This window comes from Kutzneria sp. 744 (assembly GCF_000568255.1).
Lineage (GTDB): Bacteria > Actinomycetota > Actinomycetes > Mycobacteriales > Pseudonocardiaceae > Kutzneria.
Genome location: NZ_KK037166.1, coordinates 11,537,035 through 11,577,525, shown reverse-complemented (window position 1 = coordinate 11,577,525; position 40,491 = coordinate 11,537,035). Strand labels below are relative to the sequence as shown.

The 40,491-nt window shown below is 69.3% G+C and carries 36 protein-coding genes; 17 read left to right on the top strand and 19 right to left on the bottom strand.

Annotation, left to right across the window (positions count from 1 at the left end):
* From KUTG_RS52320 to KUTG_RS62845, 3 genes are all read left to right on the top strand, one after another.
* Window positions 1-1,194: lanthionine synthetase C family protein (locus tag KUTG_RS52320; protein WP_043727675.1), on the top strand; the 1,194-nt coding region annotated here is incomplete at its 5' end.
* Window positions 1,195-1,367: 173 nt separating this feature from the next.
* Entirely contained in the window at window positions 1,368-2,033 is a 666-nt protein-coding gene (locus tag KUTG_RS52315; RefSeq protein WP_084580892.1) for a thiopeptide-type bacteriocin biosynthesis protein, read from the top strand.
* 700 nt (window positions 2,034-2,733) lie between these two features.
* Window positions 2,734-3,189, top strand: coding sequence for a hypothetical protein (locus tag KUTG_RS62845; protein WP_198047689.1), 456 nt, complete (start codon window positions 2,734-2,736; stop codon window positions 3,187-3,189).
* Here the strand turns inward: KUTG_RS62845 and KUTG_RS57735 are convergent.
* Both KUTG_RS57735 and ligD read right to left on the bottom strand, forming a co-directional pair.
* The gene (locus KUTG_RS57735; RefSeq protein WP_157495467.1) at window positions 3,147-3,464 is read right to left on the bottom strand and encodes a hypothetical protein; all 318 of its coding nucleotides are present in this window, start codon (window positions 3,462-3,464) and stop codon (window positions 3,147-3,149) included. The genes KUTG_RS62845 and KUTG_RS57735 overlap by 43 nt on opposite strands.
* 649 nt (window positions 3,465-4,113) lie before the next feature.
* Window positions 4,114-6,171, bottom strand: coding sequence for a DNA ligase D (gene ligD / locus KUTG_RS57730; protein ID WP_084580888.1), 2,058 nt, complete (start codon window positions 6,169-6,171; stop codon window positions 4,114-4,116).
* 251 nt (window positions 6,172-6,422) lie between these two features.
* On the opposite strand from ligD, the gene KUTG_RS52290 reads away from it, so the two are divergent.
* The 11 genes from KUTG_RS52290 (at window position 6,423) to KUTG_RS52245 (ending at window position 16,874) form a co-directional block, all read left to right on the top strand.
* Window positions 6,423-7,664: a helix-turn-helix domain-containing protein gene (locus KUTG_RS52290; protein ID WP_043727667.1), complete on the top strand. Its 1,242-nt coding sequence runs from the start codon at window positions 6,423-6,425 to the stop codon at window positions 7,662-7,664.
* Between the two features lie 253 nt (window positions 7,665-7,917).
* Window positions 7,918-8,736 carry an SAM-dependent methyltransferase gene (locus KUTG_RS52285; protein WP_043727666.1) on the top strand — a complete coding sequence of 273 codons (819 nt, stop codon included), beginning with the start codon at window positions 7,918-7,920 and terminating at the stop codon, window positions 8,734-8,736.
* 101 nt (window positions 8,737-8,837) lie between these two features.
* Window positions 8,838-10,025 (top strand): coiled-coil domain-containing protein, encoded by a 1,188-nt coding sequence (locus KUTG_RS52280; protein ID WP_157495466.1) that lies wholly within the window; start codon window positions 8,838-8,840, stop codon window positions 10,023-10,025.
* 153 nt (window positions 10,026-10,178) lie between these two features.
* Window positions 10,179-11,246 carry a hypothetical protein gene (locus KUTG_RS52275; RefSeq protein ID WP_052396484.1) on the top strand — a complete coding sequence of 356 codons (1,068 nt, stop codon included), beginning with the start codon at window positions 10,179-10,181 and terminating at the stop codon, window positions 11,244-11,246.
* Window positions 11,189-12,418: a hypothetical protein gene (locus KUTG_RS62840; protein ID WP_043727663.1), complete on the top strand. Its 1,230-nt coding sequence runs from the start codon at window positions 11,189-11,191 to the stop codon at window positions 12,416-12,418. Before KUTG_RS52275 ends, KUTG_RS62840 begins: the two co-directional genes overlap by 58 nt.
* A 266-nt stretch (window positions 12,419-12,684) precedes the next feature.
* Window positions 12,685-13,308, top strand: a complete 624-nt coding sequence (locus tag KUTG_RS62835) for a GOLPH3/VPS74 family protein (RefSeq protein ID WP_052396483.1) — start codon at window positions 12,685-12,687, stop codon at window positions 13,306-13,308.
* A 58-nt stretch (window positions 13,309-13,366) separates the two neighbouring features.
* The gene (locus KUTG_RS52260; protein ID WP_043727660.1) at window positions 13,367-14,887 is read left to right on the top strand and encodes an APC family permease; all 1,521 of its coding nucleotides are present in this window, start codon (window positions 13,367-13,369) and stop codon (window positions 14,885-14,887) included.
* Entirely contained in the window at window positions 14,884-15,084 is a 201-nt protein-coding gene (locus KUTG_RS60310; protein ID WP_157495464.1) for a hypothetical protein, read from the top strand. The genes KUTG_RS52260 and KUTG_RS60310 overlap by 4 nt, the downstream gene beginning before the upstream one ends.
* An 80-nt stretch (window positions 15,085-15,164) precedes the next feature.
* Entirely contained in the window at window positions 15,165-15,527 is a 363-nt protein-coding gene (locus tag KUTG_RS52255) for a GNAT family N-acetyltransferase (RefSeq protein WP_052396481.1), read from the top strand.
* A 224-nt stretch (window positions 15,528-15,751) separates the two neighbouring features.
* On the top strand, window positions 15,752-15,943 hold the full coding sequence (locus KUTG_RS52250; protein ID WP_043727658.1) for a hypothetical protein: 192 nt from the start codon (window positions 15,752-15,754) through the stop codon (window positions 15,941-15,943).
* Window positions 15,944-16,532: 589 nt separating this feature from the next.
* Entirely contained in the window at window positions 16,533-16,874 is a 342-nt protein-coding gene (locus KUTG_RS52245; RefSeq protein WP_043727657.1) for a histone-like nucleoid-structuring protein Lsr2, read from the top strand.
* A gap of 281 nt (window positions 16,875-17,155) precedes the next feature.
* Here the strand turns inward: KUTG_RS52245 and KUTG_RS52240 are convergent, their stop codons facing one another.
* The 12 genes from KUTG_RS52240 to KUTG_RS52190 form a co-directional block, all read right to left on the bottom strand.
* Entirely contained in the window at window positions 17,156-19,237 is a 2,082-nt protein-coding gene (locus KUTG_RS52240; protein ID WP_198047688.1) for a hypothetical protein, read from the bottom strand.
* The gene (locus KUTG_RS65630) at window positions 19,234-19,590 is read right to left on the bottom strand and encodes a helix-turn-helix domain-containing protein (RefSeq protein WP_255361063.1); all 357 of its coding nucleotides are present in this window, start codon (window positions 19,588-19,590) and stop codon (window positions 19,234-19,236) included. The genes KUTG_RS52240 and KUTG_RS65630 overlap by 4 nt, the downstream gene beginning before the upstream one ends.
* Window positions 19,591-19,884: 294 nt before the next feature.
* Window positions 19,885-20,673, bottom strand: coding sequence for a CPBP family glutamic-type intramembrane protease (locus KUTG_RS52230; protein ID WP_043727652.1), 789 nt, complete (start codon window positions 20,671-20,673; stop codon window positions 19,885-19,887).
* Window positions 20,674-21,016: 343 nt separating this feature from the next.
* The gene (locus tag KUTG_RS62825) at window positions 21,017-21,190 is read right to left on the bottom strand and encodes a helix-turn-helix domain-containing protein (protein ID WP_198047686.1); all 174 of its coding nucleotides are present in this window, start codon (window positions 21,188-21,190) and stop codon (window positions 21,017-21,019) included.
* A 407-nt stretch (window positions 21,191-21,597) separates the two neighbouring features.
* On the bottom strand, window positions 21,598-22,488 hold the full coding sequence (locus KUTG_RS52225) for a hypothetical protein (RefSeq protein WP_043727650.1): 891 nt from the start codon (window positions 22,486-22,488) through the stop codon (window positions 21,598-21,600).
* 1,123 nt (window positions 22,489-23,611) lie between these two features.
* Complete coding sequence (locus KUTG_RS52220; protein WP_063753675.1) at window positions 23,612-24,499, bottom strand: SAM-dependent methyltransferase; 888 nt, start codon at window positions 24,497-24,499, stop codon at window positions 23,612-23,614.
* 2 nt (window positions 24,500-24,501) lie between these two features.
* Complete coding sequence (locus KUTG_RS55170) at window positions 24,502-25,173, bottom strand: DUF6879 family protein (RefSeq protein ID WP_157495461.1); 672 nt, start codon at window positions 25,171-25,173, stop codon at window positions 24,502-24,504.
* Between the two features lie 122 nt (window positions 25,174-25,295).
* Complete coding sequence (locus KUTG_RS52210) at window positions 25,296-25,877, bottom strand: GTP-binding protein (protein WP_157495748.1); 582 nt, start codon at window positions 25,875-25,877, stop codon at window positions 25,296-25,298.
* Window positions 25,867-26,241 carry a DUF742 domain-containing protein gene (locus KUTG_RS52205; protein ID WP_043727647.1) on the bottom strand — a complete coding sequence of 125 codons (375 nt, stop codon included), beginning with the start codon at window positions 26,239-26,241 and terminating at the stop codon, window positions 25,867-25,869. Before KUTG_RS52205 ends, KUTG_RS52210 begins: the two co-directional genes overlap by 11 nt.
* A 2-nt stretch (window positions 26,242-26,243) precedes the next feature.
* The gene (locus KUTG_RS52200; protein WP_043727646.1) at window positions 26,244-26,675 is read right to left on the bottom strand and encodes a roadblock/LC7 domain-containing protein; all 432 of its coding nucleotides are present in this window, start codon (window positions 26,673-26,675) and stop codon (window positions 26,244-26,246) included.
* Window positions 26,675-29,254 carry a sensor histidine kinase gene (locus tag KUTG_RS52195; protein WP_052396479.1) on the bottom strand — a complete coding sequence of 860 codons (2,580 nt, stop codon included), beginning with the start codon at window positions 29,252-29,254 and terminating at the stop codon, window positions 26,675-26,677. The genes KUTG_RS52200 and KUTG_RS52195 overlap by 1 nt, the downstream gene beginning before the upstream one ends.
* 142 nt (window positions 29,255-29,396) lie before the next feature.
* The gene (locus tag KUTG_RS52190) at window positions 29,397-29,756 is read right to left on the bottom strand and encodes a hypothetical protein (RefSeq protein WP_043727643.1); all 360 of its coding nucleotides are present in this window, start codon (window positions 29,754-29,756) and stop codon (window positions 29,397-29,399) included.
* 500 nt (window positions 29,757-30,256) lie between these two features.
* On the opposite strand from KUTG_RS52190, the gene KUTG_RS52185 reads away from it, so the two are divergent.
* A complete protein-coding gene (locus KUTG_RS52185; protein ID WP_198047685.1) occupies window positions 30,257-31,492 on the top strand; it encodes a cytochrome P450 in 1,236 nt (411 codons plus the stop codon).
* Window positions 31,493-31,579: 87 nt separating this feature from the next.
* Here KUTG_RS52185 and KUTG_RS52180 read toward each other — a convergent pair whose 3' ends face one another.
* The 5 genes from KUTG_RS52180 to KUTG_RS65625 form a co-directional block, all read right to left on the bottom strand.
* Window positions 31,580-33,949 (bottom strand): ATP-binding protein, encoded by a 2,370-nt coding sequence (locus tag KUTG_RS52180; RefSeq protein ID WP_043727642.1) that lies wholly within the window; start codon window positions 33,947-33,949, stop codon window positions 31,580-31,582.
* 263 nt (window positions 33,950-34,212) lie between these two features.
* Window positions 34,213-34,983 (bottom strand): class I SAM-dependent methyltransferase, encoded by a 771-nt coding sequence (locus KUTG_RS55165; RefSeq protein ID WP_084580876.1) that lies wholly within the window; start codon window positions 34,981-34,983, stop codon window positions 34,213-34,215.
* A gap of 408 nt (window positions 34,984-35,391) precedes the next feature.
* A complete protein-coding gene (locus KUTG_RS52170; RefSeq protein ID WP_043727640.1) occupies window positions 35,392-36,246 on the bottom strand; it encodes a hypothetical protein in 855 nt (284 codons plus the stop codon).
* Between the two features lies 1 nt (window position 36,247).
* A complete protein-coding gene (locus KUTG_RS52165) occupies window positions 36,248-37,471 on the bottom strand; it encodes a hypothetical protein (RefSeq protein WP_043727638.1) in 1,224 nt (407 codons plus the stop codon).
* Between the two features lie 415 nt (window positions 37,472-37,886).
* Complete coding sequence (locus KUTG_RS65625) at window positions 37,887-38,009, bottom strand: hypothetical protein (RefSeq protein WP_255360999.1); 123 nt, start codon at window positions 38,007-38,009, stop codon at window positions 37,887-37,889.
* On the opposite strand from KUTG_RS65625, the gene KUTG_RS52160 reads away from it, so the two are divergent.
* Together KUTG_RS52160 and KUTG_RS52155 are read left to right on the top strand one after the other, a co-directional pair.
* Window positions 38,008-39,498, top strand: a complete 1,491-nt coding sequence (locus KUTG_RS52160) for a helix-turn-helix transcriptional regulator (RefSeq protein WP_157495459.1) — start codon at window positions 38,008-38,010, stop codon at window positions 39,496-39,498. The two genes, KUTG_RS65625 and KUTG_RS52160, sit on opposite strands and share 2 nt — an antisense overlap.
* A 762-nt stretch (window positions 39,499-40,260) precedes the next feature.
* Window positions 40,261-40,491, top strand: a 231-nt coding sequence (locus KUTG_RS52155; protein ID WP_157495747.1) for a helix-turn-helix domain-containing protein, incomplete at its 3' end; no start/stop codon positions are given.

The following is a 40,491-nucleotide window of genomic DNA, read 5'->3' as shown; positions in this document are numbered from 1 at the left end:
ATCGCCGCAGGTCTAACCGACCCCGACACCGCCACCGCTTCTCATACCAGCGTTCACACCCCACGACCGCAGTCGCTGGCCGGCGGCAGCGCCGGAGTTGCCCTGCTGCACATCGAACGCGCCCTCGCCCAGCCCGACCGGTGGGCCACGGCGCACACCTGGCTGTCGGCCGCCACACGCGGCGACCTCAACGGCGGCCCCGGCGCGTGCCTGTTCTTCGGCGTGCCCGCGCTGGCGTTCCTCACCCACGCGGCGGCCGAGGCCACCGGCGGCTACCAGCGCGCCTTGGCCCAGCTGGATATTGCGACCCAGCAGATCACTCGGGTCCGGCTCGCGGCGGCACATGCCCGTATCGATCGTGGCGAGCGCCCGGTGCTGGCGGAGTTCGACCTGATCCGCGGCCTGACCGGGCTGGGTGCCTACCACCTGCTTCACGCGCCCGAGCACCCGGTGACCGCCGACGTGCTGGCCTACCTCGTCCGGCTCACCACGCCCCTGCCTAGCCGTGACGAGTTGCCGGGGTGGTGGACCGAGTACGGTCCCACCGGCCAGCCACCGGCCGACTATCCCGGCGGGCACGGCAACTTCGGCATGGCGCACGGCATCGCCGGCCCGCTCGCCCTGCTCGCGCTCGGGCTGCGCGCCGGCATCGCCGTCGACGGGCAGGCTGAGGCAATCGCCCGCATCTGCGCCTGGCTGGACGCCTGGCAGCGCCACCACCCGACCGGTCCGTGGTGGCCGCGCACGATCACCTTGTCCGAAGTGCATTCCGGGCGGTGCGACCAGCCGGGACCGGCTCAGCCGTCGTGGTGCTACGGCACGCCCGGCATCGCCCGCGCCCAGCAGCTCGCCGCGCTGTCCACCGGCGACACCGCTCGCCAGCACACCGCCGAGGCGGCGCTGCTGGGCTGCCTGACCGACCCGGTCCAGCTCGCCCAGATCATCGACCCGAGCCTCTGCCACGGTGCCGCCGGGCTGCTGCACACCACCTGCCGCGTTGCCGCCGACGCGGCAACCAACGATCTCGCCGACCACCTACCCACACTCGCGGCCTTGCTACGTGACCAGGTGACGATCGCGCCGCGCAACAGCGAACTGCTCGAAGGCAGCACCGGCGCCGCACTTGCCCTACACACGGCGGCCACCGGCATGGCCCCGCGCTCGCGTTGGGATTCCTGCCTGTTGCTCGCCTAACCCCGACACCGGGAGAACCCGCATGAACACCGTCCCCGCCGGTCAGCCCCCGGGACCGCCCCCCGCCTGGCAACAGGTCACCGTCGAGTTCACCGACTACACCCACGCCGAACAGATCACCGCCGAACGGCTACAACCGATCATGAAACTGCGTCGCCGGATCGTGGTGGTACATCCGCAAGGCCCCCTGCTGGCGGCTGCGCTACCTGCCCGAACGGTCCGCCACCGAGGCCAGGCTCCGCGACACCGTCATCCAGGCGCTCGAAGGCATGCAAGACGATGGCACCGTCGCCAGCTGGGTCGCGACGATCTACGAGCCCGAAGTCCACGCCTTCGGCGGCACCGACGGCATGGCTACAGCGCACCGCCTGTTCCACCACGACAGCCAGCACATCCTCGCTCGCCCAGCTGGACCCAGCGACCACCGGCGCGAGCACACGATCCTGTTGTGCGGCGTGATGATGCGCGCCGCTGGGCAGGACTGGTACGAGCAGGGCGACGTGTGGGCGCGCGTGGCCGACAACCGGCCGCTGCACCAGCGTCGGCGCGATCAGTTGCAGAGCCTTTTTTCCGGACTACGGCGCCTGCTGAGTGTCGATGCGGGCCCGGGCAGCCCGCTGGCCGCGCCCAAAGGCCAGCTCGCGGACATCGCTGGATGGATCAACACCTTCCACGAGGCGGGCAAGGACCTCGGCGGCTTCAGCCGACGCGGCGAACTCACACGCGGCCTTCGTGCGGTCCTCGCCCACCATGTGATCTTCCACTGGAATCGACTCGGCCTGTCCTACGAGACCCAGAGCGTTCTTGCCGCAGCGGCACGAGATGCGGTGTTCGGATGATGGCGCCGAACGTCAGAACACGGTCTCAGGGGCACCGTCATCTGGTGCGACGGATCATGGCCGCGTACCGCATCAGAGCTGCGAGACGCGCAGTCCGACCGCAGGCGGCGGCACCGTTTGCCAGGTAGGAGGCTCGGTTCCGAGGTGCGCTGCGGAGGCGTCCGCGGCAAGGCGGGCTACCGAGCGGAAGAAGCCTGCGCAGTCGATGGCGTCGGTGAGCCGGAGCGTGGGTGCCGCATTGACGCTCGCAGACGACGCCGGGTCGCGGACTGGGTCTGGCCCGCCACGCCGGCCTGGCCTGGACAGCCCGGCACGACGACGGCGGCCGGCGGCGCCCCCGCCTGCGGCCAGGCCGGGGTGACAGTCCCTGGCGGACGGAGCGGCGGGAATCGCGTTGCCCCACACCGAACTCGCCCACACCAACAACGCAGACTGGGCCACCGCCCGCAGGTGGGCCAAGGCCATGACCGGCGAGGGCGGTGACCGCGAACCCGCAGGTCGCCTGCTTGTACCGGGGTGTCCCGGCGGTGGCGTTCGTGCTCCACGCAGCCGCCCAGCCCGGCTACGCGAACGCCTTGTCCGCGTTGCACAGCCACATCAGCTCCGTTGACTGCACTATCTCGCTGGAGGTAGAGCTGGCGGCCCTAGGGTTCGGCGGAAGCTGGACGAGACCGCTGACAAGTACCTCCGCCAGGAGCTGATGCTGGGAAGGCGTCAGTTCGCAAGGCAAGGGGCCGTCATCGAGGGGGCGACCCCGTTGACGCCGTACCTCGTGGTTGACCAGGCTGGCGCGGAGATCGCGCCGGTCAACCGCTACCTGCGCGACCGGATGCTAGGCGACGTCAGCCCGTTGACGTGCCGCAGCTACGCCCATGACCTGCTGCGCTGGTTCCGGCTGCTGTGGCTACTGGAAGTCGCATGGGACAGGGCGACTGAGGCCGAGACGGCCGTGCTGGTGGGCTGGCTGCGCAACGCCGTCACGTCCTGCGTACCTCACCTCGGCCAGACGCTGGGCACTGATCCGCGGCGTACAGCCGACGAACTGCAGTGGCCACAGCGAGGCGCCGAACGCCGCCAGACGACACGGCGACTACACCCCTCATCGGCGGTCAGTCACCCGGACGGCGAGACCACAACCCAGCACGTGGTGTCCTGAAACGACTCCGGCGACAGCAGGCTGGGCTTGAACAAGACCGGCGCGCCATGCGCGCCCGATTCCCCGGCGGCAGGATCCGGACCATCAAGCTTCGCCGCATCCGCCTCGTCATCCACCTGGCCAGGGTCTGCCGGTTCGGCCTGCTGATGCCACACCTGGTCCCCCAGCACATGCCAGAGGCCGCCGACCAGCGGACTGATCTCCCGATAGACGGCCGCCCCGGCCAAGTCCACGGTCATCTTGTCCTCAGACACCAGATCCCAACGCGTGCTCACCCCCACATCCTGGCATCCGACGCCCCATTGGGCCCGCGCACCGAGAGCAGGCATTACGCCGAGATCGCGCCGAGGCCGCAGGCCTCTCATCCGGCGCGCCGCGGGTCCGCGACGCTTCGCCGCTGGGGAGGTGACGACACGCCGTAGCGCTTCACGATCGGATCACCCACACGCCGCTCAGGTAGCCCCTCCGTGTTGCTCAGCAGGTACTATCCACCGGGACTCCGCCATCCGGGCTACGGTCGCGCTGACGACGTTCGACCGGTGCTGCCGACCGGCCGCGGTCCGGTCCTCGGTTCGACGTCAACCATGGGCACCCGTTCCATGGCTGGCATGCCGGGACGAATCCGTGCAGCGCCGGCACCGGCAACAACCCGCGTGGACGTCGCGGCGGCGGTCGCGGCCGCAGGCAGTCACGCTGACATCCCACACCTGCGTCCCCAGCGGCCGCACTGCGACGCACGAGGGCGTCGCGCAGCCGGGAAGCCAACCCGCTGGCACGATCAGGCTTGTGTCTGACGTGGCGGTTCCGAAGGACCAGTACGACTCGCTCGAGGCCAGCTCCAGCACCGGCTACCGTGGCTTCCTCCTGACCACCGAACGCGGACGTATTGCTTCACCTGACCACCGAGGGCCCACCGCGATCGGTTTACCGCCGCGGCAGCACCGCCCGCATGCCTGCGACCGGGTTAAACAGGTCGCCCAACCGCTCGACCCGGGCCACGACGTCGTCCGCAGTGAACATCAACTCCCGCGCATGTCGGCAGGAACGCACCTCGTCCCAGGTCACCGGCGTCGACACCGTCGGGTGCTCGCGGCCGCGCAGCGAGTACGGCGCGACTGTGGTCTTGGCCGGGTTGTTCTGGCTCCAGTCGATGAACACCTTCCCGGAGCGCAGCGCCTTGGCCATCTTCGCCGTGACCAGCTTCGGAGTCTCGACGGCCAGCCGCTCGGCCAACGCCTTCGCGTACTGCGAGGGTCGATCAGGAATTCGGGTCCGGATCCCGGCGTAGACCTGCATCCCTTTCGCGCCACTGGTTTTGGCCACTGGCGTGAGCCCGTCGGCGACGAGGACGTCGTACAGGCGCTCAGCGACCCGGGCGCACTCCACGAGACCGACGCCCGGCCCGGGATCCAGGTCCAGCACCAGCCGATCCGGCGCACGGCGGACCGGACCGGGCCCGATCGTCCACTGGGGAACATGCAACTCCAGCGCGGCCAGGTTCGCCGCCCAGACTAGGGACGGCAGGTCGTCGATCAGCGGGTACGTGATGTCGCCCTCGCGGCCACGGGACCCGCTGTGCGGCAGCCGGGCGGTGCGCAGCCACTGTGGGGCGCCCTCGGAGACGTTCTTCTCGAAGAACTGCTGGCCGGCGACGCCGTCAGGGAAGCGGATGAAGGTCACCGGCCGACCCGTCAGGTGCGGCAGCAGGACCGGTGCGATGAGCGTGTAGTACTGGATGACCTGGGCTTTGCTGTAACCGTCGGGATAGAGCGCTTTATCCAAGTTGGACAGTGTGAGTTGTCGTTCTCCCACCTGCACAACGACCTTGGTCCCCCGCGACGCCGACCGCGTGGCCGCGGCCTTGGCTGGCGTCGCGTCCGAAGCCGGTGACGCGGCCGATGACGACGCCCGCCGTCCTGGCGTCGGGACGGTCACCTCGTCCACCGAGCGGTCTTCCCGAACCCCGCGCCAACTGGTGTGGCGCAACCTGCCGGCGCCGCGGGTGAACTGCCGGAACTGGACCTCCCCCACCAACCGGGGCTCGACCCACTGCGCCCGCAGGACGTCCTGGCGTGGCGGTGCGGCGGCGAAGGGCGGCTTGTCCCGCCGCAGCGGCGCCAGCCGCTCCAACAAGGCTCGGCGCTCCGCTTCGCTGAACCCGGTCCCGACATCGCCGATGTACACCAGCTCCCCCGTGGCTGGATCGTGGGCACCCAGGAGCAACCCGCCCAACGATCCAGTGAGCCGGGACTGGCCCGGGCGCCAGCCGCAAACGACCACTTCCTGGGTCTGGATCAACGGGTGCTTCAGCCACGCGTCGGTCCGCTTGCCCGGCGAATATGAGGCTGCCCGGTTCTTGGCCACGAGTCCCTCGTGGCCTTCACTGGCGATGCGATCGAGCAGCTTCTGCGGCGTGAGGCGGTCTGCGGCCAGGTCCTGCGCGGTGATCGCGGGCACCACCGACACCAGGTACGGGTCGGGCATCGGGATGCTGGTCAGCAGCTGCCGGCGCCGGTCGTACGGTTCGCGCAGCAGCAACTGGTCGCCGAGCCGCAGTAGGTCGAACGCGAGGTAGCGCACCGCCACCGGATCCATGAACGGGTCGGTTCCGCGGTGGCGGCGGTAGCGGCCGCGACGCTCCTGCAACAGGCCGAAGTCGACCTGCCCATCCGGGTTGTAGACGACGATCTCCCCATCGAGCACCGCCGCCTGGCCATCCAGTGCGCTGGCGAGCACTCCACGCCGGTCTGGGTCGAGCAGTCCAGCCAGGGCGGGGAACTCCGGCGTGAAGTCGATGCCGTTGCGGCTGGTCAGGACCGTGGTGCCGTCCGGGGCGATGCGCATCGCCGCCCTGTATCCGTCCAGCTTGTACTCGTACGCCCAGCCGGGCCCGGTTGCGAGCCGGCCGCCATCAGGCTTGGCCAGCATCGGCTCGATCCACGGCGGGACACCAGTGTCGGTGCCGTGGGCTGCATGCACCATGCCGGCCTCCCTTCGAGCGAGGCGGCCGTGAGGAGCTCGTCGGGCGCGCGGGCCGCCGCTGACGAAAGTAACCCGTTCGGCCCAGCCTCGCAGGATAGCCGCAGGTCACACGCCTGCTCGAGGCAGTGGAACCCCTGCATCTCCGGTGGGTTTGGCGGTCCCCACACGTCGTGCGCTGGCGGCCCAGGGTGGCGTCGTCAGTTCGAGCTAACCTAGCCAGAGGTGCAGGACGACATGGGGTGTGGTCACCGATGGTCTTTTCGGAGCGCAGTCCTGAACGCACCCCTGCGAAGATCGCGGAGCGGGCGGAGAAGGCCAGAAAAAGCCGAGGCTTGACCTACGAACAGCTTGCGGCCCGTATGGGCTGTTCGGCCTCCACTGCGTGGAAGTACCTCCATGGGAAGTTCCGGTTCACCGAGCGCGGCGCCCTCGAAGCACTCGCCGCGGCGCTGCGTGTCACTGTCGCTGACCTGACCGGGCAGACAGTGTCCAGCGACAGCATGGTCGCCGACGCCATCGCGATCCTGATGCCGATCAGTGCCGCGTTCGCGGAAGCCACCTGGGATGACGTTCCGGATATGGCGCCGCGTTCCGTGTCAGCGTTGGCCAAGGCCGCCTCGGAGGCCAACGCGAGGTGCGCGGACAGCTTGTATTTCCTGGCTGGGACTGACATGTCGGACCTGGTGATCGAGTCGATGGTGCACGCGGTGGCCGGAAGTGGCGAGCAGCAGGCGGCGGCCTTGCGGGTTGTGCACGAGGCTTCGTTGGCCGCCGCTGGTATCGCGCGCAGCCTCAACAACCCGGACCTCGCCCTCACGGCAGCAACTCGAGCGCATGACGCCGCGATCCGACTAGAGGACCCGGCACTCGCGGCTTTTGCCAACATGACACGGGTCGGCACGCTCTCCCGCATTCCTGCCAGGGGCGCGGCAACGCGGACAGCTGACAAAGCGATCGCCGCCGTCGAGCGATTCGCAGACCCCAGTGCCGAGGACCCACGGGCCGCCGAGGCGTTGGGAATGCTGCACCTGTCTCGAGCGCACATCGCCGCCAAGAACAAGGACGGCAGCACTGCTCGGGACCACTGGAGCGCGGCGCGGGAATTGGCGCAGCACACCGGTGAGCGCAACACCCTCTGGTACAGCTTCGGGCCGGCCAATGTCCGGGCATGGGAACTCGGTGGCGCCGTCGAGCTCGGCAACGGTGTCGAAGTAGCGGAACGCATCGAGGCCATACCCGGGTACGCCCAGGCCCTCTACGCGGCTGACCGGAAAGGCGCGCTGCACTTCGACCTTGCCAAGGCCTACGCCAGCGCTGTCAACGGCACGCGTGACCTGGCCGCCATCCGTCACTTTGACCTGGCGGTTCAGGCCGCTCCGCAGCGGATCCGGCTCGACCCGACCGCCTCGGAACTTCTGGATGTTCTGGATGAGCGGGCGCCGGTGTCGTCCTTCGCGCTGAGCAGCCTGAAGAGTCGTCTCAGGCCCAGCTAAGAGACTTTTCCCAATTGGAAAAATTTCTACCCGAATCTCCGCTAGGGTTGCGCACTGTGACCGACCGTGCGCGACACGTTTGGGGGTGCTCTCGGTGAGCAACGGACATATTCGCTAGCAAGCGCACAGCCTATTCTGCCTCTCACACGCCACCCTTCAGGGTCGCGTGACGGCTTAGACGCGCTTTTTTCGGGTCTACAGTAGCGTTGTACCCCCATTTTCGAGGACGAACATGAAACCCTCACCACCGAGCATGAAAACCAGACCGACACCAGCGGTCGATATCAACATGCCTAGCGCTGCGCGAGTCTACGACTACTGGTTGGGTGGTGCGCACAACTTTGAGGTCGATCGCGACCTGGCGGCCAAGGTGGAGAAGGACGCGCCGACCGCGCCGCTGTTCGCGGTCTTGAACCGACGGTTCGTGAGTCGCGCCGTCAAGCACATGGTCTCCCTTGGCATCACCCAGTTCCTCGACCTGGGGTCGGGTTTGCCCACGGCTGGCAACGTGCATGAGATCGCGCAATGGTTCGACCCGACGTGTCGCGTGGTCTATGTGGACAAGGACCCGATATCGACGTCCTTCGCCGACCTCTTCTTGCGCAACGCCCAGCTGCCCAATGTCGGATTCGTGTTGGGCTGGCTTCAGGACGTGGATGCGATTCTGTCCAGCGACGACGTGCAGCGGCTTATCGACCGCTCCCAGCCGCTTGGCTTGATCATGACCGCAGTCCTGCACTTCGTTCCCAACAGCGACGATCCGGCCGGCATCATCGCCCAGTACCGTGACGCGCTCGCTGGCGGCAGTCGTTTCGCGTTCTCCCACGTGCTCGCCGACATCCACGGCACCACGAAGGCAGCACGGCACTACAAGGCCAGTCAAGACCCGGCCCACCTGCGCTCGTACGCCGAGATCGAGGAGCTGGCGCACGTGTTCGGCCCGCTGGATGAGCCTGGTCTGGTCTACACCCCGAGCTGGTGCCCGGAAAACCCGATGGACGGCGACAAGGACCCCAGTGTCGGACTCGCTCTGGGCGCAGTGGCCGCGAAGTGCACGGCGGCGGCGACATGACTGCAGAGCGGCCACAGCCGCTGCGCCGCGCCGGCAGCCGGGCACGGACCACGGCAGACGAGGCCGCCCTTCAGCGCGCCGTCGCCACGTTCACACAACGCATGGCCCAGCCGATCGACTTCACCGTCAACCTCGTCGCCGCCACGCTGGACCTTACGGTTTGCGACGCCGAGAACGTCGTCGCCGCCCTGCTCGACAGCCGGCTCGCCGAAGAACGCGGCCCAGACCGATACGTGATCGCGGCAGGCGTCGACGTCGACGCCTTCCCCACACCCGAGGACCTTCAGCGGTGCAACGCCTGGCGGGTGCGTGAGGCCGCGCTCGCCGACCGCGTGCTCAATCCACACTCCCTGCGGCTGTCCGCCGTGTATCAGGACCTGCACGTCCAGGTGCCTGCCGTCGACGAGGTCAGGGCATGGTTCCGGCCACGCAGGCGGGAACTGCTGGACCTGCTGCACTCACTGGTGGCCACGATCCCCGGCACGGGCGCCGGTGTCCGGCGCACCGGCACCACCGCGCTTGCGGTGGCGCTGACCGAAGCCCTGTGGGGTTTGTGCCGCGCTGCCGGCGCGATCGAGGATGCCGATGCCGCGCTGGGACTCGGCTTGCAGGCGGTCCCCCAGGCCGACGCCCGCACTGCCGCGGTCCTTCGCGCCCGCCTCGCCAGCGTGTTGGCCGACCGCGGCCGCGTGGAGGCCGCGGTCGACGAACTCGACGCCGCCGTCGGGTTCGCCCGAGACGCCGGTGACCTGCGGGTCACCGGTCTGGTCCTCGCGACCCGGGGCCGCGTGCTTGCACTCGCCGGCAAGGCCGCCGCTGCGGTTGAAGATCTGCGAGCAGGGCTCACGATCGCGCAGGGCCGCGGCGACACCCGGGTCGTGGGAAAGCTTGAACTCGCGTTGGGTTCGGCACTGCGGGATCTGTCGGCGACAGACGTGGCCGCGGTGCATCTCACGGTGGCGACCGGGCTGCTCGCCGCGTTCGGGGACGATGTCGGGCAGGCCCGAGCCGAGGTTGCATTGGCCTCCGTGCTGACAACGCAAGGCCGACCGGCCCAAGCGCTGAGGCTTCTCGAAATCGCGCTGCGTGTGCTGCGCCGCCACGGAAACCCCGCCTACCTCGCGGACGCCTGCCATCAGCGGTGCCTAGCTCTGCTGGCTGATGGTTGCCGGCCCGAGGAGGTGAGAGCCGCGGGTGCGGAAGCGGTCCAGTGCTACCGCACGGTCGGGCGCCACGACCTCGCCGACGCCCTGCAGCTGCACATGGCGACGGCCATCGACAGCGGGTGAATCCGCGCCTGGCGCTGCGCGGAGCCCCGGGTGCCCTCGAGCGCGTGGCGACCGACGCGCGGGCGCCGACGATCAACCTGACCGACAACCACCTCCCACCACCTGGCCGGGCGTTCATCGCGTCTGCCCGCTCCGCCGATCCGAGGACTGCACGTGCGTCTGACCCCCTACACCGAACCGGCTCAACCCGACCGCGCCAACCTCGACGTCGTCGAGGGGGGCGACTCGTGGGTCGTCGTCGCCGACGGCGTCACCCCCAAGCCTGGTCGGTCCGGCTGCAAGCACGGAACCCAGTGGTACACCACGGCCTTGGTGTCCGCGCTCGCTGCCAGGCTGCGGGCCGCCCCGGACAGTGGGCTTCCCGACCTGGCCCGGGCGGCCATCACGGAGGTCGCCGACTCCCACCGCGACAGCTGCGACCTCACTCACCCCCAGCATCCATCGGCGATGCTCGCGGTCCTGCGTGAACACGACGCCGACCTGGACTATCTGGTGATCGGCGACGTGCTGGTGCTGATCGAGGCCGACGACGCGGTCCGCACCATCACCGACAGCCGGCCCGACGCACTGCCCCACTTCGCGCCGGCGTTCGTGCAGAGCCGGCGCAACGCGCCCGGCGGGTTCGTGGTCGCGGCCGCCGATCCCGATGTCGTGGACCTCGCGGTGTACGGCAGGGTGCCGCGGGCGATGGTGGCGCGCGCGGCCGTGACCAGCGACGGCGGTGCCCGGCTCAGCGACCGGTTCGGACAGCTTGATCACGCCCAACTGCTCGACCTCATCGAGTTCGCGGGCCCCGCCCGGGTGGTGCAGCGGATCCGCGACGCCGAGCGGGACGAGACCGCGGCCGAGCTGGCACGCCGTCGTGGCAAACAGCGCGATGACGCCACGGTCGTGATGGTGGAACTGCTCGACCTCTACACGGCCGACACCGAGCACCTGCTCGACCGTGCCGCAGGCCTGATCAGGCGGTTGCGGGAGGCGATGGACCTGGAAGTGTGGTGCGGGGATGGTCGTCCGAATTGGTGCGAGTCCATCACGCGCTGGCCGATCGCGGCGAGCCCGCGGCGCCGTGGCCCAGTATCGACGGACGCCTACCTGCTCGCTGTGCTCGTTCGCGGGGTGTGCGCGGGCACGCTGGGCCGGCCCGCGCTGACGGTGCCGGCGTGGACATCTCTGGCCGGCGTTCCCACCACCTGGAGCAGCGCTACAGCGCGCATCTGACCGCGTTGTCGGCCGCACGGCTGACCACCATCCACGCTCGGCTCGTCGAGGAGTTCGCCGATCAGGTTCGCGCAGACCCCGACGACGCGACCGCCGGCGTGGTGATCAAACAGGTCGCGCAGAGCTACCTGCTCGTCGTGCGGCAACCACCGTATGGCCGCCGGCCGTCGTCGACCGACGAGTCGTTGCTCAATCGGATCGCGGCCCAGCGCGCTCGCTGCACCGGCGAGGACCCCCGCGCTGTTGCCCAGCGCCTGGCCCCGGTGGTGGGTACCTTCGCCGCGGACCAGCGCGCCGCTGTCGACGCCGCACTCAGCCGTGGGTTCGAAACGCGCCTGCTCGGAGCTGGCACACAGATCGTCGACGAGCACACCCGTCACGCACTGCTCCCGGCGGCGAGCACGGCGCAGCAGCAACGCCTGGAGGCGGAGGTGCTGCTCGCACTCGGGCAGGCGCTGAGCGAGCCGCGCGGCGTCCGCCTGGCCGGGCGCAGTGTGGTGCCCCGGATCCACCTGCACGGCGACGGCCGGATCGACCTGGTCCTCTCGCAGCATCTCGGCGCCGAGTTCCTGCGGGCGTTGCTTCCCCGCGTTGACCGCGACCAGGTGATCGGCGCTGCGGGGGTGCGCGTGCGGCCGACGACCATGACCATCGGAGTGCGCCTGTGCCTGGCGGACGACAGCAACGCGACGGTCCACGTGCACGGCATCGGGCAGACAATCCTGCGTAAGGCCACCGCGGACATGGCCGGGCGACCCGGTTCGCTCGTCGACCCCGACCACACGAACCGCCCCCTGCTCGCGCCGGAGCGCGACGCGATCGCGAATCCGCACGACGCGGATCTCAGCGCGCTGCTGCGCAGAGTCCACATCCTCGGCAAGGCCACCAGCATGGCGATCAGCGGCGGCTCCCCCGGCGTGGCTGTGTCCTGGCGAGATGGTCGCGACGCACCCACGGTGGCATGCGAACTGGTCCACCCCCTCACGGGCCTGGCCGGCGACCAGTTCCACGTCACGTGGGACATGCAGCACGACAAGCGCGGCGCCGTAACCGTGAGCGCCGCCAGCGCGGCCGGGCTGATCACGCTGCGCCGCGAGAACGGACGCGTGGCCGCATCCCGCCAGCTGGCCTCACCGGACACGGCAGTCCCGCTCGCCCCGGCCCGACCCTGACGGAGAAGTGGCGATGCCCACCGGAGAGAAGAACAAGGCGGGCGCGCAGACGACGCGGCGTCGTCGTGAACGGTCTCCACCGAGTCCGTCCCGAGTCGTTGTGGCCTGAACGTGACTCGTGCGTGCTGAGGCTGGTCGCTGGGGGTTCCAGCTCGAAGCGGTCGACGGCACAGCAGCAGTGCAGGCAGCGACAGCTGCCGACACGGATCCGACCGTCCCGTCGAGAGAACCGACCCATCATGAGCGATACGCGACCACTTCCGCATGTGGAAGACAGCTTCTATCTGTTGGCGCACTGGGAAGACACGGGGCGGCCGCGCCTGAGCAGGCCGGCTTTGGGTGTCGGGTTGGCCGGTGCGATGCTGGGCGAGTTGTTGGTGCACAAGCATATCCGGATCGAGGACCACGCGGGCGTGCTCGTTCCTGCAGTGCGCGATCCCCGCCCGCCGGCATGCCCGCTCGCCCACGAGGTGCTCGACCAACTGCAGCACGCCACCGGCCAATCGATCCGGGACTGGCTTGACTTTCTCGCCTTGGATGCCTGTTCCCGGGTCGAGAAGAGGCTGGTCAGGGCCGACGTCGTCCGGGAAGTGGAGACCGGCCTTCTGCGGCGCCACCGGGTGTACCAGCCGTTCGATCCCAACGAGAGCTATCTCGTCACCATCCGCGTCTCCGGCCTGGCCAACCGATGGGAACAGCCCGCGCCGTCGGACGCGTTGCTGCTCGGGCTCGCCGCGGAGACCGCGCTACATCGGGTTCTCATCCAGGACGTGCGGCACCGCGATGCCTACCTCGGCTGGGTGCGCGCGAACCTTCCGCCCGCCATGACATGCCTGATCGACGAAGTCCGCGCGCTCATCGGCGCGGTGGCGCTCAACCGAGCGCGCTGACCCCTGTCCGTCCCCCGGCGAGGTCTGCCGAGGACTGTCCATCGTGGAGGACGACGCTATGACACGCTCATCCCCCGCTCGCGCCAAGAACATGACGTTCGCGTTGGCCGCGGGCAAGCTTGGCACGCTGCGGATCCTGCAGATCGCGGCAAGTGCTGCGGCCTTCCTGGTCGTCGTCGGCGGCATCATCCCCTCCGGCTACGCCAACACCGGTGTGCTCGGCATCCCGATCGCGTTCGTTCTCGTCGGCATGGTGCTGTTGGTGTTCTGCGTCGGCTACAACGCCATGTCCCGCCAGATCACCAACGCCGGCGCCCTGTACGCCTTCATCTCCGCCGGCCTGGGCCCGAAGGCCGGCGTGGCCGCCGCGTACGTGGCGTGGCTGGCGTACAACTTTTTCCAGGTCTCCGCCTACGGCCTCGCCGGCGCGGTCGCCCAGTCGCTGCTCAACCCACTGCTGGGAGTGAACTGGGCCTGGTGGGCCTACGCCGCCGGGTGCTGTGGCCTGGTCGCCGTGCTCGGCCTGCTCAAGATCGAGATGAACGCCTCGGTCCTCGGCGTGCTGATGCTCGCCGAGGTCACGCTGATCATCGTGTTCGCCGTGGCCGGTCTGACCCACCCCGCCGGCGGGGTGATCTCCCTGACGACGTTGTCGCCACACGCCCTGCACGGCGGCGGCATCTGGCCCGCGTTGATCATCGCGATCACCGGGTACACCGGGTTCGAGGGTGCCGCCTACTACGCGGAGGAGGCCCGCGACCGGGAGCGGACCGTGCCGGCAGCGACCTATCTGTGTGTGGTCGTAAGCATGGCGGTGTACGCGGTGTCGGCGTGGGCGTTGTCCGTGGCCGCGGGCCCGGATCAGATCGTGCGTCGCTCCGGCGCGGACGGCGACGGCAGCGAGCTGGTGTTCAACCTCGCCGGGACGATCCTGGGGCCGGCGTTCGCGAGCGTCGGGCACGTCCTGTTGCTGACCAGCGTGTTCGCCGCCGCGTTGAGTTTCCACAACTCCGTGGCCAGGTACGCGTTCGCGTTGGGCCGCGAAGGGGTTGTGCCGCGCTGGTTCGGCACCGTCACCGCGCGCAGCTGCGCCCCGCTGTGGGGATCGCTGACCCAGTCGATGATCGGGGCGGTCGTGATCGCCGGCTTCGCGATCGGCGGCGGCGACCCGGTCAACGACCTGTTCTACAAGCTGGGCACCACCGGCGGATTCGGGGTGCTCGCGCTGTTGGCCCTCACCAGCGCGGCGATCGCCGCCTACTTCCTCAAGCGCGATGCAGGGAACTGGTGGCGCGGCGTGATCGCGCCGGCGGTGTCCGCGGTGCTGCTGACCATCGCGGGGGCCGGCGCACTGTGGTACTTCCCGATGCTGCTGGGCGTCGAGCCGAACTCGCCGTGGCGCTGGATCCTTCCCGGTCTGCTCCTGTTCGTCGGCCTCGTCGGCCTCGTGCGGGCGGTGGTGCTGTCCAAGACCAACACCGACGTCTACGCCCGGATCGGCCGCGGCAGCGCCACGAGCTCAACCCCCAGCCCGATCGGCGCCCTCCTGGCGCGCGTCGACAGTGAGGACTTCCGATGATCGACTACTCCACCGTGCCCGTCGTGCCCGCCGGGCCAGACGATCTGCGCCATGTCGCCGATGTCATCACGGTCGCCTTCGACTCGTTGGCTCCCACCCGTTGGCTGGTACCCGATGACACCCGGCGCCGGCGAGTCTTCAAAAGCGGCCTACACGGGCCTGCACCTGCCCGGCGCCATGATCGAGATGACCAGTGACCGCGCCGCCGTCGCGGTGTGGCACGAGGTGACGGAGGTGGAGACCCGCCCCGGACGACTACGCCGAGCAGCTGCGTCAGGTGTGCGGTCCCGACGCGCCCCATTTCACCGAACTCGAGGCGACCTTCGCCAAGCACCACCCGAGCGGCGAACACCACCACCTCTCCCACATCGCGACACTGCCCAGCGCGCAGGGCCACGGCGCCGGAGCTGCCCTGCTGCGGCACCACTTTCGGACCTATCCGGCCTGGGATGCCTACCTGGAGGCGGCCAGTCTGCGGTTGACCGCGTTGTACTCCCGGCACGGGTTCGTCGGCCGCGGAACGTTCGTGGTCGGGCACGGGCCGACGTTCTGGCCGATGTGGCGGCCAGCATCCACGGCCCGAGCCACTGATCTCAGCGCCCGGGGCCCGATGATGTCGTTCCCACCGCCGACGGCCTGAACACGCCGCGTCGGAGGCGGGAGGCGTTCGCAGCGGTGAACGCCTCCCGCCTCGTCGTCGACGTCGCGCCCCCGTGGACATGGCAGTCGACCATGGCTCGGGCCGAATCGTGCCCCTTGTCTTGCTCACGCGAGCGGCGGACGCCCACGGCGCGGCTCGACCAACCGCCCTCCTCGGCGGATCGGTCTCAGCTGGAAACAGGAAACCTCTTACACAGCAAGGAAATGCCGGTCACGCTGAGCCTCATGCGACCCCATGATGCCGACACCGAGCACAGCCTGATCACGCTGGTCCACGACACCCTGAACTCGACGAAGCGAACCCTGCGCGCCATCGCGCTGCTCGCCGCCGTCAGCCTGCTCCCGGACCAGGCCACAGGCCTTCTGCACACTGCTACCCAGCTATTCCATCCGTAACCGGCGCTCCGACCACCACAGCCCACCGAGTCGGTTCACGCCGAACGTGGCGGCTTCTCGTGGATGATCGGGCGGAGGGCGTTGCGGGTTCTCGTTTGAAAGTGGTGGAGGACGCCCCGCCTGGGACGAGGCTCCAAACGGGGGTGCTACCGGTGTTCGAGCACGTCCGGCTGCTCTGTGACTGCGTCGCTGCGAGCGTCGGGGCGGACGCGCACTCGCGAGACAATAAAATGGCGGTCGCCCATGCCCTGTGCTCACCGCAGGATCAGCCTGGACCTTGTGACGGGCCGCCGGGCCGCACTCGTGGCCTGGCGGCGAGAACGGAGACCTGGCACAGGGAGTGCACGCGGACATGGGGCGGACAACGCCAGACCTCTCACGAGCAGATTCAGGCCGATACCCCGCTGACGCACCCCGATCGCCGCGGCGCGGTACGTCTCTTTCGACGACTTGGGGCCCGTTCCCTACGATATATCCGCGTGGCAACAGAATCTACGCAGCATTGTGTGTATGCTGACCCACATACGTGCAGAACGTCGCATCCAGATGTCAAAATGCGCGTAGTCATCACCTCAAGGAGACCAACGGCATGGCACAGAAGACCATCGTCCAGCTGATCGACGACCTCGATGGCGGTGAGGCCAACGAGAGCGTGTCCTTCGGGCTCGACGGCGTCGAATACACGATCGACCTGTCCGACGGGAACGCGAAGAAGCTCCGCGAGAACCTGGCTACGTACGTCGAGAAGTCGCAGCGTGTCGGTGGCCGCAAGCAGCGGGGCGGCGCCACCACCGCGGTGAAGGCGGGCGGCGACCGCGCGCAGAACCAGGCCATTCGCGAGTGGGCCCGCAGCCAGGGGGAGAAGATCTCCGACCGCGGCCGCATCCCGGCTGAGTTGGTGGCCAAGTTCCAGGCCGCCCACGGCAGCTGATCCTTTGTGGCGGCCGTGATGCCAACGGAATCACGGCCGCCACAGGTTCCCGACCGCGTTTCACTTTCGTCGACTGGTCGCATAGGGCGACGAAAGTGACGGGGTTGCGTTGGCCTTGGCAGCCGTTCCCACGACGGGCGACGGGCCTCGTCCTGGACCGAGACGGGCTCGACGTGAGACCACGGAAGCCTGGCCGCGCCTCTGACCAAATGCCTACCGCAATGGCATCCGAGATATCCGTTGACTTCGCCAGCCAGCAACACCCGTTGCGGACTGTAAGGTCAGGTGGCGGAATCGTCGAAGATGCTATCGAGATCGGACCAGCGGGCTTGGTCACGTGGTGGCAATGCCCGAGCAGCCGCCGACTGCTCGATTTTGGCCAGCTCCCCACGAGCGGCAGGAACATCACCCCACGCCGTGAGGATCTCGGCGTGAGTGATCCTGGCCCGTGCCTCGTGTAGCTGGTCCCCGTGGTGAAGCACGAGCTCGATGGCCCGTTCGCTGTCGCGGAGCGCGTCGAGGCGTCGGTCCGCGCCGAGGCGGGCCTGGGCGCGCATCGTCAAGGCGGCGGCGGCTTTGCCCAGTAGCCCCGCGGCCTCGTAGTCGGCGATCAGGACGGTCAACCCGTTGTCGGCCTCTCGTAGATCGTCCAGTCCTCGCGGATCACTCTGCAGGAGGCGTTCCCGTCCGCGTAGCACGTGCCAGTTCGCGAGGCGCTTGTCGGCTGTGCGGCGATCCCGTGGCGCGGCCGGGTCGTCGGCCGCCGCGGCCAACGCGCGGGACTCCAGCAGGTAGGGCAACGCCGCGTCCCACTCGCCCGCCTCGGTGTAGTCCTGGCCGATGCGCCCGATCGCGCGCCGCAGGGCATGCGGATCCTGCGAAAGCTGTGCCGCGGCGCGGCGGATGCCGCTCAACAGATCCCGCAGCTCCCGGTCCCCGCGCCATTCGGTGACCACCCACAACGCCGTGCCCAGCCATTCAGTCCACAGTGGCAGGCCCTGATCCAGCGTGGCTTGGCACAGGTGGATCACGATCTGACGCCGTTGCTCGATCCAGTCCAGGGCCTGCGTCGGTGACATCCCGTCGAATGGGGTGTCCGGTTGCGCGTCAGCGCTGTCGGCAGTCGGGGCCGGACCGAGGTCACGGCCGCTGGTTCTGTTGGCCAGCCGCAGGATCGGCTCAAGGTACCGTGCCGCGCGGAGCACCAGTGCGGTCCGCGCGGCGGCCGGGTCGGCGGACTGCGCCATCGCGCGGGCGTGCTCGCGGGCGAGATCACGCACCCGGTACAGGTCGGGTTCGATCTCGTCTGCCAGTCCGGCGATGACCAACGCCTCGAGTGCCCGGTCAACGGTCGTGGCATCGCCGCCGAGGAGCGCCATCGCCAGTCCCCGGGTCAGCTCCGTCAGGTCGCAGGCGCCGATCGCGCGGTAGAGCGGGACGGCGTCCTCGGGGAGCGCGGCATAGGCCTGGTCCATGATCGGCCCCATCTGAGTGGCAAGGCCGGCCGTCAGGTCGAGTCGGTCGGCGATCTGCGACAGCGGAGCATTCGGATGGCGCAGCCCCACGACGCCGGCGACGATCCGCGCGGCCAGCGGCAGTCCGGCGCACCGGGCCACCAGCGCCTGAACGCCCTCCGGATCGCTGGCGACGCGTTGATCACCCAGCATGCGGGACACCAGCTCACGCAGGTGGTCGTCGGTCATCGCACCGACACTGACAGGCGGATGGGGGACACCGGTGCGATCGAGCACCGGGTGATGGCTGGCCACCAGGACCACGCTCCCGGCGGCGCCGGGCAGCAACGCCTCGACACCAGCAATGCCGGGCGGCGGATCGACCGCGACTACGAGTGTGCGAGTCCCGCTGGTGTGGTGACGCCACCACGCCGCTCGATCCCCGATCTCATGCGGGAGCCGGTCGGGATCCAACCCCAGCGCAGTCAGCAGGACGCCCTGGGCGGCGTACAGGCCACTGGTCACGCTGACCACGGCATGGGCCTCGAATTCGCTGGCATGCCGGTGCGCCCAGGCCAACGCCGCGGTGCGCAGTCCGACGCCCGGTGCGCCGGCCACGACTAGGACGCGGCTGCTGGTGGTGCCCCGGTGATAGAGAGCGTCCAGCTCGGCCAGCACACCCTCGCGGTCGACGATAGGCCGCGCAGGCGGCAGCTGCCGCAGTGGACGTTGAGCGGCAAGCGGCGGCGCGCTCACCACGATGACCGAGCCGCCGACGTCTCCGGCCTGCACAACCGTGCCAATGCGTGCGGAATCGACCGTGTTGTCGACCGAGCTGTGTTCCACGGGGGATGGGCGATCACTGCCAGCGACACTGACCGGCAGGTGCGTACGATCCGGCGGCATCACGGGGAGGCGACCTCGGCGCGGCGCGCGTCACTGAGGCAGATCACGCCGAGCACGGTGGCCGTGGTGACTGCCTGAACCCGGTTTTCCGCACCCAGCTTCTCGAACATCCGCCCCACGGTGGTCTTCACAGTGCTGCCACTAAAGCCGAGGTAGTTCGCGATGGCCTCATTGGGCCATCCGTCCGCCATCAGTTGGAGAACCTCGAACTCGCGTGGGGCCAGCGTGGCCGCCTGCGGGCCGACAGTGACCCGGACAATTGGATTCCTCCGCTCCGAGCCTGGTGCAGGGTTGGTGCTCCGGTCCGTCGTGCCCGTGGCGCCGGCGCCGGCCGCCGTCGGCCTGCTCGATCGCATTGTGCTGCCCTTCACGCGTCGTCCCCTCGTCCTACGTTGGTCGGGAAAACAATCCCGTCGTGTGGTATTGGTCATGGTTCGTGCCCGCGCTTCCCGCAGGAACCGACCCCGCACCGGCTATTGCGAATGGTTGTGTTCGCGAAAACGGACCTCGCTGGCACCCGACCCGAAACGCCTCGGGCAACTCTCACCCTTTCCGTTCCTGACGATCCGGCCGTTTGCGCTGGCGCAGGTCCAACCGAAGCCGCCACCGGCCGTTTCCGGCCACAGCCCGTTGTCGGTCGTGGACCACCATCAGACGGTCCCACCGGACACGCCAGCGTCGTTCTTCTCCGGCACCAAGCGGGCCAAGGCCACGGCCGTCATCCCAAACGCCGCCACACCCACGAACGGCACCGCGGCCGGGATGTTGATCGCCGTGTCCATCATGCAGTGGGCCACCATGAGCGGGATCAAGTAGCCGAACCTGCGGTAGAGCATCACCTCGACGACCGCCACGACCGCCACCACGGCCGCCAAAGGGCCAAGCCACAGGTGGTAGGACGCCCGGATCGCCGCCAGAGCAGCAACGCCGCACCAACCCAGAACCTGCCGCGTCTTTGGTGACCACGCCCGATGCTCGGCGACCGTCCGCATGAGCAGTACGGGGATCGCGATCGCGACGATCTCCTCAGCAGCGGCGGCGGTGTAGGCCACGGCCTGCCACCACAGGGGACCAGCGCTGGGATCGGGCACGGTCTGCGTGGCGTCGGTATCCGTGGGTGTGATCCACCACGTCGCGGCATAGGTCAGGGCGAGGTTGGTGAGCAGCATCCCCCAGAAGCCGTAGGCCGTCACACTCAGTTGACGGCTCCAGTCCCCCGTGCGGAGACCGACCTCACGCGCACTCGTCGCCGTTGCGGCGCACGCCAACGCGAGCCCGGACAGCCCGAGGAAGATCAACCGCTCGACCATGTCGAACCCATCGGCGTCAATCGTTGCCGGGAGGAGTTTGTCCAGGGCGTCAGCCAGGTAATCAGGCAGCACGTTCGCCCAGGTGCACAGTTCCCAGGCCGCGATGGCGCAGGCGGTCATCAGCAGCACTGCGCGACCGTGACGCACACGGCTCCGCGCGGCGACCGCGACCGGGGCGGCCGATGCGGCACCCAGACTTGCCTCGTCGTCGTGACGATCGTGATCCACACCAGCCTGGGAGTGGTTGTCAGGACTCGAAGATGACACTACGACACCGTTCCTTCAATCGTTGGGATTGGTCGAAGCCGAGCAGGCACCCGATCGCGATGAGGAGCCGGCCCGGACCGCTTCGGGCAGCTCCCGCAAACGGATGGGGTCGAGCGAACCGCGTGTTGCGGCAAGGCATCCTCGATCGGGCAGGGCGATCGCGGGCACGATCAAGAGTCCACGGCGACGGTGAAATGTGTAATACTCATGTTTTTGGCGGTGTTGGCTCGCGGGCGGCGCGGGCCAATTCCTCGGGGGCGGGGATGTGGAACAGACACCGGCCGGTGATCACCAGCCCGTCTTCGCGGAGCCGGGCGAGTACCCGGTCGACGTACGCGGGGTTCGCGGCGATGGCCTCTGCCAGGTCCAGCTGCGTCACCCGGCGACGTCCACCCCACCGTCGCCGGCGGGCGTGCCGAACTGGTGGCCCCACGCCACGAGTTGCAGCGCCGCGATGCGGCCGCGCTGGCCGATCGTTTGCCAGACGGCGGCGACCGCAGGTGTTTCGTGGAAGGGGCCGCCATGTCGTCGCGAGCCCGGAGTGCTTCGCGCTGTGGTGTGGCCGGCCGACGCCTGCGGGGTACTTCGCGTCACGCACAGGTTATTGACGCTCCAACACATCGAGGGCGCGAGGTGTCGTGCCCGCTGGTGGTAGTTCGAAGATTCGGGCACCGGCCGTCGGACGCTGGCCGCCAGGACGGCGATTGCGGTGGCCCGTACGACCTGGTGCAGCCACCATTGCCAGCGACCGACACGCCCCGCCATGAGTTCCGGTGCCGCCCCGGCTCAGCCGTAGTCTCGGCCGCGGCCGCCGACAGAGCGCTCTGTTCCACCGCCACCGGAATTCTCCGGCGCGCCGCCCTCGCCCTGCACGAAGTCGAACAGGAAATAGAGAAAGAGACCGAAAACGATCACATACACCCACGGTCGCAGCAGACTGACGTTCGTCCAGTCCATAAGGACGTGCCCGACCATCATTGCCACCAATGAGCGCGTTCGCAGGAAGATCACCACCGCGACAGCTGCCCATACGACCAATTGGGCCTCATGCGTTCCTTGCCACCAGTGGTAGCCCAGACGAACGCCCGTTAGAGCTACCACTCCCACCCAACGTAGCTTGTGACGCGTACTCGGCGACGCGCTGAAGGCTCTCAGGAGACGCGTCGCGATGACGACGGGTACCGCCACCGCGACAATTTCCTCTTTCGCCGCATCCACGCTGACCAGGATCTGGTACTGCATGCTCATCGCGCTCGGATTGAACCCGGATGCCCCCACAGGCAACCACGGGTCGACGAGGATTCTCATCGCGAAGATGATCACAATATATGTTTGGCCAGCGAGGTAATAAATCGAAACGGCCCCAGCCTGTTTGGCTGACTGTCGCACCGGAAGGCCGATCTCCGCTCGATCGGTCGCCAACACCAGAGCTAGCAGCGCAACCAGGGCGACAAGGAAATCTAGCCCCCTCACCACGAGGTCATTGGTATCGCCGGTCACCGCCGGGGCCAGGCGAGTCAGAGTGGACTCGGTGTAGTTCGGCAGGAGATTTGACCACATACCCCACAAGAAGGCCACGAGGAGTCCGGCAGCGGCCATCAGGGAAAGCCTGACAGCCGGCTGTCGCGTGGCGTTCTCGCGGGCGGTGAAAGTCCGCTCGATCAGCGATGAGATCACGCGAGCCGCCTGGTCGCCGGCGTCACGACAGCGCCGTCGAAGACGACGCCTGCGGACCTCCGTTGCGATGCGACCCGCATACCGATGGCGGGAGGAATTAGGAGAGTAGGCGCGAGTGCGCCCCGTGTACACATCATGGGTCTTTCCTCATGCTGGTTGGGCCGGTGGTGGCATCAGGATGCGCAGGGGATCGTTTCGCCGCGCGCTTGTTGCGACTTCGGGAGTCTGGGACGGGTTCGACTGCGGTGCGGGTACCGAGTGTTCACGGTCGACAGCACCCGACGTGGCGGCCGACCTGCCGCAAGGCCTACGACGCGGATTCCGTCGGGCTATGTTGCATTGGGACTTCAGCGCGCGGGTTCCAACGCACGAGGTCCCAAAAGAGGTTCTTCATCTCCAACGCGTCCAGTCGGCACTGGGCACCGCCCGAAGTCGTCGACGCGGTGCCGGCGCGGCCGGGGTCATGGCCGTAGTGAGGTGAGGTGGGCCAGGCGGCGCGGTGCCAGCAGACTTGGTGGGGCCGGGCGCGGCGCATTCTCGGCTGACGGCGCTGCGTCTGGTTCCAGTGCTGGCGGCTGGTCGGTGCGTCGGCGGGCCCGCGGCGGTGACGGCGCCCGGAGTCAGGTGGCCACGCGACTTCGGGCGCCGGCGTCGTCGGCGGGGCTGAGTCGCTGTGCGAGCGTCAATGTCCCACTCGGCCAGAATCCTGACCACGGTCTCGGAGGCGGCGAGATCCCACAACGTCATGAGGTCTTCGACTGTCGCGCCGTTGCGGAAGCGCAGTGCCATGGCGCGGCCGGTGGCGAATCGCCGGTCACCACGGAACGCGGCGGCCCGGCTGACATACCCCACGTCGCGCAGCATTCGCTGCACTGTCGACTCAGCTCTGCCCGTGCGCGCGGCGATGGAGCACAGCGACTCGCCGGAGTGAGCGGCGGTGAGCATCAGGAGGGCGACCACTTCTCTGCTCCTGCCCATCAGCCGCCGCCCACGCGGAACGGTGGGCAACGGGACCAGCGTGGTGAACGAGTGTCGGCCCATGCGTTGCCCTCCAATCAGAAGTGATGCACCGGGGCCGGCTCCGGCCGAAAGGTGGGGAGATCGAGTCACGGTGACGCTGCGGTCACATCGGGTCCATGCCGGGTGCCTGCCTGCAGTGTTCGGGCAGTGCCGGGCCGCTGTGCGCGCGGGTCAGGGGCAGGTAGGCCAGCGCGCCGAAGGCCAGCGACCGAGCGGGGTCGCCGACCTCGGCGGGGTGCTCGGGCTGCCACTCCGACGTGTAGACCACGCCCGGGTACACAAACAACGGCAACGGAGCGAGCAGGCCGGTGATCTGCGCGCGGGTGCGCAGGTGCGCGCTGTTCTGAGTCTGCTCGTAGATCGCCACGACCTCGGCCATCTGCTCGGGGTAGTCGGTAGGAGTGGCATGGGTGAGGGCGAGGTAGCTGTCGGGCGCCAGCGCGTCGGCGTACTCCCGCACGACGCGGTCGGGCTGCCGGTCGTCGGGCACGAAGTGCAGGACGGCGCACATCAGCACCATCAGCGGCTGGGTGAAGTCCAGCAGCCGCAGTGTCTCGGGGTGGGTCAGCACACTCTGGGTGTCGGTGATGTCGGCGTGGATGCACGTCGCGTACGGGTTGTCTCCGAGGATGCCGAGGCTGTGCTCGACAGCGACGGGTTCGTTGTCGACGTAGACGACGCGGGCGTCCGGAACGCGGGCCTGGGCGGTCTCGTGCACGTTGCCCACGGTGGGCAGGCCGGAGCCGAGGTCGAGGAACTGGCGGATGCCGTGCTCGATGCCGTATTGGACGACCCGCCGGAGGAAGGCTCGGTTCTGGCGGGCGAACGTGCACGCCTCGGGCAGGACCGCGAGCACTGCCTCGGCCGCTTCGCGGTCGACCGCGAAGTTGTGCGAGCCGCCGAGGAGGTAGTCGTAAATCCGCGCGGCGCTGGCCCGGGTGGTGTCCACTTCGGAGGGACCTTGGTCGGTGTTGTGGTTCCGCTCGCGCATCGTCACCGCCGTCTCGCAGCCTCGGCAACGCCGTGGCCGACGTGTCGGTCGCCCGGATCGGGCGTCCTGCCCTGGGCCTGGTGGCCTTGCGGGTGTCGTGGTGCTGGAACAGGCACTGATCCGATGGCTGGTAGTTGTTCGGTGAGCGGCTGCTCCCTCAGCAGCCGCGGGCATGCCGCAACGGCGTCTTCCCCCTGGCTGTAGAGCTGGTCGATCGTGTGCCGCCACTGCCAGGCCATCCCGGGGTGCTCAGTGCGGGAGGCGTAGGTGATGGCGCCGTCGGGGCCGCGGCCCAGGTGATAGGTGACCTCCCCGCCGAGGGTGAGGACGTCCTGGTCGGGAGGCAGGTTGTTGACCCACCGGGCCATCTGCGTGGCGGTCACCACACGGATCGGCGCGCCGCATTCGGCGTGCAGCAGGACGGCGGTCAGTTCAGCGTGCATGAGGTGGTCGAGTGGCAGGTGCACCACGCGGACGCGGCGGTGGCAGCCTTCGGCGGTGGCTTGCGCGTACTGCTCGCGCAGTCGATCGCGCAGCCACTGACCGTCCTCGGCGTGGCGTCCGACCGGTCCGGCCAGGACGGCGCGCTCGGTCGACAGCAGACTCGGTCGTTGGGCGTGATCGAGGCTGTGCACCGTCCATCTCGACACGGTGCGCATGTCGTGGTCCAACACGGCCGCGAACTTGCTTACCTTCAGCGCAATGCTGTGAACAGTATTCGGATCCACAATGTGATTCCTGTCCTCTACCGTTGATCAGGATTTGACCGACCCGGATGCGGTGGCGCTCTGCCCGGTCAGCCGGGGACCCGGGCGAGCGCGTGCTCGAACAAGGTGATCAACATCTGCTTGCAGGACCGCCGGTTCCGCGCGTCGCACACGATCACCGGGACGGACTCCGGAATCGCCATGGCCGCGCGGATCTCGTCGGGTTCGTACCAGTGGGAGTCGGGGAAGTGGTTGATTCCGACCACGATCGGGATGCTGCGGCGTTCGAAGAAGTCGACGGCCGCGAAGCTGGTCTGCAATCGGCGGGTGTCGACCAGCACGATCGCGCCGACCGCGCCCTGGGCCAGTTCGTTCCACATGAACCAGAACCGGTCCTGGCCGGGCGTGCCGAACAAGTAGAGCACCAGTTCGTCGCGCTGGATCGTGATGCGCCCGAAGTCGAACGCGACCGTTGTGGTGGTCTTGCCTTCGATGCCGGTCAGGTCGTCGATGTCGGTGCTGGCCTCGGTCAGCGTCTCCTCGGTGCTCAACGGCGGGATCTCGCTGACCGAGGCGACCAGGGTGGTCTTGCCGACGCCGAAACCGCCGGCCACCAATATCTTCACCGATTCCGGGGCCGGCGCGGCGGCCTGGCCCTGGTTAGAGTGCACGGACACCTTTAAGAACCCGTTTCAGAAGATCGGCGCCCGGATCCTGCAGGGCGGTCTTGGTGGGATTGCGGACGACCACGTAGCCGCGCTCGATCAGGTCGCTGATCACGACTTTGACCACGGTCAGTGGCACGTCCAGGTGGGCGGCTAGTTCGGCAACGGGCAAGGCGTGGTGGCACCATTCGACGATGGCCTGCCCCTCGGGGGTGAGGTTGATCCGCTCGCCGACCGCGGGCACCGTCACCACCTGAGTCGTGATGTCGAGCATGGGCGTCGCCGGGGTGGTGCGGCCGCCCGTCATCGTGAACGGTCGCACCAGCGGGCCGGCCTCGGCGTCGTACCACCGCGCTTCCTGCCCGGCCACGGCTACGCCCTCTGCCCACTGTTGTCCGCAGGGGCCGGCGCGGTGCGCGGCGCCGAGCTCAGATACACGCCGACCTGCTTGACCAGCAGGTTCATCTCGTAGGCGATGTGGCCGACGTCGGCGTCCTCCGTGGCGAGCACGGCCAGGCAGGCCCCGCGGCCGGCGGCGGTGACGAACAGGAAGGCGTGCTCCATCTCGACGATGGTCTGGCGCACCTGGCCGCCGCCGAAGTGCCGGCCGGTGCCCTTGGCCAGGCTCTGGAAGGCCGAGGCCATCGCCGAGAGCTGGTCGGAGTCGTCCCGGGACAGCTGGTCGGACTTGCCGATGAGCAGGCCGTCGGCGGACAGCACGACAGCGTGCTGGGTGGCCACGACCCGTTCGGTGAGGTTGTTCAGCAACCAGTTGAGGTCGGTCACCGGGTTCGGTTTGGTCATCAGTCCTGACTTCCCTCTTCCTGGGGTGAAGAGCCGGTGGGCGCGCCTGCCTGGCGGCCCTGGAGGGATCCGTACTGGAAGGCCGACATGGTGCGGCGGATCTCCTCGGGTGACCTGCCGGAATCGGGGTCGAGGTCGGGCTCGTCGTAGAGGTCGCCGCGTAGTTGCGGCGCCAGACTGTGCTGGGGGTGCCGTTGCGGTAGCACTGGACGGATGCCGTTCGCCGAGCCGGCGGTGGGCGCCGGCGCGTCGAGCGGCGGGGCCGGGGGCAGCGGCACCAGGTCAGTGCTAGGCCAGCTGACGGTGGCAGGAGGCGGCGCGCCATGGTGGTTCTGCCGGGGAGAGGCGGCCGCCGGCAGCGACCCGGAGGTGCTCGACTCCAGTGCCGGCCAGGCCCTCTGCCCAGCGGCACGGTGCAGGACCCACAGGGGGTCCTCCTCGGTGGTGAACCAGTCAGCGTCGCCTGCCGCCGCCTCACTGTCGGGGCTAGCCGCCGGTTCTGCCGGTGCGCTGTCGGGGGCGAGGTTCGCCCTGGGGATGAGCACGATGACTCGCGTGCCGCCGTACGGGGACCGCCGGAACTCGACGTTGATCTCCAGTTTGGAGGCCAGTCGGGCGATCACGAACAGGCCGAGTCGGACGTCGGTCGTCAGTGCCATCGCGTCGAAATCGGGGGACTCGATCATCATCCGGTTGGCCCGGTCGAGGTCCTCCTCGCTCATGCCCAGGCCCTGGTCCTCGACCTCGACGACCACCCCGTGGGCCACCGTTTTGCTGCTGATGAGCACCTGGGAGCGGGGTGGGGAGAAGTTGGTGGCGTTGTCCGCCAGCTCAGCGAACAGGTGGATGGTGTCGGCCACCACAGTGCCCAGCAGCGCCACGTCGGGGGTGGGCTCCACCTGGATCCGGTGATATAGCTCGGTCTCCGACACCGCGGCGCGCAGCACGTCGATCAGCTTGACCGGCTTGCGCCAGCGCCGGCCGGGCATGCCGCCGGCGAGGATGATCAGGTTCTCCGCGTTGCGTCGCTCCCGGGTGGCCAGGCTGTCCAAGTCGAACAGCTTCTCCAGCTGCTGCGGGTTCTCCTCACCGCGTTCCATCGTGTCCAGGATCTTCAGTGCGCGGTGCGCGAGGCCCTGGTTGCGGTGGGCGATCGCGAGGAACACCTTGCTCACACCCTCGCGGGCGTGCGTCTCGGCGACGCGGGCGTGCGTCTCGGCGACGCGGGCCTCCGTCTCGGCAACGTGTGCCCGCGCCTCGGTGGCGGCCGCACTGGCCGCTGCGTGCTGGGCGGTGTTGAACGCCTCGATCACCTGGCCGATCTCGTCCTGGCCGTGGTCCAGGTCGGGCAGTTCGGCGCGGACGTCGACCTCCTCGCCCAGTCGTAGCCGCCGCATGATGTCGTGCATCCGGTCCTGGCTGTGCCGCACAGCGTCCCGGAGAGACAGCAGCGGGTTCACCACGGATCGTCGCGCGATCCAGAACGCGGCTGCGATCGTGCCGACCACGACGGCCAAGGCGACGATGGAACCGATGAGGGCCAGGGTCAGTTGGCTGTAGGCGTCGTCGATGGCCTGGCCGGAGACCTCGTTGGCTTGGTCGATGGTCAGGGCGACCAGCTGGTCGAAGATGCCGTTGGTCAGGTCCCGCCAGGTCGCCTGCTTGACGGGCAGGCCCGCGGTGCCTTTGGTCCAGGCGCCGTGCTCGATGAACGTGTTCTCGTCCTCGACGAGGGCCTTCCAGTCCGCGCTGCTGGTCAAGGCGCTGAACCGGGCCTGGATGTCTGGCTGCAGCAGCGGGATCGTTGTGGTCAGCGCAGTGTGGTAGGAGGCGACCAGGTTGGCGTAGGTCAAGTGGGTCGGCGAGTCGAACGTGCCGGCGGGGAACCCGCCGGAGATCAGTGTCGCCGACCGCGACAGCTGGTCGACCGCGCGGAACAGGCCAGCCGTGGTCACACCTCGCAGGGCGACCGTGACATCGGGCAGGACGCGGGCCTGGGTGTCGAACAGGCTCCATGCCGAGTCCAGCATGGTGTTGTAGAAGTCGAAGACCTGCGTAGCCCCGATGGCGTGGTTGTCGATCTGGCTGCGGATCGTGGGCAGCTGGCCGAGGCTGTCGTTGAGCTTCTGCAAGCCTTGCGCGACCGGCGCCGGCGCGTTCGCGGCCAGCTGCTGGGCCGCGGCCGCCATCGACGCCAGGTACGCGTCGGTCTTGTGCTCCTGGTCGTGCAACCGTGTGAGGTCCTCGGCGGAGCCGCCGCCGAGGAAAGCCGTGGCCTGCTCGCGTTCCTTCTGCGTGGACGCCAGCGCGGTCACGGCAGGGATGGACACCTCGCGCACGCCGGTGACGACCGCTTTGACGTAGTAGGCGTCGAAGACCTGGGTGGCGGCGGCGACCGTCCACAGCACCATCAGCGCGATGCTGGGGATCAGGACCACGCCGGTCAGGCGCGCCTTGATCGACCACTTGCTGGTGCTCGTCGGCCGCGCTCTGCGCCGACGCCGGGTCGACGCCCCGCTGCCGGGTCGCTCGGACTCGTGCCGATCGTGGTGGTTGTCGTGGTTGTCGTGGTTGTTCACGGGGTTCGTGTGCTCCTGGGATCGGACCCGGGGACGTCGGGGCGAGCAGGCACGGCGCCGGGCCGGCGCGACCGCGCGTGTCGGCGGGCGGACGCCGATGTCAGCGACGGGGCCGGGCACGCGGCGTTGCCGCCGGCAGCAGTTAGCCGACAGGCGTGTCCTCGGCGGGCCGGTGTTCGACGTGGGCCCAGTAGAGGTTCGCCGCGTCCAGCACCGAGTCGTCCAGCGAGACCTCATCCCGCAGATACAGGTCCACCAGGGCCAGGAACGCCGACCGCGTCTCGGGCTCGTCGGTGAGCACGGCCAGCACCTGCTTCCGGGCGCGGTCGGACACGCTGATCTGGCGACGGGCCTCGCCCAGACCGACGCCGTTGCCGCTGGCCACCAGGTCCGCCATGACGGCGCGGTCGTCCACCAACAAGGCACGGATCTGTTCGACGACAGGGGGGCTGGTCGAGCCGCAGGTCGGGCAGACCGGCGGGGCGCTGGTCCGACGATCCATCGATTTTCTCCTGACGGGGTGAACGGCTGGGCTCGGAATCAGACAGCGCCGGCACGGGCTGGCGGTGATCGGCGCATGGCCTGGTCGGCCGGCTGCTCCCGGATCGCATCGCGGGTGCCGAGTCCGGGCGACATGCGAGGGCCTCCAGCCAAGCCTGATGAGTGAGCGAGGTCAGGGGTTCCGGTCACGCGCAGAACCAGTTGGCGGCGAAGCACGGACCCTGGGGACCGCAAGCCTGGTGGCCTCCGGCCTCGCGGTGTATAGGCTGCGGCGGCCTAAATCCATGGGCCTAAAACCGCGTTTTGGTCACGTTCGCCACCCGCTCGGGGGATTGCCATTGCTCGCGTGCGTCGCGGCACGACATGTTCGGGCGTCCACTGAGGCCGTTGGTGGCGTCGGCGGCGGTGTCCACACTCGACCGTCGCGCCGGATCGGCGGCCGGGGAAAGCGGTCGTCATCGGCCGATGCGCGCGGATGCGGGCGGGCCGGACGGTGGCGGCATGACTATCACCGGATCCGGGTCGGTGCCCAGCCTGATCAACGGCAAGGCTCTGCCCTACAGCTTCTGGGGACCCGACGCCCTTGGCCTCGGCGACCAGGCGCACGAAGCCGTCCCGGCCGTGCAGGTTCCCCTGCGAGACGGCTACACCATCACGTCGGTTCTGCGCGAGCACGACGTGCGGGCCATCCTGGCCGACCGGGACTGCCAACGCTTTTCCCAGAACTACGCGCTGGTCGGGAAGGCGCTGGGCGACAAGTTCGAGGCGGCGGGAAAGCCCCGCGAGACCATGGGACTGGTCCACCCCCTCGCGATGCTGTTCAACATCGGCGACGAGCACATGCGGCTGCGCACGCCGTTCCGCCAGTGGTTCACCAGGACCCGCCTTCCCGAAGCCGAGATCAGGCAGGTCACCGACCAGCTGATCGCGGCCTGGCCCGGCCCGGGTGAGCCGTTCGATCTCGTGGACGCGCTGGCATTCCCGCTCGCCATGACCATCATCTGTAATTTGCTGGGCGTCCCGGCGTCCGACCGCGACATGGTCCGGCCGTGGACCCACGACATGATGGCCGCCGATCAGGAGACGTCGGTGGGCGGCAGTCTCAAGCTCGCCGCCTATCTGGCCGACCTGCTCAAGGCCAAGGCGGCGAAGCCGGGCGAGGACATCCTGTCCGCGCTGCTCACCGCGAGCGCCCACGGCCCGCGGTTGACCGACGCCGAGATTCTGACCAACGCCGTGCTGCTGGTGATCGCCGGGCACGAGACCACCGTCGGGTTGATCAGCAACATGGTGGTGGCGCTGCTGCAGCACCGGCTGTGGCGGTCCGTCGTCGCCGACACCAGCCTGATCCCGGCTGCCGTGCAGGAGACGCTGTGGTGCCACGCGCCGCTGAAGAACGCCGCCTACCGCGTGGCGGTCTGCGACGTCGACCTCGGCGAGGGCGTGGTGATCCCCGAGGGGGACGTGGTCCTGCCCAATCTGCTGACGGCCAACCGCGGTTGGCGCAGGCGTCGCCCGAATCCGGACGTGTTCGACCTGTACCGCCCCAAGGAGGCAAGCCTGGCGTTCGGGCATGGCGCGCATGCCTGCCTCGGCGCCCAACTCGCCCAGCTGGAAGCCAGGATCGCGGCGGCCGCTATGGTCGCGAAGGCCCCGGACCTGCAGCTGCACTCCGTCGGCGAGTTCCGCGAGTCGCAGATCACCCACCGCCCGGACCAGGTGCTGGTCAGCTACTAGCTCCCCCGGCGTCACCGGCTCCGGTCCACGGCGATGGCGGGCACTGGACCGGAGCCCGAGCGGCGGCTCGTGCGAATCCGCGCCCCGTCAGGGGAGGGTCAGCTGCCGGCGGTCGGAGACGCCCTGACGGTGCATGGCTTCCGCGATGTGGTGCCTGACGGTGTGCGGGGACAGGCGAAGGCGCTGGGCGATCTCGGTGTTGGTCAGGTCCTGGAGCACGAGTGCGACGACCTCGCGGTGCCGTTGAGTCAGCTCTCCCATCGGTTTGAGCGCGCGGTTGTCCAGCAGGGTCCGCAGTATCGCCTCGACCGGGTACTGCGCGCCCACCGTGATCTCCCGGGACAGCCCGCCGGCGCCGAGCACCGCGGCCAGGCCCGTGCGGGTGGTCTCGTTCAGCAGCGCCATCGGCCCTACGCCGTCGGTGTTCATGCCGCCGTCGCGCTGGGCCTGGTTCGCCGCGCCGATGACCTGGGCGATGCGGGTGGCGTCGCGGGTGCGGTTGCGGCTGGAAGGCAGCTCAGCCGTGCGGATCGCCGCGTACAGCTGCAGTGCCCACGGCCGCAGCCAGCACTCGTCCATGTCGCGGATGTGCCGCAGGCAGCGCAGGACGGTGTTGCGCGCGGCCTGGGTCTCACCGGCACGCAACTTCGCCCACGCCAGCGCCCAGAGCGCGAAGCCATGACTCCAGGGCTCGCCGCTGGTGTCGGTGTCGTCGACCAGGGACGCCACGACGCGTCGCGCCTGGCCGAGGTCCTCGCCGACCAGGGCGTAGCACAACGCCCGCAACAGCTGGGCGCGGGCGTGGTCGGCGTCCAGTGCCGGTCCGGCGGCGCGCAGCCCGTCGCAGGCCTGCTCGCTGAGCGCGACCGCGACCGGGTCGTTGTCGACCAGCAGCGCGTGCGCGGCCTCGGCGTAGCGCAGCATGCCGGTCAGGTGGTGGCGCTGGGGGTCGGGGCGTCGTCGCACCGCGGCGTGGCGGGTTCGGCCGGCCACATCGACGCACTCGGCCAGGCGCTCGGCGGCGGCTCGGGCGTCGCCGGCACCGGCGTGCAGCCACACCTGCATCGCCAAGAACGACACCCATTCGGTGCCTTGGTTGGGTGTCAGCGTCGTCTGCGGGATGCCGTGGGGCGCGGCGAAGGCGGCCAGGGCCCGGGCGCCGGTGGCGGCGCCCAGGGCCAGGGGGGCGTTGGTCGCGATCAGGTCCGCGCACAGCCACCGTGCCTCGGCGGGATGCCCGGCGTCGATCATCGAGGTGAGCGCGCCGGGAAGTTCGGGCATCGCGTTGCCGACCTCGCGCATGACCGCGAACTGGGCGGAGCCGTGACGGCTGTGGGCGCTGCGGTGCAGCAGCGTGGCGTAGTGCTGCCGGTGGGCGTGGTCGGTGGTCTCGCGTTGCTGGGCGCGGTCGAGCATGCTCGCGGCCAGCTCACGCATGCCGGGCTCGACGAACGTGTAGCGGGCCCGTCCGGCGCGGGCGGTGCGGATGACCCTCAAAATGCCCTTGGCGACCAGGCTGTCGATGAGGTCGAGCACGTCGGTGGGTGGGATGCCGTCACCGGAGCACACGGTTTCGGCCGCGTCCAGGTCGAACGCGTCGTGGAACACCGAGCAGCGCCACAGCACCCACCTCTCGCGATCGGTGCACAACGCGTGGCTGCCCCGCGCGACGGCGTCGATGCTGGTGTGGCGCTGGTTGATGCTGGCAGTGGTCAGCACCGTCCGGGACCGATCCATGCGCTCCAGGAGTTGCTCGACGGTCAGGGTGCGCAGTCGTTGCGCGGCCCGCTCGATGAGCAGCGGGTGACCTCCCAGCAGGTGCGCCAGGCGCATCAGCGGCTCGGGATCCAGCGGAAGCGCGTCGGTGCCGCTGTGCGCGGCGACCAGCCGCCGCAACAGGATCACCGAGCCGGCGGCGTCGACTGCGGCCTTGGTCGGGTAGTGCGGGACCGGCAGCGGCGGCACCAGGTGCACCTGTTCGCCGGGCACGTCGAGGACCGCGCGGCTGGTGGCCAGCACCCGTAGCTGAGGGACACCCTGAAGCAGGGGACCGAGCACGGCCCCCAGCTGCGCGGTGACGTGCTCGCAGTTGTCCAGCACCAGCAGCAGACCGTCTCCGGCCGCGTCGCGTATGCGGGTGATCAGCTCCTGCACGCTGGTCTGGCCGGCGCCGGCGCCCAGCGCTGCGGCGAGGTCGGGCGTGACCTGCTGCGCCGGCCGGGTCGGGTTGTCGGCCGGCACGTCCGTCAACCTCGCGTACCGCACCGCGCCGCCGTCTTTCACGACGACGTCTGCCACCGCGACGGCCAGCCTGGTCTTGCCGATGCCGCCCGGACCGGTGAGGGTGATCAGCCGCCGCTCGTCCAGCAAGGTGCGGATCGCGTCGACATCGCCGTCGCGTCCGATGAGCGGTGTGACGAAGGCGGGCAGGAGGGACCCGTTGCCGGTGGTGGTCATGGTGTCCTCGGGGTGGTGGCGACGCAGCAGCGGCGGGTACGACGCGTCGTGCGCCCAGGGCGTTGGGGGTGTGGGCAGAGGTGATCGGTGTCGGTGCCCGCGTGCAGCGGCGTGCGGCCGGCAGCCGGCACCGCACGCTGGGCCGCCGGCCAGTGGGCGTATCGCGGCGCGGGACAGGCCGACCACCGGCATTCGACGGACGGCGCGGCGCCGGACACTCCGTGACCGCCCGGCGAGGTGTCCTCAGGTGCCTGCGGCCGCTGTCACGACCTGGCGCTGCGGGCGTGAGGCGCGCATCCCCAGGCACTGACCATCGCCATGGGCGAGACGGTCAGCAGCTCCGGGCCGGGTTCGCCCACCTCTGCGAAGCCGGTGGAAGACAGTGCCTGCGCGGTCATCGACAGGAACTGCTGCGCCGGGCCGCCGGCGACCAACGGCGGCACGTCGATCGCGACGTGGACGTCCTCCAGCCCGGCCCGGCGCAACGGCTGCGGGAAGCCGGGAGCCCAGTCCAGGTGACTGCCGACGTGCGTGTTCAGGCCTTCGCGGATCACGCGGGCCACCGCGAGTGCCCACGGGTCGGAGGTCAAGGAGGCCGAGTCCGTGATGTCGGACAGCACAAGCCACCCGCCGGGCCGTAGCCACGACACCAACTGGTCGAGCGCGACCTGCGGGTCTGGCAGATGCGCCAGCACATTGCGGACGTGGATCAGGTCGAACTGCCCGGGCTGGGCCAACATGGCATCGGTCAGGTCGGCGTGCACCGTACGGATCGCGGCAGACCCGATGCGGCCCAACAAGTCCCGGTCGCAATCGAGCACCACCAACTCGGCCGGCTGGAAGGCGTCAGCCATCCACCGGGCCATCGCGCCCGCGCCGGGGCCGACCTCCAGGATCGCCGGATGCTGCGGGACCGGGAGCGTCTGCAGGCGAGTGCGGCTGTAGGGGTCCATGACGTCGGCGAGGGCCACGAGCCGTCGCCATTCCCCTTCTCGCCGGTGGTGAAAAGTCGTGCCGTAGCCGCGGGAGTCCATGGCGGATCGCTTTCTGTACTAGGGAGTTCTGGGCTGGGGCGTGCCGGAGTGGCGGAGGTCCACAGTGGTGAGATCACCGCGTCGCGGACCGGGTGGGCGTCGACGGTCGGCATCTCGGTTCGACGCGGTCCCGTTGCGGGTGTAGTGGGCGATCACGACACAGGCCCGGTGGTGATCGGCGCCCACGGCAGAGTCCATGCCCCAGCGCAGACAGCGCCGGTCGTGCCACAGGGTGATCGGAGGGGCCCCACACCGCACAGGCGCGGGACGTGACACGCGACGGCCGTCCGCTGTGGACATGACCGACAACACCGCGCGGTCTCCACGTGCGGTGGGCAAGGCCGGGACCGTATCCGGTGCTGCGCGAGGAGGTTCGGACAGCGGTCGGCAACCGCGTGGTGTGCGTGCTCATCGCTCGGGGCCCGTGTCGTACCGGCCGAGGTGCGTGTGTGCAGCTTGGGAAGCGTGCGGCTGGGTGCCGGTGCGCAGGTTCTCGATGGTCACGCCGTCGGCGTGGACGGCGAACACCTCGCCGCGGATGCCGTAGCCGTAGCCGGGCACGGCCCGGGTCGGATCGCCGGGAGTCCTCTGCTGGAACACCAGCCGCGTCGGGTCGTGGAACACGGCCTCGCACTCCCGCAGCGGCATGTCCACTCTGTACAGCAACGCCCACGCCTCGTTGTGCGCGTAGCGCTCGGCAGGTCCGACGTGGACGATCTGGATCTGGAAACGTTTCCTGGGCAGCTCGTCGCCGCCGGGGCCGACCGCCGGGATAGTCCACAAGGGACGAAGGATCCGCACATCCTCCGCCAGGCTATCCAGTTCCTCCTGCGGGAGAACGCCCGTGATCTCGACCCGCAGCGTCAGTGACGACACCAGCCGCGACATCGCGGCGAAGGACGCCAACGCCCCGCGCTCGGGCGCGAGGCCGTGGCTGCCGGCCGTGGTGACCGTGAGGCCCTGTCCCAGATACGCCCGCCACAGCCAGCCCAGATCCGCGCAGGTCGCGGGCCTCTCCGTCCGGGGTTTCGACCAGCCATAGGGCAATGGGTCCTGGCCCGGCAGCGCGCAGTGGATGACCCGGTCCGGGGCAAGGTCCATCCGGCGCCGCACCGCGGCGTAGGTGGCCAGACGCTCTTCCAGTGCGGGCAGCGAGCACACGGCGCGACGGGCGTTGGTGTGTGGAGGCGAGGCCACGGCCAGGATGTAGTTGAAGTCGCGGACTAGTTGGCCGCCCCAGGGCGAGGACACGGGCTCGGGCATCTCAGGCTCCGCCCGTGCGCGCGTGATGGGCCAGCGCGGCCTGCCGTCCCGCGCCGCTGTCGGGAATACGGACGCGTGCCGTGGCGATCGAGTAGGGCGCGCAGGAGTGCAGCAGGACACCCTCACCGCAGGTGGAGGTGCCCACGACCAGCCCAGGTGTGGTGGCCGACATCAGGATGTGCGGGCGGTCCGATGCGCTGTCCGGCCATGAGTCGGCGGACACCCGCACCCAGGCTCCGGGGCCGGTCAACTCCAGCGGCCGACCGGCCGGCGCGGTCCCCATGACCAAGCAGGGCTCCGCTGCCCGCTCGGGAGACACAGGCAAGTCGGTCAGGTGGCGGCGGGCGGTGACCCAGACCCGCTGTCCCCACATCTCGGCAAACAGCCACCCGGCCAGGTCCGGATCCGTCCCCGGGATACGCGGGTCGTACCAGCGCAGCGGCCGCACGATCGAGGTTGCCAGCAGCAGGGCGCTGTCGGGGCCGGTCCGCAGTGCCTGCACCGTTTCGCTGTGGGTGCCGGTCAGCGCGAGCGCCAGCTCGTGCAGTTCCGCGTCACCGTCGTCGGGGCTGCCCGCCAGCCCGGTCACTGCGAGCAGGGTGGGCTGGTTGCCAAGCACGTAGTGGAGCAGGCCGTTCACCGCGCCCACCAGGTCAGCGGCCGCGTCGTGCGGGCCGAGGTCGACGGCGGCCAGCCACAGCAACTGTCCGTTCTCGGCGGCCTCGGCGCTGGTGGGGTCGGCGAACATCGTTGCGTCGTCGAGGGCGCGGGTGACCTGGGAAGAGGCGCTGAGGGCCTTCAGCCAGAGAACGAGCTCGTTACCGAGGATGACCGCCACGTGCAGGATCAGGATGTGGCAGATGGCGAGGCTGAGATCGACGTCGTCGACGTCGCCTATCGCGGTGACCGGCGTGCCCGTCGGCGGGTGATCGCGCAGTTGCTGCACGCGCGTGATTGCGCGGTCCCACAGTGCGGAGGGTGTGCCGTCATCCCGGCTGGCGAGGAGCTCTGCCTCCCTGCTCAGCGTTGCGTCGTGGTCGCGGAGAAGGCTCAGCAGGGTCGATGCGATGGCCGGCAGCGATCGCGGGTCGGCGGCGTTCAGCGCGGACAGCTCTCCGGCGACGTCGACGTCGACGTCGAGTTGCTCGCCGCGGTTGGTCGCGATGCTGACGGCGAGGTGGAGAGCTGTGTCGACAGGGGAAACAGGGGCGTCGTCGTCCGTCATGCTGTTCCTCGGAATCGTTCGTGGGTGTGGCCCGTGCGGCGGGCGTCGTTGAGCTCGACGAATGCGCTGCCGGTCGTTGTCGGCGTCCCACGCGCGCAGTCACTGTCACGTGTCTCGGCCATCCGTGGCCTGACGGATGCGGCATACGGCGTCATGCCGGGACGGAATGCGGCCCCCCGAGGTGTGGCCGCGCAAGCCGACGGCCATGTCGGTCGCCGGGCAGCGACGTCCTCGTCACCCGCTCGATGGCACGGGTCCACCACCGCACGGCGCCGCGTCCTCGCCACGGTCTCCATCTCGACCTGCAGGTATGCCGATCTGGAATAGTGAGTTACATGAGGGGGCGTGTGGGCGGACAGACACCTGGCACCGGAGATCGCACGTGCCGCGGGTGCGGCGCGATGGTGGCCGCCGATCACTCCGGCGAGATGTGCACACCGTGCACGGCCAGCCGCAGGCACGAGACCGCCCCGCCCGTGCTGCCGGAGACGTGGTGGAACACGCCGCCGTTGCGCGCGGCGTTCGCCTCCCGGGACATGGGGCGCGTGCTGGCCGCCTACCGGGCCGATCCCCGACACAAGGCCGTGTTCGGCGAGGACGGCATCACTCAGACTCTGTTGGGACGGTGGCTGGGCATCTCCCAGGCTGAAGTCTCCCGCTACGAGAACGCGAAAATCCAGGACTCGTTGAGCACGATGATCCGCTGGGCGGCCACGCTGGGCATGCCGCAGCGGTATCTGTGGTTCGACTTGCCCCGCCAGCAGCGCCCGAACTCCATCCGCGACAGCGCCGGCGATCCCGCCAGCCCCGGCGACGCCGAGGCGCCAAAAGCCACCGCTCGGCTGGACAGCGTCACGGACGCCAACCCCGCGGTGTCGGCCAGCCAACAGCAGTGGAGACAGGTTCGAGGGTCGCTTGCGCACTACGGGACTCGGCTGACCACCATGGCGCTGGAGCTGTACCCGGACGAGGCGCGTGTGTCCGGGCTGCCGGTGCTGGCCGCTGCCGGCTGGGTGCCTGAGCAGCCGGTGCCGCTGGACGCAGTTGCCCTGGAGTGGGTGGAGCATCCTCCGCCGCCGCTGATCACTGGCCAGGAGCCCGAAGCCGCACCGACGCTGCCCTTGCGTGCACCGGGACGGGCATTTCCCAGCTACAGCAGCGCGATCCGCTACCTCGCTCCGCCGTCGCTGTTCGAGAATCGCGCCAGCTATCGCCTGCTCGGCTCCTCCCTGCAAACGCCCAACGGTCCAGTGCTGACCTTCGGCTTGTCCAGTTACTTCGCAAAGTTCGACGTCGCAGAAGCGCTGGTGCACGAGCTGGCCGCCTACGTCCACCGTGACAGCGCACCACCGACCTTGGGCGCGCTTCCCTACCGAGCGTTGCTCGGGACACGGCCGTTCGAGCTGGCCGACCGAGCGGTCAACCTCTCGGTCACCGCAGTGACTCTGCGTGCCGCCGAGCGTGCGGGAACGCCGGAGTTCTTGGTCCTGCAGCGAGATTCCCGCGCGGTCGCGGTGGGGTCCGGCATGACCGGCCTGATTCCCGCCGGGGAATTCCAACCCGCCTCGATCGCCCCGCAGAGCATCCCGGCCGATCTGGACATCTGGAAGACGCTGGTCCGCGAGTACTCCGAGGAACTGCTGGGGATGCCGGAACACGACGGCAGCAGCGGCGTACCGGTGGACTACGACTGCTGGCCGTTCTACCGAGACATCACCCAAGCCCGCGACGCCGGCCAGGTGCGGGTGCACGTGCTCGGGCTGGTGATGGATCCGCTCAGCCTGAACCTCATCTTGAGCGTGGCGGTCGTGTTCGACGCGCCGGTGTTCGACGTGTTGTTTCGGCAGATGGCCAGCAGCAACGTCGAAGGCACGTTGGTCAGTGACGGCGGTGCTCGCAGCAAGCACGGGATCGCGTTCAGCGCTGAGAACGTGGGCCGGTTCTGGGCGGAGGGCAGGATGGGTGCCAGCTGCACGGCGGCGTTGCAGCTGGCGTGGCGGCACCGTGCGCGCCTGCTGTCTGACTAGTGGCATCGCCGATGTCCTGACGGGCTGTGGGAAAGGTGGGCAGCGACTGCGTCCACGCGGTGGCGCCGTCGGTGTTCACGTCGCAGCCGGTGGGCGCACCACAGCGCGCATATCACGCAAGCAGCGCCGAGGATCATCAACGCCCAGTGCGCCGACTGGGTGAACCACGCTGCGACCGCATCTGGCCGGATGGTCATGACAGTGGCCTCCCACCTACGGGGACCAGCACGACCAGATCGTGACCACTGCCCGAGACAGGGAGGGGCAACGCGCACCGCGTCGCCGGGGAGCAGCCGGTCGCGCAAGGACAGGCGCCGTGGGAGCCGGCGGGGCGAGCGGGTGATGGGCGCACTGGGATCGCACATCGGTGGCTGCGGGTCAGCACGAGTGGCCTGCGGGGATCCGGTGGAATTGATTCCGGTATGCCACGGCCTGCACAGGACAACTGCAGCTCAGCCTCGACCTGGGTACGCCGCGCGCCGGTGCCGCAGCCGGGCGCGCTCAGGACCAGCGACCATCCGGGCACGTCGCCGGCATGCCCATTGAGATGCTGCCGGCCGGCCTGGCGGCACGACGCGAAGGTGGGCAGCACGCCGGCGATCACCAGCACCGACTGCGCCGAAATGGTGAACCACGACGCAACCACGTCTCCCCGGTTGGTCATGGCGACGACCTTCGTCCTACCGTGATCACCGGGGACAGACGTTGACCAACCACCAGCAACGGGTGGTCAACGGTCAACGCACACCACGGGACACGACCATGGCCACTACGTTCGGCGACACCGCGAAGCGGCTCATGCGCGAACGCGACGTCAGCCTGCGAGAGCTTGCCCGCCGCGTCTTCTTCGACAAGGCCCACCTGTCCCGGATCCTCAATGGACACAAGCCGCCATCGGCTGAACTCGCGGCGCGGCTCGACACCGAGCTCGGCGGGGACGGCGCGCTCATCGCCGCCGCCATCACCACCACCGGCGCCGTCCCTGTGGGCCTG

Coding starts and splice junctions, on each gene's coding strand:
- KUTG_RS62845 (WP_198047689.1), top strand. CDS start 2,734: ATGCTGGGAAGGCGTCAGTTCGCAAGGCAAGGGGCCGTCATCGAGGGG.
- KUTG_RS52250 (WP_043727658.1), top strand. CDS start 15,752: ATGCCGGTCACGCTGAGCCTCATGCGACCCCATGATGCCGACACCGAG.
- KUTG_RS52260 (WP_043727660.1), top strand. CDS start 13,367: ATGACACGCTCATCCCCCGCTCGCGCCAAGAACATGACGTTCGCGTTG.
- KUTG_RS52200 (WP_043727646.1), bottom strand. CDS start 26,675: ATGACCAAACCGAACCCGGTGACCGACCTCAACTGGTTGCTGAACAAC.
- KUTG_RS52160 (WP_157495459.1), top strand. CDS start 38,008: ATGGGGCGCGTGCTGGCCGCCTACCGGGCCGATCCCCGACACAAGGCC.
- KUTG_RS52285 (WP_043727666.1), top strand. CDS start 7,918: ATGAAAACCAGACCGACACCAGCGGTCGATATCAACATGCCTAGCGCT.
- KUTG_RS52185 (WP_198047685.1), top strand. CDS start 30,257: ATGACTATCACCGGATCCGGGTCGGTGCCCAGCCTGATCAACGGCAAG.
- KUTG_RS52280 (WP_157495466.1), top strand. CDS start 8,838: ATGGCCCAGCCGATCGACTTCACCGTCAACCTCGTCGCCGCCACGCTG.
- KUTG_RS52190 (WP_043727643.1), bottom strand. CDS start 29,756: ATGGATCGTCGGACCAGCGCCCCGCCGGTCTGCCCGACCTGCGGCTCG.
- KUTG_RS65625 (WP_255360999.1), bottom strand. CDS start 38,009: ATGTCCCGGGAGGCGAACGCCGCGCGCAACGGCGGCGTGTTCCACCAC.
- KUTG_RS52245 (WP_043727657.1), top strand. CDS start 16,533: ATGGCACAGAAGACCATCGTCCAGCTGATCGACGACCTCGATGGCGGT.
- KUTG_RS65630 (WP_255361063.1), bottom strand. CDS start 19,590: ATGCGATCGAGCAGGCCGACGGCGGCCGGCGCCGGCGCCACGGGCACG.
- ligD (WP_084580888.1), bottom strand. CDS start 6,171: ATGGTGCATGCAGCCCACGGCACCGACACTGGTGTCCCGCCGTGGATC.
- KUTG_RS52180 (WP_043727642.1), bottom strand. CDS start 33,949: ATGACCACCACCGGCAACGGGTCCCTCCTGCCCGCCTTCGTCACACCG.
- KUTG_RS55165 (WP_084580876.1), bottom strand. CDS start 34,983: ATGGACTCCCGCGGCTACGGCACGACTTTTCACCACCGGCGAGAAGGG.
- KUTG_RS60310 (WP_157495464.1), top strand. CDS start 14,884: ATGATCGACTACTCCACCGTGCCCGTCGTGCCCGCCGGGCCAGACGAT.
- KUTG_RS52165 (WP_043727638.1), bottom strand. CDS start 37,471: ATGACGGACGACGACGCCCCTGTTTCCCCTGTCGACACAGCTCTCCAC.
- KUTG_RS52220 (WP_063753675.1), bottom strand. CDS start 24,499: ATGCGCGAGCGGAACCACAACACCGACCAAGGTCCCTCCGAAGTGGAC.
- KUTG_RS52170 (WP_043727640.1), bottom strand. CDS start 36,246: ATGCCCGAGCCCGTGTCCTCGCCCTGGGGCGGCCAACTAGTCCGCGAC.
- KUTG_RS52290 (WP_043727667.1), top strand. CDS start 6,423: ATGGTCTTTTCGGAGCGCAGTCCTGAACGCACCCCTGCGAAGATCGCG.